Source organism: Micromonospora sp. NPDC047467 (assembly GCF_040643095.1).
In the GTDB taxonomy this organism is placed as follows: Bacteria; Actinomycetota; Actinomycetes; order Mycobacteriales; family Micromonosporaceae; genus Micromonospora.
Map to the genome: position 1 here is coordinate 40,074 of NZ_JBEYTO010000001.1, position 49,818 is coordinate 89,891.

Annotated in this window: 39 protein-coding genes; 24 read left to right on the forward strand and 15 right to left on the reverse strand. The window is 71.4% G+C overall.

What is annotated here, in order from left to right; all coding sequences use genetic code 11:
- The first annotated feature begins 167 nt into the window (after window positions 1-167).
- Window positions 168-980: a DUF3097 domain-containing protein gene (locus ABZ780_RS00170; RefSeq protein WP_357482574.1), complete on the forward strand. Its 813-nt coding sequence runs from the start codon at window positions 168-170 to the stop codon at window positions 978-980.
- A 166-nt stretch (window positions 981-1,146) separates the two neighbouring features.
- On the opposite strand, the gene ABZ780_RS00175 is transcribed toward ABZ780_RS00170, so the two are convergent.
- Window positions 1,147-2,460: a serine hydrolase domain-containing protein gene (locus ABZ780_RS00175; RefSeq protein ID WP_357482577.1), complete on the reverse strand. Its 1,314-nt coding sequence runs from the start codon at window positions 2,458-2,460 to the stop codon at window positions 1,147-1,149.
- A gap of 109 nt (window positions 2,461-2,569) precedes the next feature.
- On the opposite strand from ABZ780_RS00175, the gene ABZ780_RS00180 reads away from it, so the two are divergent.
- The 4 genes from ABZ780_RS00180 to ABZ780_RS00195 all read left to right on the forward strand — a co-directional run bounded on the left by ABZ780_RS00180 (window position 2,570) and on the right by ABZ780_RS00195 (window position 7,500).
- The gene (locus tag ABZ780_RS00180; protein ID WP_357012474.1) at window positions 2,570-3,043 is read left to right on the forward strand and encodes an NfeD family protein; all 474 of its coding nucleotides are present in this window, start codon (window positions 2,570-2,572) and stop codon (window positions 3,041-3,043) included.
- Window positions 3,044-3,047: 4 nt separating this feature from the next.
- Window positions 3,048-4,154: an SPFH domain-containing protein gene (locus tag ABZ780_RS00185; RefSeq protein WP_357482580.1), complete on the forward strand. Its 1,107-nt coding sequence runs from the start codon at window positions 3,048-3,050 to the stop codon at window positions 4,152-4,154.
- 151 nt (window positions 4,155-4,305) lie between these two features.
- Window positions 4,306-5,073, forward strand: a complete 768-nt coding sequence (locus tag ABZ780_RS00190) for a hypothetical protein (RefSeq protein ID WP_357012477.1) — start codon at window positions 4,306-4,308, stop codon at window positions 5,071-5,073.
- A gap of 231 nt (window positions 5,074-5,304) precedes the next feature.
- Window positions 5,305-7,500, forward strand: coding sequence for a transglycosylase domain-containing protein (locus ABZ780_RS00195; RefSeq protein ID WP_357482583.1), 2,196 nt, complete (start codon window positions 5,305-5,307; stop codon window positions 7,498-7,500).
- Window positions 7,501-7,701: 201 nt separating this feature from the next.
- On the opposite strand, the gene ABZ780_RS00200 is transcribed toward ABZ780_RS00195, so the two are convergent.
- Window positions 7,702-8,058 (reverse strand): DUF1330 domain-containing protein, encoded by a 357-nt coding sequence (locus ABZ780_RS00200; protein WP_357482585.1) that lies wholly within the window; start codon window positions 8,056-8,058, stop codon window positions 7,702-7,704.
- A gap of 186 nt (window positions 8,059-8,244) precedes the next feature.
- Between ABZ780_RS00200 and ABZ780_RS00205 the strand changes: the two genes are divergently transcribed.
- The gene (locus ABZ780_RS00205) at window positions 8,245-8,826 is read left to right on the forward strand and encodes a TetR/AcrR family transcriptional regulator (RefSeq protein WP_357012480.1); all 582 of its coding nucleotides are present in this window, start codon (window positions 8,245-8,247) and stop codon (window positions 8,824-8,826) included.
- Here ABZ780_RS00205 and ABZ780_RS00210 read toward each other — a convergent pair.
- Window positions 8,792-10,639 (reverse strand): thiamine pyrophosphate-requiring protein, encoded by a 1,848-nt coding sequence (locus ABZ780_RS00210; RefSeq protein ID WP_357482588.1) that lies wholly within the window; start codon window positions 10,637-10,639, stop codon window positions 8,792-8,794. The two genes, ABZ780_RS00205 and ABZ780_RS00210, sit on opposite strands and share 35 nt — an antisense overlap.
- A gap of 68 nt (window positions 10,640-10,707) precedes the next feature.
- Here ABZ780_RS00210 and ABZ780_RS00215 point away from each other — a divergent pair, with 68 nt between their 5' ends.
- Entirely contained in the window at window positions 10,708-11,568 is an 861-nt protein-coding gene (locus ABZ780_RS00215; RefSeq protein WP_357012588.1) for an RNA methyltransferase, read from the forward strand.
- Between the two features lie 43 nt (window positions 11,569-11,611).
- Entirely contained in the window at window positions 11,612-13,450 is a 1,839-nt protein-coding gene (locus ABZ780_RS00220; RefSeq protein ID WP_357482590.1) for a PucR family transcriptional regulator, read from the forward strand.
- A 98-nt stretch (window positions 13,451-13,548) separates the two neighbouring features.
- Here ABZ780_RS00220 and ABZ780_RS00225 read toward each other — a convergent pair whose 3' ends face one another.
- Complete coding sequence (locus ABZ780_RS00225) at window positions 13,549-14,901, reverse strand: hypothetical protein (RefSeq protein ID WP_357482592.1); 1,353 nt, start codon at window positions 14,899-14,901, stop codon at window positions 13,549-13,551.
- 82 nt (window positions 14,902-14,983) lie between these two features.
- Here ABZ780_RS00225 and murD point away from each other — a divergent pair, with 82 nt between their 5' ends.
- The 4 genes from murD to ABZ780_RS00245 all read left to right on the forward strand — a co-directional run bounded on the left by murD (window position 14,984) and on the right by ABZ780_RS00245 (window position 19,379).
- On the forward strand, window positions 14,984-16,333 hold the full coding sequence (gene murD, locus ABZ780_RS00230; protein WP_357482595.1) for a UDP-N-acetylmuramoyl-L-alanine--D-glutamate ligase: 1,350 nt from the start codon (window positions 14,984-14,986) through the stop codon (window positions 16,331-16,333).
- Between the two features lie 72 nt (window positions 16,334-16,405).
- Window positions 16,406-17,389, forward strand: coding sequence for a hypothetical protein (locus ABZ780_RS00235; protein WP_357482598.1), 984 nt, complete (start codon window positions 16,406-16,408; stop codon window positions 17,387-17,389).
- 79 nt (window positions 17,390-17,468) lie between these two features.
- A complete protein-coding gene (locus ABZ780_RS00240; RefSeq protein ID WP_357482601.1) occupies window positions 17,469-18,341 on the forward strand; it encodes a hypothetical protein in 873 nt (290 codons plus the stop codon).
- 30 nt (window positions 18,342-18,371) lie between these two features.
- Entirely contained in the window at window positions 18,372-19,379 is a 1,008-nt protein-coding gene (locus ABZ780_RS00245; protein WP_357482603.1) for a hypothetical protein, read from the forward strand.
- A 46-nt stretch (window positions 19,380-19,425) separates the two neighbouring features.
- Here ABZ780_RS00245 and ABZ780_RS00250 read toward each other — a convergent pair whose 3' ends face one another.
- Entirely contained in the window at window positions 19,426-20,319 is an 894-nt protein-coding gene (locus ABZ780_RS00250; protein WP_357482606.1) for a glutamate cyclase domain-containing protein, read from the reverse strand.
- A 241-nt stretch (window positions 20,320-20,560) separates the two neighbouring features.
- Here ABZ780_RS00250 and ABZ780_RS00255 point away from each other — a divergent pair, with 241 nt between their 5' ends.
- Window positions 20,561-21,859 carry an aspartate aminotransferase family protein gene (locus ABZ780_RS00255; RefSeq protein WP_357482609.1) on the forward strand — a complete coding sequence of 433 codons (1,299 nt, stop codon included), beginning with the start codon at window positions 20,561-20,563 and terminating at the stop codon, window positions 21,857-21,859.
- A complete protein-coding gene (locus ABZ780_RS00260) occupies window positions 21,856-23,343 on the forward strand; it encodes a CoA-acylating methylmalonate-semialdehyde dehydrogenase (protein WP_357482612.1) in 1,488 nt (495 codons plus the stop codon). Before ABZ780_RS00255 ends, ABZ780_RS00260 begins: the two co-directional genes overlap by 4 nt.
- Here ABZ780_RS00260 and ABZ780_RS00265 read toward each other — a convergent pair.
- Complete coding sequence (locus ABZ780_RS00265) at window positions 23,315-24,745, reverse strand: acyltransferase (protein ID WP_357482615.1); 1,431 nt, start codon at window positions 24,743-24,745, stop codon at window positions 23,315-23,317. The two genes, ABZ780_RS00260 and ABZ780_RS00265, sit on opposite strands and share 29 nt — an antisense overlap.
- Window positions 24,746-24,945: 200 nt before the next feature.
- Here ABZ780_RS00265 and ngcE (ABZ780_RS00270) point away from each other — a divergent pair, with 200 nt between their 5' ends.
- The 3 genes from ngcE (ABZ780_RS00270) to ABZ780_RS00280 all read left to right on the forward strand — a co-directional run bounded on the left by ngcE (ABZ780_RS00270) (window position 24,946) and on the right by ABZ780_RS00280 (window position 28,224).
- Complete coding sequence (gene ngcE / locus ABZ780_RS00270; protein ID WP_357482618.1) at window positions 24,946-26,358, forward strand: N-acetylglucosamine/diacetylchitobiose ABC transporter substrate-binding protein; 1,413 nt, start codon at window positions 24,946-24,948, stop codon at window positions 26,356-26,358.
- Window positions 26,359-26,419: 61 nt separating this feature from the next.
- Complete coding sequence (locus ABZ780_RS00275; protein ID WP_357012504.1) at window positions 26,420-27,328, forward strand: sugar ABC transporter permease; 909 nt, start codon at window positions 26,420-26,422, stop codon at window positions 27,326-27,328.
- Between the two features lie 59 nt (window positions 27,329-27,387).
- Window positions 27,388-28,224 carry a carbohydrate ABC transporter permease gene (locus ABZ780_RS00280; RefSeq protein ID WP_357484027.1) on the forward strand — a complete coding sequence of 279 codons (837 nt, stop codon included), beginning with the start codon at window positions 27,388-27,390 and terminating at the stop codon, window positions 28,222-28,224.
- Window positions 28,225-28,396: 172 nt separating this feature from the next.
- Here ABZ780_RS00280 and ABZ780_RS00285 read toward each other — a convergent pair whose 3' ends face one another.
- Window positions 28,397-29,383 (reverse strand): BadF/BadG/BcrA/BcrD ATPase family protein, encoded by a 987-nt coding sequence (locus ABZ780_RS00285; RefSeq protein ID WP_357482622.1) that lies wholly within the window; start codon window positions 29,381-29,383, stop codon window positions 28,397-28,399.
- Between the two features lie 192 nt (window positions 29,384-29,575).
- Between ABZ780_RS00285 and ABZ780_RS00290 the strand changes: the two genes are divergently transcribed.
- The 5 genes from ABZ780_RS00290 to ABZ780_RS00310 are packed head-to-tail and all read left to right on the forward strand — an operon-like array spanning window position 29,576 to window position 34,600.
- Window positions 29,576-30,538, forward strand: coding sequence for a MurR/RpiR family transcriptional regulator (locus ABZ780_RS00290; RefSeq protein ID WP_357012509.1), 963 nt, complete (start codon window positions 29,576-29,578; stop codon window positions 30,536-30,538).
- Window positions 30,535-31,284, forward strand: coding sequence for an SIS domain-containing protein (locus ABZ780_RS00295; RefSeq protein ID WP_357012510.1), 750 nt, complete (start codon window positions 30,535-30,537; stop codon window positions 31,282-31,284). The genes ABZ780_RS00290 and ABZ780_RS00295 overlap by 4 nt, the downstream gene beginning before the upstream one ends.
- Before the next feature lie 26 nt (window positions 31,285-31,310).
- A complete protein-coding gene (ngcE, locus tag ABZ780_RS00300) occupies window positions 31,311-32,747 on the forward strand; it encodes an N-acetylglucosamine/diacetylchitobiose ABC transporter substrate-binding protein (RefSeq protein ID WP_357012511.1) in 1,437 nt (478 codons plus the stop codon).
- Window positions 32,748-32,765: 18 nt separating this feature from the next.
- Entirely contained in the window at window positions 32,766-33,674 is a 909-nt protein-coding gene (locus tag ABZ780_RS00305; RefSeq protein WP_357012513.1) for a sugar ABC transporter permease, read from the forward strand.
- Complete coding sequence (locus ABZ780_RS00310; RefSeq protein WP_357012514.1) at window positions 33,674-34,600, forward strand: carbohydrate ABC transporter permease; 927 nt, start codon at window positions 33,674-33,676, stop codon at window positions 34,598-34,600. Before ABZ780_RS00305 ends, ABZ780_RS00310 begins: the two co-directional genes overlap by 1 nt.
- 4 nt (window positions 34,601-34,604) lie before the next feature.
- Here the strand turns inward: ABZ780_RS00310 and ABZ780_RS00315 are convergent, their stop codons facing one another.
- Window positions 34,605-36,302, reverse strand: coding sequence for an ABC transporter ATP-binding protein (locus ABZ780_RS00315; protein WP_357484030.1), 1,698 nt, complete (start codon window positions 36,300-36,302; stop codon window positions 34,605-34,607).
- A 50-nt stretch (window positions 36,303-36,352) separates the two neighbouring features.
- Window positions 36,353-38,089, reverse strand: coding sequence for an ABC transporter ATP-binding protein (locus tag ABZ780_RS00320; RefSeq protein ID WP_357484033.1), 1,737 nt, complete (start codon window positions 38,087-38,089; stop codon window positions 36,353-36,355).
- Between the two features lie 136 nt (window positions 38,090-38,225).
- Here ABZ780_RS00320 and ABZ780_RS00325 point away from each other — a divergent pair, with 136 nt between their 5' ends.
- Window positions 38,226-39,935, forward strand: a complete 1,710-nt coding sequence (locus ABZ780_RS00325; protein ID WP_357482625.1) for a bifunctional 3'-5' exonuclease/DNA polymerase — start codon at window positions 38,226-38,228, stop codon at window positions 39,933-39,935.
- A gap of 170 nt (window positions 39,936-40,105) precedes the next feature.
- Window positions 40,106-40,699, forward strand: coding sequence for a nucleotidyltransferase family protein (locus ABZ780_RS00330; RefSeq protein ID WP_357012594.1), 594 nt, complete (start codon window positions 40,106-40,108; stop codon window positions 40,697-40,699).
- A 184-nt stretch (window positions 40,700-40,883) separates the two neighbouring features.
- Here the strand turns inward: ABZ780_RS00330 and ABZ780_RS00335 are convergent, their stop codons facing one another.
- The 6 genes from ABZ780_RS00335 to ABZ780_RS00360 all read right to left on the reverse strand — a co-directional run bounded on the left by ABZ780_RS00335 (window position 40,884) and on the right by ABZ780_RS00360 (window position 48,925).
- The gene (locus ABZ780_RS00335) at window positions 40,884-42,293 is read right to left on the reverse strand and encodes a GH1 family beta-glucosidase (RefSeq protein WP_357482628.1); all 1,410 of its coding nucleotides are present in this window, start codon (window positions 42,291-42,293) and stop codon (window positions 40,884-40,886) included.
- Window positions 42,290-44,530, reverse strand: coding sequence for an alpha-xylosidase (gene yicI / locus ABZ780_RS00340; protein ID WP_357482631.1), 2,241 nt, complete (start codon window positions 44,528-44,530; stop codon window positions 42,290-42,292). The genes ABZ780_RS00335 and yicI overlap by 4 nt, the downstream gene beginning before the upstream one ends.
- Window positions 44,527-45,414, reverse strand: coding sequence for a carbohydrate ABC transporter permease (locus ABZ780_RS00345; RefSeq protein ID WP_357482634.1), 888 nt, complete (start codon window positions 45,412-45,414; stop codon window positions 44,527-44,529). Before ABZ780_RS00345 ends, yicI begins: the two co-directional genes overlap by 4 nt.
- 1 nt (window position 45,415) lies before the next feature.
- Complete coding sequence (locus ABZ780_RS00350) at window positions 45,416-46,378, reverse strand: sugar ABC transporter permease (RefSeq protein WP_357482637.1); 963 nt, start codon at window positions 46,376-46,378, stop codon at window positions 45,416-45,418.
- A 67-nt stretch (window positions 46,379-46,445) separates the two neighbouring features.
- Window positions 46,446-47,750 carry an extracellular solute-binding protein gene (locus ABZ780_RS00355; protein WP_357482640.1) on the reverse strand — a complete coding sequence of 435 codons (1,305 nt, stop codon included), beginning with the start codon at window positions 47,748-47,750 and terminating at the stop codon, window positions 46,446-46,448.
- Between the two features lie 86 nt (window positions 47,751-47,836).
- Complete coding sequence (locus ABZ780_RS00360) at window positions 47,837-48,925, reverse strand: LacI family DNA-binding transcriptional regulator (RefSeq protein ID WP_357482643.1); 1,089 nt, start codon at window positions 48,923-48,925, stop codon at window positions 47,837-47,839.
- Window positions 48,926-49,818: the final 893 nt, after the last annotated feature.

Consider the following 49,818-nt stretch of genomic DNA (forward strand, 5'->3'; position numbering starts at 1 on the left):
CGCGGTGGTGCGGTGGTGCGGTGGTGCGGTGGTGCGGTGGTGCGGTGGTGCGGTGGTGCGGTGGTGCGGTGGTGCGGTGGTGCGGTGGTGCGGTGGTGCGGTGGGGTTTGCCGGATGGGCGGTGTGTCGGGGTGATGGGTGGAGGCGGCGGGGTTAGCGTGATCGACATGGCGGGGCGATACGGCGAGGACGTGCTGGCGGGGGACTGGCGACGGCGGAAGGTCACCCCGGAGGTGGACGCCGAGCCTGATCTCGTGGTGGAGGACGCCGACTCGGGGTTCTGCGGCGCGGTGGTGGGTTTCGAGGCCGGCGCGGTGGTGTTGGAGGACCGGCATGGCCGGCGGCGCAACTTTCCGCTGCTACCGGCTGCGTTCCTGCTCGACGGGCGGCCGGTGACGTTGCGCCGCCCGGGCCGTGCACCGGTGCCAGCGGCCCGGCGACGCACCGCGTCCGGCTCGGTGGCGGTGGACAACGTCCGCGCCCAGGTGGCCAAGGCCAGCCGGATCTGGGTGGAGGGCATTCACGACGCCGCGCTGGTCGAGCGAATCTGGGGTGACGACCTGCGGATCGAGGGCGTGGTCGTGGAGCCGCTGGACGGCATCGACGACCTCGACGCCGTGGTACGCGACTTCGGCCCCGGCCCGACCCGACGGCTCGGTGTCCTGGTCGACCATCTCGTGCCGGGCAGCAAGGAGAGCCGGATCGTGGCTCGGGTGAACTCGCCGTACGTGCTGGTGACCGGGCACCCCTACGTCGATGTCTGGCAGGCGGTCAAGCCGGCGGCGCTGGGCATCGCGGCCTGGCCGGTGGTGCCCCCGGGTCGCCCGTGGAAGGAGGGCGTCTGCGCCGCTCTCGGTGTGGCCGAGCCGGCGGACATGTGGCGGCACATCCTGTCTCGGGTGAACAGCTTCGCTGACGTGGAGACCCCCTTGATCAACGCGATGGAACGCCTCATCGACTTCGTCACCGAGCCCGCCTGACCCGGCAAGAACCGACCGCGCCGCGCTCCGTGCCGGGCAAGATCCGCACTATTTCCGGGATGTAGTGGCCTCGTCGACCCTTGGAGGCCACTACATCCATGATTGTGTGCCAGCCAGCCAGCCAGCCAGCCAGCCAGCCAGCCCCGCCCGGAACTGGGCGCGCGACTCAGGGTTCCTGGTCGGGCGTACGGGTGTAGACGAAGGTCGCGATGTCCAGCGCGACGGCTCGGCCCTGCTCGTCACGCACGACGGTGAGGATCTCGCCGTCCTGGTCGCCGGCGCGGCCCCGCCACCGGTCCGGACCAATGGCCACGAAGCGCAGGTCGGGTGCGCCGACCGGGCCGGCGTGCAGGTCACCCGCGCTGTCCGCGTACACCTCGATGGAGGTGCCCATCCACCACCAGCGGCCGGTCAGCTCCCGTAGCTCGGCGGGCGGCGCGGCCTCGGCCGGCCGCCACGGGGTGGCCGGCGTGGGCTCGGCGTCGAGCACCAGGGTGAGCAGTTGCCGGCCGAGCGCGCCGATGTGTCCGGTACGGAAGCCGTACGAGTTGGCGAAGCCGACGACGGCGGTGCGGCTGGGCCGGTGTACGGCCAGCGAGGCGACGTAGCCGGGCATGGAGCCGCCGTGTCCGACGTACACCCGGTTGTCTTCGCGGTGGAGTTCGAGGCCGAGACCGTGCCCGTGGGTCCAGGACTCCAGGTCGCTGATCACCACGGGGGAGCACATCTCGGTCAGGGTTTCTGCGGCCAGCACCGACGGGTCGGGGTCGGCGAGGAACGCGGCCCAGCGACCCAGGTCCTCGATCGTCGACCAGAGCTGCCCGGCGGGGGCCATCGACCCCGTGTCGGTGCGGGGCTCCTCGCGCAGCGTGTCGTGCCAGGGGTGGACGACGTAGCCGCGGGCGAACGGTTCGGTGGCGGAGTAGGTGGTGCGGCTCATGCCCAGCGGGGTGAGGACCCGCTCGTCGAGGAGGTCGGCCCAGGGCGTCCCGGTGAGCCGTTCGAGCATTCCGCCGAGCAGCCCGTACGCCAGATTGGAGTAGTGGTACGTGGCGTGCGGTGGGTGAGCGATCTTGTCGGCGGTGAGCCCGGCGAGCAGGGTTGTCAGGTCGACGCCGGAGGTCCGCTCCCACCAGTCGCCGTCGGGTTCGCGCTGCATGCCGCTGGCGTGCCCGAGCAGTTGGCGCAGGGTGAGCGCGCCGCCGCCGGTGCCCGGCAGGTGTCGCTCCAGCGGATCGTCCAGGGCGAGTCGGCCGGCGTCACGCAACTGCATGATCAGGGTGGCGGTCATCGTCTTGCTGATCGAACCCAGCCGGTACTGCAGATCGACGCCGGGGCGGGGGTGTTCGCCCGCGGTGGCGAGGTGCGCCAGCGTGCCGTCGCGGACCACGCCGAGCACCAGCGACGGGACGTGGCCGTCGGCCTGGGCGCGGGCGACCTGGATGTCGATCTGCCGGGCGGTTTCGGGCAGCAGCGTCAACGGGAACTCCTCGTTCAGGCTGTCGGAATCGGACGGTGCGATTGCCGCCGCTGAGCCTAACGATCATCACGGGTGGGCTGCATGTGCATTTCCGTGTCACGATCGTGTTGTGGACGCCGTGGTGTGGATCGTATTGGGTGTGGTTCTGGCGGTCGCCGAGATCTTCACGGCGACACTGTTTCTCATCATGTTCGGGGTCGGCGCGTTCGCCGCTGCCGGCGCCGCGGCCCTGGGCGCACCGGTGGCCGTGCAGGCGCTCGTCTTCGCGGTGGTGTCGGCGTTGAGCCTGGTGCTGGCGCGGCCGGTCGTCCGGCGGCACCGCCGTTCCGCGTTGGAGAGCGGCGAGCAGCCGTTCGGCGTGGAGGCGATCGAGGGCTCCACAGCACTGGTGCTGGAGCGGGTCGACGCCGAGCATGGCCTCGTCAAGATCGATGGCGAGTTGTGGACCGCGCGGGCATATGACACGACGCAGACTTTCGAAGCCGGTCAACGGGTTCGGGTGATAAAGGTCCGGGGCGCGACAGCCCTGGTGTGGCAGGACGATGTTTCTTCCGCCAGCGAGCTGCCGGAAGCGAGAGGGTGAACTGATGGAGTTCATAGGTGTGCTGATCATCGCGGTGGCGTTGATCGCCGTGATTACGCTGGCTAAGGCGGTGCGGATCGTTCCGCAGCAGCGCCAGGATGTGGTGGAACGGCTCGGTAAGTACAAGCGCACCCTCAGCCCTGGCCTCAACCTGCTGGTGCCGTTCGTCGACGCTGTGCGGACGAAGGTCGACATGCGGGAGCAGGTGGTCAGCTTCCCGCCGCAGCCGGTGATCACCTCGGACAACCTGGTGGTCTCGATCGACACGGTTCTCTACTTCAAGGTGGTCGACTCGGTCCGGGCGACCTACGAGATCTCCAGCTTCCTGCAGGCCATCGAGCAGTTGACCGTCACCACGTTGCGTAACGTGATTGGCTCGCTGGACCTGGAGCGGGCGCTGACCAGCCGCGACGAGATCAACCGGCACCTCTCCGGGGTGCTGGACGAGACCACCGGCCGCTGGGGCATCAAGGTGACCCGGGTGGAGATCAAGGCGATCGAGCCGCCGGCCAGCATCCGTGACTCGATGGAGAAGCAGATGCGCGCCGAGCGGGACCGTCGCGCGGCGATCCTCACCGCGGAGGGCCACAAGCAGTCGGTGATCCTCACCGCCGAGGGTGACAAGCAGTCGGCGGTGCTGCGCGCCGACGGTGACCGGCAGGCCCGGATCCTGCAGGCCGAGGGTCAGGCGAAGGCGATCCGGACGGTCTTCGACGCGATTCACCAGGCGAACCCGAGCCAGAAGGTGCTCGCCTACCAGTACCTGCAAGCCCTGCCGCAGATCGCCCAGGGCAGCGCCAACAAGGTCTGGATCATCCCGGCCGAGCTGACCAAGGCCCTGGAGGGCATGGGTGGCGCGCTCGGCGGGCTGAGCCAGATGGTGGGGGACCTGCCCGCACCGGAGGCGGCCGAGCACGCGAGCCAGGTGGAGCGGGAGGCCGCGGAGGCGGCGCAGGCCGCGGCGGATGCCGCCCAGCAGATCCACGATGAGGTACGCGTCGCCGAGGCGCAGGCCACCGGCGGCAACAAGCCGCAGGGGCTGCCGGCCCCGGAGCCGGTGTCCCCGGCCAGCCTGGTCGAGGACCCGGCCGACCAGCGCGAGCGCGGCTGATCCAGCACTCCGGCCGCCCGGCCGGGTAAATGCGAGAAAGACTCATGGGGCGCTCCGACGCCTGCCACGATCGGTCCTAGGACGGGTGGTGAGCAGGTAATCGGGGCGCCCCGGTGCGTCCCGCACCGCTCGTGGACGAGCGAGGTGACGTATGAAGGATCCCGCGAATCGGATGTGGTCCTCGACCCCGGTGCCCGGCGCGCACGATCCGATCGGCCCACTGGGTTCCCGACGCAGTGGCGGCGGGTTCGGCGTACTGCCGTTCGTCGACGAACCGACCCCGGCCGGGCCGGCGACGAACGCCAGTTGGGCCTGGTCGCTGCGCCGGTTCGCGCGGGCCGCGGTGTGGCTGCTGCCCGCGTACGCCGTCCTCTACGGCGTGGTGGCGATGGCCAGCGACGGCGGGGTGGGCAACGACCCCTATCCCGCCGACGGTCAGGCCGCGTACCTGATCGGCTGGGTGGCCGCGGTCTGGCTCGGCCTGCTCGCGCTGCTGGCTCTCACCGGGTTGCTGGCCGCCACCCGCAGCCGCCGGGTGGCCGTGGCGGGATTGCTGGTCAGCATCGCCGGGACCGTGCTGATGCTGCCCTTCGCGGGGCTGACCGAGCAGACGCCGGTCTTCGGCACCACCGCGCGTTCGCTGGTCCTGGTGGGTGCCACCTTCTACAGCGTGGGCTGGTTCCTCATCGGGTGGGCGGTGGCCCGATCCGGCACGTTCAGCCTCGGCGACGGCGTCATGCTGATCATCGCCGCGCCGCTGCTGGGCCTGGGCGGTGCCCTGATCGGCTCGCTTCAGACGTTCGGCGCGATCTTCGTGCTGATCGCCGGCATCGGCATCGGCTACCGCTCCGGCCGCCTGATGCCCCGCGAAACCGTCCGCGACGCCGCCAGCGCCAGCCTAACCACCCCAAACCCCTAACCCTGGCCCTCCCTCCCTGGCCTCCCGCCCCTCTCTGGCCCTCGTTGATCATGGAGTTATTGCCCTTCGCGTCGGCGCGTCGGGGCAATAACTTCATGATCACCGGGGCGAGGGTGGGGGCGGCCGGCGGGGAGGGTTGGGTGGGGGTTGGCTGGTGGGGGGCCGTGAAGTTGCTGACAGTTGGCCTGCGGGGGTGGTCGGTTGGCGGCTTTCGTGGCAATCCTGGGGAACATGGCCGCCTCTCGCTCGCCGCTGTCGCGGCTGTTCACCGTGCTGCTCGCCGGCTTGCTGGCCGGGCTCGTCCTGGCACTGGCCGCGCTGCCGGGCAACCTGCTGCTCGGGTTCGCCGCCCGGTCCGCGATCGGCACGTACGCCGCACTGCCCGAGGCGTTGCGCACCCCCGCCACCCCGCAGCGGTCGTACCTCTACGCGAACGACGGCAAGACGCTGATCACGACGTTCTACGACGTGAACCGCACAGACGTCGCGCTGGCGGACATCGCTCCGGTGATGCGGCAGGCGATCGTGGCCGCCGAGGACCGGCGGTTCTACGACCACGGCGGCGCGGACGTGCGGGGCCTGCTCCGGGCGCTGGTGGCCAACGTCAAGGGCGGCGGCACCGAGCAGGGTGGCTCGACGCTCACCATGCAGTACGTCCGTAACGTCCTCAAGACCGACCCGACGCGCAGCGCCGAGGAGCGGGCCGCCGCCACGGACCCGACGGTGGGCCGCAAAGTCCAGGAGATCCGGTACGCGAGCGCGCTGGAGCAGAGCCTCGGCAAGGACGAGATCCTCAACCGGTACCTGAACATCGCCTACTTCGGCTCCGGCGCGTACGGGATCGCGGCGGCCAGCCAGCGCTACTTCGGCAAGCCTCCGGCGCGGCTGACCCTCGCCGAGTCGGCGCTGCTCGCCGGCCTGGTGCAGTCCCCCGACGCGTACAGCCCGATCGACGGGAACAAGGACGACGCGCTGGCCCGCCGGTCGTACGTGTTGGACTCGATGGCCGAAACCGGGGCGATCACCGTCGCGCAGGCAGCGCAGGCGAAGGCGGAGCCGCTGACCCTGCACCCCACCGCCCAGCCCAACGGCTGCACCGCCGTCTCCCAGGGTCACGACGGTTGGGGTTACTTCTGCGACTACCTGCGCCAGTGGTGGCTGACCCAGCCGGCGTTCGGGGCCACTGTCGCGGAGCGCGAGCAGGCGCTGCGCTCGGGTGGCTACACCGTCGTCACCACCCTGGACCCGAAGGTCCAGGCCACCGCGCAGCAGCAGGCCACCAAGGTCTACGGGTACGACAACAAGCGCGCCCTGCCGATCGCGGCCGTGCAGCCGGGCACCGGGCAGGTGCTGGCGATGGCGGTCAACCGGCACTACAGCCTGGCCGACAACCCGGCCGGGCAGGTCAACTACCCGAACACGGTCAACCCGCTGATCTCCGGTGGGCCAAGCGTCGACGGGTACCAGGCGGGTTCGACGTTCAAGCTGTTCACCATGCTCGCCGCGCTGGAGTCGGGCCGTACCCTCTCCACCGGCTTCGACGCGCCCGCCAAGCTGCCCACCCGGTACGCCGCCGAGGGCCCGGGAAGCTGTGACGGCCGCTGGTGCCCGGTCAACGCCAACCCGGACTGGATGGACGGGTACCGGATGATGTGGGACGGCTTCGGCCGCTCGGTGAACACCTACTTCGTCTGGCTGGCCGAGCAGGTCGGCGAGGACAAGGTGGTGGAGATGGCGCAGCGGCTCGGCATCACCTTCCGCGCCGACTCGGACGCCGCCTTCGCCAAGAACAACGCCGCGAACTGGGGTTCGTTCACCCTCGGCGTGGCCGCCACCACCCCGCTGGACCTGGCCAACGCGTACGCCACGGTGGCCGCCGAGGGCACCTACTGCACACCGGTGCCGGTGGTTTCGGTGACCGCCGCGAACGGCGAGAAGATGCCGGTCGGGCAGCCGTCCTGCAAGCGGGTCCTCGACGCCGACGTGGCCCGCGCCGCGACCGACGCCGCTCGGTGCCCGGTGGGCCAGCAGTCGCCGTACGGGCAGTGCAACGGCGGCACCGCCACCGCTGTGAACAGCATCCTCGACGGCCGGCCGGCCGCCGGTAAGACGGGCAGCTCGGAGGAGAACGCCACCGAGACGTTCGTCGGCTTCACCCCGCAGGTGGCGGTCGCCGGCATCGCCGCCAACCCGGACGACCCGACCGACTCGGTGGGTTCCGCCGTGCAGGCCAAGGTGATCGACGCGGTTGCCCGGGTCATCGCCACGGCCGTCAAGGGTCAGCCGGAGAAGGCGTTCACCGCACCCAGCCGCGAGTTGGCCGGCGAGCCCCGCCGTCCGGTCACGCGCGCCCCGGCCACTCCCGACCGCGAGCCCTCCCAGGATCCCCGCTCGGCCCTGCAACGCTGGCTCGACCGCCGGGGCTGATCGGCGCTCACGCCGCGCCCGGACGGCCACGCCTCTGCCACTGCCGGCGTCACGCGCGCCGTAGGGCTGCTGGCGTCACACGCGGCGAGGGCTGCTGGGCGCCACGCGCCGTGATGCTGCTGGCGCCGCGCGCGGCGAGGCCACTGCCATGGGGTTTCCCGGCAGTGGCCTCGGCGGCGAACTCGACCTGGTCGCCTCGAGTCAGCGCGAGGCTGCCGCGATCGCGGCGCGGACCTGCTGGGCGAAACCGGCGACGGTGAAGTCCGGGGCCAGGCTGTCGATCAGGATGAGGTCCGAGATCGCGTTGTTCGTCCGCAGCGGCAGGATGGCCTGGTACTCGGGCGAGTTGTACCAGCTCTCGGCGTCGGCGCGGGTGGGGAACTCGATCAGGACGACCGACCCCGGCCACGCGCCCTCGACCACGTCCACGTCGCCCTGGGCGAGCCACTTGCCGCCGTACGGGTGCACGGTGGCCTCGACCTGCTCCAGGTAGGTCAGCCCTGCCTCGTTCGGGACGCCACCCGGAATGCGCAGGTGGTTGATCAGGTAGGTGCTCATCGTGATCTCCAGTCGTCGAGCTTTTTAGATGACGCCCGTAATCTAACTGGCGAGCGCAGGTCGCGACAAGTTTTGGATTAGGTTCATCCTCTATAGTCGGGGGAGGTTGGTCGGTGAGCAGGTGAGAGGGGCGCGGCAGTGGGTCGGACATCACGTGCCGAGGCGGCGAGGCACCGCGAGGAAGTGGTGGCCGCCACCTCGAGACTGCTCCGTGAGCGTGGCGCGGCGGGAATGAGCGTCCAGGACATCATGGGTGCCGCAGGGCTGACCCACGGTGGGTTCTACAAGCAGTTCAGCTCGAAGGACGAACTGCTGGGCATCGCCGCCACGACGGCCTTCGGTGAGCTCCTGGCCCTGTTGGCTCAGCTCGGCGACGAGCTACCCGATGGGTCGGAAGCGTGGTCCGCGCTGCTGCGGCACTACCTGTCGCCGGAGCATCGCGACGCGCCCGGCACGGGATGTGCCAACACCGCGCTGGCCGCCGACGCCGCCCGGGCGTCCGCCGACAGCCCGCTCCGCACGTCGTACGTGGCCGGCGTGGAGGAGACCCTCAAGCGGCTGACGAACCTTGAGGACGCCCTCGGCCGAGGCGAGAACGAAGCCCGCCAACGGGCGATAGTCGACCTCGCGACGATGGTCGGTGCGCTCACGCTCGCCCGCGCGACGGGACAGACGCCCCTGTCGGAGGAGATCCTCCAGACCACACAGGAAGCCCTGTCGACGGCCGACCCGGTCAACGCTCCCGGCGGCGAGGGCGGTAGCTGCTGATCGTCGCGGGCAGGCCGCGCCGAATGATTCCGGCCCAGTCGGTGTCACCTCGCAGCACCGCCGCTGCGGTCTTGCGCGCCTGCTCGGCGGTGAAGTGCGGCGGCAGCATCAACTCGGCCGGGTCGACCAGCGCGTTGATCACCACTGGGCGGTCGGCGGCGAGCGCCCGGTCCCAGACGCCCGGCACCTGGTCGGGGTCGTCGACCAGCTCACCGTGCAGCCCGAGCACCTGCGCCCACTGGTGGTAGCCGATGTCCGGCAGTTGCTGGCTGTCCGGGAACATCGGCGTTCCCTCGCTGGAGCGTTGCTCCCAGCTGACGAACGCCAGATCCCGGTTGTTGAGCACCAGCACCACGAAACGCGGGTCGGCCCAGCCGCGCCAGTACTTGGCCACGGTGATGAGCTCGTTGACCCCGTTCATCTGCATCGCGCCGTCGCCGATCAGCGCCACGAGTGGCCGGTCCGGGTGGGAGAACTTCGCGCTCAACGCGTACGGCATGGCGCCGCCCATGGACAGCAGGGTGCCGGAGAGGCTGGCCAACATGCCGGGCCGGACCTGCACGTGCCGGGCGTACCAGGCGGTCGCGGTGCCGCAGTCCACGGCGAGCATCACGTCGTCGGGGAGCCGGTCGCTGAGGGTGCTGAACAGCAGTTGCGGGTTGACCGGGTCGGCGCTCTGCTCGGCCAGTTCCCGTTGCACCCGCCGCCAGGCCGAGGTGGCCTCGGCGATCTCCGCCCGCCAGGCGGTCGGCCCGGGGCCGGGGCCCAGCTCACGCAGCAGCGCCCGCAGGGTGGGCCGGGCGTCGCCGGTCAGGTTCACCTCGGTCGGGTACCGCAGCCCGAGTTGGGTGCCGTCCAGGTCGATCTGCACGGCACGGGCTTTCCCGGGCGGCGGATAGAACTCCGAGTACGGCATGTTGCTGCCCACGATCAGCAGCCTGTCGCAGTCGCTCATCAGCTTCCAGCTTGGTCGGCTACCGAGCAGGCCGATCGCTCCGGTCACCCACGGTTCCCGATGGTCCACGGCCGTGAAGCCGAGCAGCGCGGTGGCCACCCCGGCGCCGAGCCGATGGGCGATCTCCCGGACCTCGTCCTGCGCGCCGAGCGCGCCCTGACCGACCAGCATCGCGACCTTCTGCCCGCCGCGCAGCACCTCGGCGGCCCGGCGCAGGTCCCCCTCCGGCGGCACCGTCGGCGTGCTGCTCGGCACGTTGCTGGTGTGGTAGTAGCCGTGCGCGTACGGCGGCTCCGGAACGGCCGGCTCGTCCTGGAGGTCCGACGGGAGAACGAGAGCCGTGACGGTACGCCGGGCCAGCGCCGTGCGGCACGCCCGGTCGACCAGGTGGCGGACCTGCGCCGGATGGTCGAGCTGCGCCAGGAACGCCGCCGCCACGTCCTTGTAGAGGGCGAGCAGGTCGACCTCCTGGTAGTAGCCGCCGCCCTCAGCGGTGACCGCGGTGTGCCCGACCAGGGCGATCACGGGCTGGTGGTCGAGCTTGGCGTCGTACAGGCCGTTGAGCAGGTGGATCGCGCCCGGTCCGCTGGTCACCAGCGCGCAGCCCAGCGGCCCTCCGCCGTACTTGACGTGCGCGGAGGCCGCGAAGCCGGCGGTCTCCTCGTGCCGCACCTGGATGAACTGGGCGCGCCCGCCGGTGCGTTGCAGCGCGGAGGTGAGGCCGTTGATGCCGTCGCCGGGGTAGCCGAAGTAGCGGTGCACTCCCCAACTGCTCAGGCGGGAGACGATGTGGTCCGCGACGGTCGGGCGGCGGGGCAGGGTGCCCGCTTCGCCCGGCGAGGTGTGGTCCGCGCTCACCTGACTGGTCCTTCCCGTCGAGTCCGACACTCGGCCGGCCATTCCCGTTCTTCACCGGACAAAACACCCTGCCGGGCGGGCGTCGGAGCGCGAGGTTCGCCGTCCGGCAGAATCGTCGGGTGCCCGTCCACCAGATCACCGACCCCGACGACGACCGGATCGCCGACTACCGCGCGCTCACCGACGTCGAGCTGCGCACCCGCTGGGAGCCGCCGCACGGCCTCTTCATCGCCGAGGGGGAGTTGGTGCTGCGTCGGGCGCTGCGCGCCGGATACCCGGCCCGGTCGTACCTGGTCGACGCCAAGCGCATCGACCAGCTCGCCGACCTGGACACCGGGGACGCGCCCGTGTACGCGGCCACCCAGGACGTGCTGCAACGGGCCACCGGCTTCCACGTACACCGGGGGGTGCTGGCGTCGTTCCACCGCCGGCCGCTGCCGACGGCGGCCGAGGTGCTCGCCGCCGCGCGCCGGGTGGTGATCCTGGAGGACGTCAACAACCACACCAATCTTGGCGCGATCTTCCGGGCGGTCGCTGCGCTCGGCGTGGACGCCGTGCTGCTCTCGCCGAGCTGCGCCGACCCGCTCTACCGGCGCAGCGTCCGGGTCAGCATGGGTGAGGTGTTCGCCGTGCCGTACGCGAAGCTGGACCCCTGGCCGGACGCGCTCGCCGAGGTCCAGGCGGCCGGGTTCGCCGTGCTGGCGATGACCCCGGCACCGGACGCGGTGCCGATCCAGCGTCTCGACGCCGCCCAGCGGGCCCGTTCGGCGCTGCTGCTCGGTGCCGAGGGTGCCGGGCTGACCCGGGCCGCGATGGACGCCGCCGACGCCCGCGTGGTCATCCCGATGCGCCGCGGCGTCGACTCACTCAACGTCGCCGCCGCCACCGCTGTCGCATGCTGGGAGTTGAGCCGCGACGACCCTTGGTGACGCTCGTCGGCAATTGTCGAGATCTGGCGTAACGGAGGGTAGCGTGTCGGCCGTGTTCCCTACCGTCCGTGAGGTCCTCGCCCTGGACCCGGTCCGCCACGGTACGCCGCGCGTGGTCGCCGGGAACGCCGGGCTGGACGGTCCGGTCCGCTGGGTGCACGTCGCCGAGGTGCCCGACATCGCCACCCTGCTCGGCGGCGGCGAACTGGTGCTCACCACCGGGATCGGGCTGCCCGGCGACGACGCGGGACTGCGCGCGTTCATCGGCGACCTCGCCGATGTCGGCGTCTCCGGGCTCGTCGTCGAGCTGGGCCGCCGCTACGGCAGCGGCGTGCCCCGGGTGATGATCGCCGCCGCCGAACGGCGCGGACTGCCGCTGGTCGAGCTGCGCCGGGCAACCCCGTTCGTGCGGATCACCGAGGCGGTGCACGCGCTCATCGTCGACGCGCAGCTCACCGAACTGCGCGCCACCGAGGAGATCCACCAGCGGTTCACCGACCTCTCCGTCGAGGGCGCCGACGCCGCCGAGGTGATCCGGCAGGCCGCCGACCTGTCCGGCTGCCCGGTGGTGCTGGAGAACCTGTCCCGGCAGGTCCTCGGGTACGACCCGGCGGGGGAGAGCGCCGAGCTGCTGCTGGACGGCTGGGAGCAGCACTCCCGACGGATCCGTCCGGCCGGGCGGACGGCGTACGACCCGGACAGCGGCTGGCTGGTGACGGTCGTCGGCGCCCGGGGGCAGGACTGGGGGCGGCTGCTGCTGCGCTGGCCGGCCACCGGGGACCTGCCCACCCAACGGGCCGGCGAGTCGACGCCGCCGGACGCCCGACCACCCACCCGGCTCACCATCCTGATCGAGCGGGCCGCGTCCACCCTCGCGCTGGGCCGGCTGATCCGCCGCGACGCCGAAGGGCTGGAACGGCAGATCCACCGCACCCTGCTCACCGCTCTGCTCGACCACTCCCGGCCGGTGGACGAGGTCGCGCTGCGCGCCAAGGCGCTCGGTGTGGTGCTCGACCGCCGGCACCTCGTCGGGGTGATGGTCCGGCACCGCGCCGACGACCCCGTCGGCGAGGGCGGCCCCGAGGCCGGCCAGGCCCGGCTGCGGGACCTGTCCGAGGCCGTCGGCCAGGCACTGCGGGAGGCGAAGCTGACCGCGCTGACCAGCGCCGTCGACGACAACGCGGTGGGCGCGCTGCTGGCCCTGCCGGACCCGGCCGCCGAGGACCGCGCGCTGTCCGCGTTCGCCGGAGCACTTCGTCGGGTACGCCTCGACGGCGCGGTCCGCGCGACGTCCGGCACCGAGCCGACGCGGGCGGCATCGGTCGTCGAGGTGTCCCGGGCGGTCCCCAGCTCCGAGGTGTCCCGGGCGGCTTTCGGCGGCGAGGGCGCCCGGGTGGCGAACGATCCGGCCCGCACCGCCGGTGGTGCGCCGGGCGGATTGATCGTGGCGGCCGGGTCCGGGGTGGGCAGCCTGCGGGAGGCACGGCGGTCGCTGGTCGAGGCGCGACAGATCGCCGAGGCGGCCCGACGGGACCGGCGTGACCTGCCGGTCTTCCGGCTGCCGCACGTCGGGCTGGCCGGGCTGCTGCACCTGCTGCGTGACGAGCCCCGGTTGCAGACGTTCGTGGAGCGGGAACTCGGCGCGTTGCTGGAGTACGACGCCCGGCACCCCCGAGAGCGGCTGCTGGACACCCTGCGCGCGTACCTGGAGCAGGGGCGCAACAAGACCGCCGGCGCTGCCGCCGCCCACCTGTCCCGGCCGGCCTTCTACGAGCGCCTGGCCCGCATCGCCCGCATCCTCGACGCAGACCTGGATTCGGTGGAAACCAGCCTCTCCCTACACGTGGCACTCCTGGCACTGGAGGCGGTCCGCACCCCCTGACCCCGGTCCAGCCCTCCGCCTGCGTTGATCATGAAGTTGTTGCCGTGACTCGCCGGCGCGAGTGGCAATAACTTCATGATCAACGGGGGGAGTGGGGGTCAGGCGGTTAGGTCCGTCAGGGCCTTCGCGTAGGTGGGGGGGATGTGGTTGGGGCCGCCGGGGGTGAAGACGTCGGAGGTGGCCACCGCGGACCAGGCGGTTGCCGGGACGGCGTCCACCAGGGCTCGGATCACCGGGGCATCGCGCCACTGGTCCTGCTCGGCGAGCAGACCAAGGGCCACCACCGATTCCTCGACCTCGCCCACGCACTCGAACGGCTTGTGCCCGTCCACGCCCAGCAGCTCGCGGTAGCCGGGAATCTGCTCCGGGTCGGCGAGCAGGTCGCCGCCGAAGATGTGGGTGACCCGCTCGCGCGGCATGAACGGCGCCATCGCCAGGAAGACGAAGCGGCACTTCGGGCAGTCACGGCACCAGCGCTCGCTCGCGTCGCGCAGCTTGAACGCGGCGTTGCAACTGGTCACCACGTCGTCGTACCGGGTGAACTCGGCGAACAGCCGGGCGATGTGCAGCTCGGACAGCGAGCGCAGCAGCGAAAAGTACGGCTCGGTCAGGCCGGCGTGCTCGGCCAGCGCGGCCCGCAGCAGCCCTTCGGCCTCGACGCCCTTGGACCACTGGTGGTTGATCTCGTGGCCGTCCCAGATGAGGTTCGGGTCGGACGCGGAGCGCTCGTTGGACATCACCACCGGGCCGAGCCCGTGCAGCACGGCGGTGGCCACCGCGATCAGCGAGTTGATGGCGGTGACCGGGATGTGCCCGTTCAGCGCGCCGGCCGCGTTCAGGTCGAACAGCACCGGGTCGATCCGCCGCCGAGCGGCCAGCGGGGTCAACCCGGACGCCTCGTTGACCGAGACGATCACGTGGTTCGGGTTGACCGAGAACGGCACCGGGTCCAGCTCGGCGCGGCGCAGAGCCTCCAGGCTGACGATCGAGTCCTTCCCGCCGCCGACGGCGGAGAGGGGACGACGGTCGGAGTTGTCGTACACCCGTGGCGTCTCCGGGGAGCCGGCCGGCACCTCCGGGCGCAGCTGGAGCACGTGCGGCAGCTGGTTGCGGTACGCGTACTCGGCGAGGCCCTTGGTGTAGACGGCCGTGACGTAGTCGACGGTGGCCGCGCCCAGCGGCGCCGGCAGCACCAGGCGGGGCGGTGCGGCGGCCTTGTAGTAGCTGACCCCGGCCACTACGTGCAGCAGTTCGAGGACCCGGCCGAGGGTGGCGACCGTCTCGTCCGACGGCGGCTCCGCCGGCAGCGGAAGGGTGATCACCTCGGTGAAGCGTTGCTCACCGGCCGGGCCGGTCAACGCGTAGTCGAACAACACCTCGCCGGTGGCGAAGTCGATCGAGTAGGACGGGAAGGTAAAGGCATCCATCCGCCGGAGCTGCTCGTTGGGCACACGCCATACTAGGCCCTGGTTCGTCCGGCCGTGTCCGGACCGGGCCCGCCCTGCCGCCGCCGCGACCCCGAGGAGAGCCCCAGTGCGCCTGTCTGACCTGCGCGGACGTACCGTCGCCGTCTGGGGCACCGGCCGGGAGGGTCGGGCCGCTGTGACCGCGATCGCCGCGCACGGCCCGGCCGAGCTGGTCGCCGTCGACGACAGCGCGAACTTCCTCTCGCTGCCCTGGGACGGACTGCTGGCCGAGGCGGCGCCGCTGGTCACCGGCGAGGCGGGCTTCGACCGGCTGGCCGCCGCCGACGTGGTGGTCCGCTCGCCGGGTGTGCCGCAGACCCACCCGTGGATGGTCGAGCTGCGCCGACGCGGTGTGCCGGTCACCCAGGGCACCGCCCTGTGGATGGCCGACCACGCCGTGCGCACCGTCGGGGTCACCGGCAGCAAGGGCAAGAGCACCACGTCCAGCCTGATCAGTCACCTGCTCACCGCGACGGGCCGGCCGAACGTCTTCGGCGGCAACATCGGCGTGCCCACTCTGGACCTGCCGGAGGCCGAGCTGTACGTGCTGGAGCTGTCCAGCTACCAGTGCAGCGACCTCACCGATTCGCCCCGGGTGGCGGTGGTCACCGCGCTCTTCCCCGAGCACCTGGACGCGCACGGCGGGGAGCGGGAGTACTACCGCGACAAGCTCAACCTGCTCGCCCACGACCCGCGAACGATCGTGGTCAACGGCGGTGACTCCCGGCTCGCCGCGGAGCTGGGGGAGCTGCCGGCGGTGCGGGCCGGTCGCCCCGACACCACCCACGTCGCCACCGGCTCGGACGGCACCCCGTGGTTCCACCTCGGCGACCAGCCGCTCTTCCCGCGCGCCGTGCTGCCGCTGGTCGGCCGCCACAACGAGGGCAACCTGTGTGTCGCCCTCGCGGTGCTCGACGCGCTCGGCATCGACGTGGTGGCCGTGAAGGACAGCCTCGCCATCGCGGTCGCCGAGTTCCAGGGGCTGGCCCACCGGCTCACCGAGATCACCGACCCGTCCGGGTTGACCTTCGTCGACGACACCCTGGCCACCAGCCCGTACGCGGCCATGCACGCGATCGACGCGTACGACGGTCGGCCGTTGACGGTGATCGTGGGCGGTGCCGACCGTGGCCTGGACTACGGCCCGCTCCGCGATCATCTGGCCGAACGGGAACTCAACATCATCGGAATCCCGGACAGCGGGTCGCGGATCGTGGCGGCGCTCGCCGGGCTGCCCGGCGTGCACTGTGAGGTCGTCGATGACCTGACGGCCGCCGTCCGGCAGGCTCGCAAGCTCACCCCCGCCGACGGCGTCGTCCTGCTGTCACCGGCCGCGCCCAGCTACGGCCGGTATCGCAACTTCGAGCATCGCTCGGAGGCGTTCCTGGAGGCCATCGAGGAGACCTCGGCTCACTGACGGCCGCGATCACCACCGACCCGCCATCGGGCGATCGTCCCGACCCCGCCACGAGCCCGGTGGAGGAAACGCATGGTCAGCTTCGCTGCGGTCGCCCTTCCGACGTGCGAACCGGGCTTCCGCCCCGAGGCCGTCGCCGACGAGATCCATGGCTGGGTTTCCTCGTCCCCGATGCGTGCGCTCGTCGCCGAGTACGGCAGCGCGTTGCCGTCGGTCGGCGTCGGTGAGCTTCTGGCCTGGCTGGATGCCTTCTCCGAGACGCACTGGGACTTCCGCAAGCACGGCAAGGTCGAGCGCGACCAGGTGACGGCGCCGAACTTCGACCACGCCCAGGTCGATCTCATCCGCGCCGCGGCGACCGCCCTGCGTCTCGTCAACGCGGACCGCCCCCCGCTTTCGGCGTACGACCGCCTGCTCGTCCTGGGCGGTCTTGGCCGTTCCTGCCTGCAACGCACCGAGTACGCCGCCCGGTTGATCCGCGATCGCATCGTCGTCGTCCCCGAGTTGGCCGCGCTCGGCAGCTTCCGCCCGCTCACCGAGGCGGAGACTGCCGTTCCCGGGCTCGCCGGCTGCCAGTACGAGGTCGACGCGTTGGACGCCGGCGTACGGATCGGGTTCGGTCTCGACGCCCCCACGGTGTCGGAATCGTCCGACGAAGCCGTGACGCACCGGTCCTGGCAGGTGGGCACGTACCGCGCCGTCGGAGGGCCCGAGGTGTACGTCCTCGCGGCGCCGTCCAGCGAGCCGGAATCACGCCGCGCCAACACACCGGACACGTACCGGTTCTGGGCTGACCGGTTCAACGTCCGGGCGACCGACCGGATCCTCGTCGTCACCTCCCCGATCTACGTGCCCTTTCAACACAGCGACGCGATCCGCATGATCGCGACGCGGTATGGATGTGGGATCGACACCATCGGCTTCGACCCCGACCGGGCCACAACTCCGTCAGCTGCCGGGGCCACCGATCCGGACCGGTACCTACAGGAGATCCGGTCCGGAATCGTGTCGATGCGACGCCTGCACGACACACTCGCCGGGAGCATCGCGGCGTGACCGCACCTGCCGCCCTGCCGCGGCGGGGCGGTTGTGATCGGTGTCTACCCTGACCGCACCGGCGGATTGGGGGAGTTCGATGGCCCGTGACATGGTCCGTCGAGGGTTCAGGGGACGCGGCAGCGCCTCCGACGGCTTCGCCCGTCTGGTGGCGCACACCGATCCGGTGGCGTTGGTCGGCATCACGCTGTCGGTCACGCTCAGCGTCATGCTCGACCTCAGTAACGCCGCCTCCGGCGTGGAGTCGCTGCTGGCCGGTCTGATGGGCATCACCATCTCGCTGCTGGTGGACTCGCTGGCCCGTGCGGAGCGACGGTTTCACCTGCGGACGTTGCTGGACGGCCCACCATGGCTCGTCCGCACCACCACCGAACTCGCCGGGGCCATGCGTGAGGCGGCGGAGCAGCATGCGGGCACCCGCGTCGCGACGGAGGCGCAGCGGCGCTACGAGCAGTTCCGGTTGGAGGCCGAGCAACTCGCGGAGGGGCGGATCATCCGGCGCGGCGACGAGGACGAGGACCTGGTCGGCGCGACCCAGGGCTGCGTACGTCGACTGGACGCGCTGACCAATGTGATGCCCCGGGCGAGCGGCGAGTTGAGCTGGTGGCGCAGTGAGATCGGCCGGCGCTACTGGGAGGTGAACCGTGCCGCTCTTGAGCGGGGCGTCCAGATCACCCGGGTCTTCGTCTACGTCACGCTGACCGACGAGCTGTCGGCCCTGGTCGAGAAGCAGCGCCAGGCAGGAGTGCGGGTGGGCCTCCTGCCGCACGGTGTGGTCAGCCCACACCTGTACGTCAATCTGGCAGTCTGGGACGGGTCGAGCTGCTGGGAGGCCCGAATGACCGCGCACGGCGAGATCGGCGAGAATCAGTTCTCGGTCAACCGGGCGGACGTCGCCCGGCTCACCCGCGTGTTCGACCTCTGCGCGAACGCCGCGACCTTCCAGTCCTGACGGCCCCACCAGGGCGGAGATGGGTGAGCTATGACGTGGAGTGCGGTCCTGCTGGTGACAGCCGTGGTCTGGGCGGTCAGCGTGATCCGCTCGGTCCGACTCCGGGCCCTGGTCTACAGCCTTCCGCTGCCGATGACGCTCGCTCTCGTCACCACCGGCTACCGGGTGGACGGCGCGCAGTTGCTCGGCGTGCTCGGGCTCAACCTCTTCTTCGTCACCGTGGCCCTCACCCACCTGCGGCTGCGCTGGCCGATTCTGCTCGCCGACGGCGCGGGGGTCGGCGTGTACGTGGCGCTGAGTGCCGGGCTGCTGGCCGTCCCCGTCCCGTTCGAGGCGGCCCTGGCCGGCCTGCTGGTGCTCTGGATGGCGGCCATGCTGCTGCTGCGCCCACGTGCCCGGCGGTCGGCAAAAGCCGGTGTTCCGGCGCAAGCCCCTACGCCGACGGAAGCCGGCACCGCAGCCGAAGCCGGCACCGCAGCCGAAGCTGGCACCACGACCGAAGCTCGTCCGGACGGGCTGCCGGCGTTGCTCAAGCTGGTGGTCATCTTCGTCGGGGCGATCCTCACCGCGCTGCTCGGCGCGGTGCTGCGGGGCATGGTGGTGACGTTCCCCTACTCGGGGGTGCTGGTCGCCGTCGAGGCCCGCCGCCAGCTGCACGAGTTCAGTCGGCACTTCGCCCGCAACAGCCTCGCGTTGATCGGTTTCCTCACCGCCTACCACTACCTTCAGGACGTGTCGTCGGCCGTGGCGCTGGGCGGCGGCTGGGCGGCCTTCGCGTTGGTCGCGGTCGCCCTGCACCTACCGCTGCGTCCCCGACCGGCCGCCCCGAACGCCACCGCGCCGACCCCCACCGCGGCGCCGCCTGCTCCGCCCGCTGCTGGCCCGAAGCCCGCCCAACCACCGTCGGGCAGTCCGGCTCGACCCGACCCGGAGCGGGGCCCGGATCCTGCCGCGTCGACCGGCGGCGGCCCCACCAGGGGACGTGCCCGTCCGGGTAGCCGGCCCCTCCGCCCGGCGGAGCCACCCCCTGTCCGTTGAGGACTATCGCGTCCTGCTCAGGAGGACGGCAGGTCGGGAAGTCCTCCTACCGCGCGGCCGCGACCAGGTCCGCGATTCGGGCGAGGGGCTCGGCGTAGGCGGGCCAGTCGAGGCCGTCGACGCTGAGCGTGGGGCGTCGACGGACGCCGTCCACGGCACCCGCGCGCACGATCGAGGCCAGCAGGTCGTACGACCATGCCGGCTGGAGCAGCGCACGAAGCTCGGGCACGTCGGGTCGGAGCAGTGCCAGCGCGCCGACGAGTGCGGCGGCGGCCCAGTTGGAGGTGCCGCCGACGAGCAGCGCGTCCGCGCCCACCACGCACCGGATCCGCTCGCCCGAGGCGACCACCTGAGCGACCAGCTCCGCCGGCAGCCGGCCCATGCCCAGCTCGTTGCCGCCGTCGCCGATCCCGATCCGGAAGGCCGACCCAGCACTGTAGAGCCGTTCCAGGGGTGCCGTGTGCGCGCCGATGTCCTCGCCGCGCATGTTGCGGGGCCGCCCGTCGACGCTCGGCCCGACCCGTTCGCAGGCGATGAGGTGGGTCAGTTGGCCGTACCGGGGCAGGGCGGCGGCGGCCCACTCGTCGTACCCCCGCAGTGGTGCGACGTCCACCGCTAGGCCCGTTGCGGCGGCGGCGACGGCCGCCTCGACCACCGGCGCGCAGGGTTCGTCGGTGATCAGCCGGCACCGGCCGCCGAGGAGGCGCAGAGCGGCGGCGATCTGGGCCGCGCCGAGCGGGCCGTCGGTCTCCGCGGCGGGCGGTTCGGCGCCCGGGATGAAGAACCCGGTGAACACCGCGGCATCCGGGGTGCCGGTGGCGAGCGACCGGGCGGCGGCGAACAGTCCACCCGCCGCCGGTACGGCCAGCGCCTCGCTGCCCCGGCCCACCTCGCGGGCGGCGACCCGCTCCAGCTCGGCGATCGTCAGCTCGATCCGCACCGCGCGCCTCCCCACCGACTGTCGACGTCCCAGGGTATCGATGCCGGGCACGGTACGGATCGAGTGGCGATCAGCCGTGTGCACTGCGGTTAAGAGCTGCGATATGTCGGATAGACGCCGCAATCCGTTGCGTGCTGTCAGGCCGGCACCCCTGTTGCGCTACAGACTGCCAGTTGTCCCCGCCGGCCTCCGGGTGGGAGCGTGCGGTTAATTCACGTACGCCGTCGAAGGGTTTTGCCCGATGAGCGATGACCTGTTGGCCCGGCACCGGGCCGTGCTTCCCTCCTGGATGCCGCTGTACTACGCCGAGCCGATCGAGCTGGTCTCCGGTTCGGGCCGCCGGGTCACCGACGCCCAGGGGCGCAGCTACCTGGACTTCTTCGGCGGTGTGCTGACCAACATGATCGGTTACGACATCCCAGAGATCCGGGAGGCGGTCGAGCGGCAGCTCGCCACCGGCATCGCGCACACCTCGACGCTCTATCTGATCCGGCAGCAGGTCGAGTTGGCCGAGAAGATCGCGCAGCGCTCCGGCATCCCCGACGCGCGGGTGTTCTTCACCAACTCGGGCACCGAGGCGAACGAGGCGGCGCTGTTGGTGGCCACCAACTACCGCCGCTCGCACCAGGTCCTGGCCGTGCGCAACAGTTACCACGGCCGGTCGTACGCGGCGATGGGCGTCACCGGCAACCGCACCTGGTCGGCCAGCGCCCTCAACCCGCTCCAGGTGGCCTGGCTGCACTCCGGTGACCGGGTGCGTGGTCTGCTGTCCCGGCTGAGCGCCGGGGAGCAGGTCGACGCGGCGGTGGACGACCTGCGTGAGGTGCTGGCCACCCAGACCTCCGGTGACGTGGCCGCGTTGATCGCCGAGCCGATCCAGGGGGTGGGTGGTTTCGTGCATCCGCCGGACGGGCTCTTCGCGGGCTGGAAGAAGGTCCTCGACGAGCACGGCATCCTGTTCATCGCCGACGAGGTGCAGACCGGTTGGGGGCGTACCGGGGAGCACTTCTGGGGCTACCAGGCGCACGGCGTCACCCCCGATCTGCTGACCTTCGCCAAGGGTGTCGGCAACGGGTTCGCCCTGGCTGGGGTGGTCGGTCGGGCCGAGGTGCTCCAGGCGGTACCGGGGATCAGCTTCTCCACGTTCGGCGGCAACCCGATCTCGACGGCGGCCGGTAACGCGGTGCTCGACTACCTGATCGCGCACGACCTCCAGGCGAACGCGGCCCGCGTCGGCGCGATCCTCGCCGACGGCCTGCGGTCCGCCGTGGGCGGTCTCGACTGCGTCGCGGAGGTACGCGGAAAAGGGCTGATGCTCGGCGTCGAGTTCGTCCGGCCGGGCACCAGCGAGCCGGACCCGGCGCTGACCAACCAGGTGTTCGAGGCATGCCGTGCCGGTGGTCTGCTCGCCGGCAAGGGCGGCCTCTACGGCAACGTCCTGCGGATGGGTCCACCGTTGACACTGACCGAGGAGGAGGCCCGCGAGGGCCTGGCGATCCTCGTCGACGCGATCCGCTCGTCGGCGGGGGTGGCGGCATGAGCATCGGGCACTTCGTCGACGGCAAGCGGGTGGGTGGCACGTCCGAGCGGCGCGGTGACGTGTTCGATCCCGCGACGGGTCGACGTACCGCCGAGGTGGAGCTGGCCTCGGCGGCGGACGTCGACGTCGCGGTGCAGGCTGCCTCCCGCGCGGCCCGCGCCTGGCGGGACGCGTCGCTGGCGAAGCGGTCGGCGGTGCTGTTCGCGTTCCGCGAGCTGGTGCACGCCCGCCGGGACCGTCTCGCCGAGGTGATCACCGCCGAGCACGGCAAGGTGCTCGCCGACGCCGCCGGCGAGGTGCAGCGCGGCCTGGAGGTCATCGAGTACGCCTGCGGCCTGCCCTCGGCGCTGCGCGGCGCCTTCAGTGAGAACGTCTCCACCGAGGTCGACTCGTACACGATCCGGCAGCCGCTCGGTGTGGTCGCGGTGATCTCCCCGTTCAACTTCCCGGTGATGGTGCCGTTGTGGTTCGTGCCGGTGGCGGTGGCCTGCGGCAACGCGGTGGTGCTCAAGCCGAGCGAGAAGGACCCGAGCGCGGCGCTGCTGCTGGCGGAGTGGTTCGCCGAGGCCGGCCTGCCCGACGGGGTGCTCAACGTCGTCAACGGCGACAAGGAGGCGGTCGACGCGCTGCTGGACCACCCGGAGGTGCGGTCGGTGTCGTTCGTCGGCTCCACCCCGATCGCCCGGTACGTCTACCAACGTGGCACGACTGTCGGTAAGCGGGTGCAGGCGCTCGGCGGGGCGAAGAACCACATGGTGGTGCTCCCCGACGCCGACCTGGACCTGGCCGCCGACGCTGCCGTCAACGCCGGGTTCGGCTCGGCGGGGGAGCGGTGCATGGCCATCTCGGTGCTGGTGGCGGTGGAGCCGGTCGCGGACGCGCTGGTCGAGCGGATCGCCGCGCGGATGGCCGGGCTGCGTACCGGTGACGGCCGGCGGGGCTGCGACATGGGCCCGCTGGTCACCGCCGCGCACGCGGCGAAGGTGCGCTCCTACGTGGACGCCGGGGTGACCGCCGGAGCGGTGCCGGTCGTCGACGGTCGGGACGTGACACCCGACGGCGACCCGGAGGGTTTCTGGCTCGGCCCGACGCTGTTCGACCGGGTGACCCCGCAGATGTCGATCTACACCGACGAGATCTTCGGGCCGGTGCTCAGCGTGGTCCGGGTCGGCTCGTACGACGAGGCGGTCGAGCTGGTCAACGCCAGCCCGTACGGCAACGGCACGGCGATCTTCACCAACGACGGCGGCGCCGCCCGGCGCTACCAGCACGAGGTGGAGGTCGGCATGGTCGGCATCAACGTGCCGATCCCGGTGCCGATGGCGTACCACTCGTTCGGCGGCTGGAAGTCGTCGCTCTTCGGTGACCTGCACGCGCACGGCGAGGACGGCGTGCGCTTCTTCACCCGGGGCAAGGTCGTCACCAGCCGCTGGCTGGACCCGCGCCACGGCGGGGTCAACCTCGGGTTCCCCACCCAGACCTGAGCAGTCGCAGCAGGCTCGCCCCGGCCAGGTACGCCAGCAGCGCCGGGGCGGGCATGCCGAGCGGCTCCGCGGCGAGTTTCGGGGTCGCGCTGTTGAGCATCAGGGCGACCACCACGGCGGCGTAGCCGGCCACGGTCAACACCGTGCGGGTCGCGGTGCCCCGGCCGGCCCGGCGCCCGGTGCGGTGCCGGCTGCTGCGAGCCTCCACCGGCCCAAAGATGGCCACCAGCACCGCCAGGACGACCGCGAGCAGCAGCAGCCAGGGCACCCGCCACGCCCACCAGGCCGTCGAGCCGACCACCGGTGTGGGCAGGGTCCCCGTCGCGTCGAGCAGCCCGATCAGCAGGATTGCGGCGGTCAGGTGCCAGAGGAAGACGGTCAGCACCACCAGGTTGACCCCGATCACCAGCTGCCACGGGCGGGTGTGGCGCAGCAGGCGCTCCGCGGGGCCACGCAGCAGCAGGATCAGGCCGAGCTGGGCGGCGGCGACGGCCAGTAGCGCGAGACTGGGCGGCCCGGCGTTGTCCAGCCTCTCGCCGGGCACGTTCAGCATGGCCACCGGCCAGGGGCCGGGCACGGTGAGCAGCAGCAGCGCGGCCAGCCCTCCGGCCAGGAACACCACGCCGGCCCGGCGAGAGGTCGGCAGCCGGCGCCGACGTACCCCCGGATGCTCGCCCGCCGACGGACCGGCGGCGTCGGTCGGCGGATGGGCGGCGGCTCCACCGGCAGCCGGCGGGTCGGCCGCTGCCGGCCGGGTGTCGTACCAGGCGAAGCCGAGCTGGTGCACCGCCAGCCAGCCGAACAGGTAGTTGCCGAAGCTCAGCTCCACCGGCCCGGTCAGCCGGCCCAGGTCACCGAGGCCCACCAGGGCGACCAGCACCAGCGGGACGGCCAGGCCGAAGCGGCGGTGCAGCGCGTACATCGGCGGGGTGAGCGCGACCACCGCGAGGTAGGCGACCAGGAACCAGAGCGGGATGGTGGCGAACCAGACCACCTCGCGGATCCGGGTGGGGTCGGTGTCGAGCAGCCGGGCCAGCGCGGCGGCGCCGCCGAGCACCAGGACCAGCACGCTGGTGGGGCGGACCAGTCGGGCGCTGCGGTCGAGCAGCCAGCCGGCGGCGTCGCCGCCCCGGGAGCGCAGGCGGGTCAGCGAGGCCGCGTTGGCGTAGCCGCCGACCAGGAAGAAGACCGGCATCACCTGGGCCACCCAGGTCAGCGGGTACGCCCACGGCAGGTTGCTGAGCGCGGAGCGCCCGGTGGGCATACCGCCGTCGTCCCGCACGATCACCGCGACGCCCCAGTGTCCGAGAACGACCATGGTGATGGCGAGCGCGCGGAGTAGATCGACGTACCGCTCCCGACCGGCCGGGGTGCGCTCGGCGAACTGGCGCAGGCGGCCCATCGCCTCAGGCTATGCGACCTGGCGGTGGCCGGTGGTGATAACGGTTCGGCCCTCGGGGGTTGAAGTCCACGCGCCGCTGCCGTAGAAATTCTTCAGTAACTTTGAGCTGAGTGAAGACAAGCAACAAACCCCCGTGCCTCGCGAGACGGACGCCTTCCCCCACCACCCGGCGACCGCCCGACCCGAACCGAGGAGACCTTATGAACAGGCGTGACATCCTGCGGCGCAGCGCCGCCGCCGGCCTGCTGGCGACCCCCGCCGCCGGCCTGCTCGCCGGCTGCGCCACCGGCGGCGGCGACAACGACGACAGCGCCACCTACAAGGGCACCAAGAGCGAGCAGAACCCGCTCGGCGTCAAGGAGGATGCTCCGCTCGAGGTGGTGATCTTCGGCGGCGGGTTCGGCGAGGAGTACGCCAAGGCCCACGAGGCCATGTACACCGAGAGGTATCCGAAGGCGAAGATCAAGCACTCCGCCACGCAGGAGATCAGCAAGACCCTCCAGCCTCGCTTCGTCGACGGCACCCCGCCGGACGTGGTCAACAACTCCGGCGCCAGCCAGATCGACTTCAACGGCCTGGTCAGCCAGAACGCCATCGCCGACCTGGGCGAGCTGCTCGCCGCGCCGAGCCTCGACGTGCCCGGCAAGACGGTCAAGGACACCCTGCTGCCCGGCGCGGTCGAGGTCGGGTCGTACGACGGTAAGTTCCTGGTGCTCAACTACACCTACACCGCCTACGGCATCTGGTACTCCGACAAGCTCCTCAGCGAGCGCAGGTGGGAGTACGCCAAGACCTGGGACGACCACATCGCGCTCTGCAAGCAGATCAAGGCCGCCGGCATCGCCCCCTGGACGTACGCCGGGCTGCACCCGCGCTACATGAGCTGGCCGGTCATCGCCACCGCCATCAAGCTCGGTGGCCCGTCCGTGGCGACCGCCATCGACAACCTGGAGCCGAACGCCTGGAAGTCCGACTCGATGAAGACCGCCGCCGACGCGTGGCACCAGATCGTGAAGGACAAGTTCATCCTGGAGGGGTCCTCGGGGCTCGACCACAAGCAGTCACAGACCGCGTGGTGCCAGGGCAAGGCCGCCTTCATCTCCTGCGGCTCGTGGCTGGAGAGTGAGCAGTCCGACGTCACCCCGGCCGGGTTCAACATGACCATCGCGCCGACGCCGAGCCTGGGCAGCGGCGACAAGCTGCCGTTCGAGGCGATCCGGGGCACCGCCGGCGAGCCGTTCATGGTGCCGGCCAAGGCCCGCAACGTCGCCGGTGGCCTGGAGTACTTCCGGACCATGCTCTCCCGCAAGGGCGCACAGGACTTCACCCGGAAGGTCGCCAGCCTCACCGTGGTCGCCGGCGCCACCGAGGGCGTCGAGCTGCCGTACGGGCTGAACAGCGTGGTCAAGGCGCTCGACGCGTCCGGCGCCAACGGCTTCAACTGGGTCTACAACAACTACTACCGCAAGCTGGAGCGCAACCTCGTCGACGCCGCGTGTGGCGAGTTCTTCAGCGGCCGGATCGGCCCGGCGGAGTTCCTCGACCAGTGCCAGAAGGGCGCCGACTCGATCGCCCAGGACAGCTCGATCAAGAAGTACAAGCGAGCGGCCTGACCGCCCGGCCGGTGGGGGACCTCCGCCCTCACCGGCCGCACTCCGGGGAAAGGTCCTCACCGTGAGACATGGCAAGTGGCCGCTGATCGTCACCTTCCTGGTGCCGCCGGTGCTGCTCTACGTCATCTTCGTCGTCTCGCCGTACCTGCAGGCGTTCCAGATCTCCACCACCGACTGGCTCGGCTACTCGGCGGACGCCAACCAGGTCGGCCTGGCGAACTTCAAGACCCTGTGGCACGACGACTACGTCTGGAACGCGCTGAAGAACAACGCGATCCTGCTGGGCCTGGTGCCGGTGCTGACCATCGTGCTCGGGCTCTTCTTCGCCACCATGCTCGCCATGGGCGGGCGCAAGGGCCGCGCCGGTGTGACAGGGGTACGCGGCGGCGCGCTCTACCGCACCGTGTACTTCTTCCCGCAGGTGCTCTCCGTGGTGATCATCGCGCTGCTCTGGAAGGAGGTGTACCACCCGAACAAGGGGCTGCTCACCGCTGCCCTGCACGGGATCGGCCTGCCCGCGCCGACTTGGCTCGGCGACCCGGCCACCGCCTTCTGGTGTGTGCTGGCGGTGATGGTGTGGAGCAACGTCGGCTTCTACGTGGTGCTGTTCGGCGCCGCGATGTCGGCCGTGCCGAAGGAGATCTACGAGGCGGTGCTGCTCGACGGCGCGTCCCGGGTCACCACGCTGCGTCGGGTCACCCTGCCGCTGCTCTGGGACACCGTGCAGGTCGCCTGGGTCTACCTGGCCATCTTCGCCCTGGACGGGTTCATCCTCGTGCAGTTGATGACCAACGGTGGGCCGAACTTCTCCACCGACGTCATCGGTGTCCGGATGTACGACACCGCCTTCGGCAGCGAGACCAAGTTCGGCTACGCCTCGGCGATCGGCGTGGTGATGTTCTTCCTGACCCTCTCGGTGGCGGTGCTGTCGCTTCGGGTCGGCCGGCGTGAACGGATCGAATACTCGTGACCACTGTGGATCAACGCACCACGACCGCGCCGACGCCGGTCACCGGCCGGGACCGCCCGATGCGTCGGGAGACCGGCGTGGCCAACGCCCTCTCGCACGGCTTCCTGCTGCTGTGGGGCCTGCTCACCGTCCTGCCGCTGCTGTGGATGTTCCTCAGCTCGTTCAAGACCAACGGCGAGATCCTGGCCGACCCGTGGGGGCTGCCCGGGGCGCTGCACTGGGACAACTGGGCGCGGGCCTGGACCGGAGCGCACATCGGCCGGTACTTCCTCAACAGCCTCGTGGTGGTCGCCGGCTCGGTCAGCCTCACCATGCTGATGGGCGCCACCGCCGCGTACGTCTTCGCCCGGTACGAGTTCCGGGGCCGTCAGATCGTCTACTACCTGTTCGTCGGCGGGCTGATGTTCCCGGTGTTCCTTGCCCTCGTGCCGCTGTTCTTCGTGGTCCGCAACGCCGGTCTCTTCGGCACCTGGACCGGCCTGATCCTGGTGTACGCGGCGTACTCGCTGCCATTCACAGTGTTCTTCCTGACCGCGTTCTTCCGGACCCTGCCCACCTCGGTGGCGGAGGCCGCCATGGTCGACGGCTGCGGTCACTTCCGGCTCTTCTTCCGCGTGATGCTGCCGATGGCGCGTCCGGGATTGATCAGTGTTGCGATCTTCAACTTCCTCAGCCACTGGAACCAGTTCCTGCTGCCGCAGGTGCTGATGCAGGGCGACGAGTCCAAGTGGGTGCTCGCCCAGGGGCTGTTCGCCCTGTCGGTGAGCCAGGGCTACGCGGGGGACTACGCCCGGCTGTTCGCCGGGTTGAGCATCGCGGTGCTGCCGGTGCTCGCCGTCTACGTGGCCTTCCAACGGCAGGTCCAGGCCGGCCTCACCGCAGGCCAGCTCAAGTAGGCCTGCTCGCGCTGCTCGCGCTGCTCGCGCTGCGGCCGCCCCCATGATCGTGCTCGATCCGGGATGTAGTGCCCTCCGGGCGCGAGGTTGGGGCCTAAATCCAGGATCGAGCACGATCATGCCGGCGGGGCGGCGGGGCGGCGGTGCGGCGGTGCGGCGGTGCGGCGGTGGGTCAGGGGGTGGGGAAGAGGCGGGCGTGTAGGGCGGTTGGGTCGGTCACCTCGGCCAGGTCGCGGGCGGCGAGCCAGGCGGCTGCGGCGGCACCGTCGCCCGCGGTGCGCAGCGGCGCGTCCGGCCAGTGCCGGGCGATCTCGGCGCGGACGGCGATGGCCAGCGGGGTGTCTCCGGTGAGCAGTCCGCCGCCGAGCACGACAGGTGTGACCGCCCCGGCTGGGCGGATCCGGCCGACGCTGGCGGCCAGGTGTGCGGCGGCTTCGGCGATGAGGGCGGTGGCCACCGGCTCGCCGTCGGCGGCGGCGGTGACGACCAGCGGTGCCAGCCGGGCCAGTTCGATCGGTGGTCGGCGGGTCACCGCCTGGATGGTGGCGTCCACGGTGTCCCGTGGGCGGGTGGCGATGTTGGCGCTGCCCATCAGTTCGGTGAGCACGGCGGTGGCGAGTGTGCCGGGGGTGCGGCCGGTGTCCAGGTCGGCGAGGAGCCGGCGGACCGACTCGCGGCCGAGCCAGAAGCCCGATCCGGCGTCGCCGAGCAGCCAGCCGTGGCCGTCGGCGACGCGGTCCAGCCGCAGGTCGCGGACCTGCGCGGTGATGGCCCCGGTGCCGGCGATGAGCACTGTCCCGTCGGGGTCGGCGGTGCCGGAGGCGTACGCGACGAGGGCGTCGCCGTGCACGGCGTACGGGCAGCGTAGGCCGGCGTCGTGCCAGGCCCGGTCGAAGGCGGCTCGTCCGGCGGGGTCGGCGCGTAGGCGGCCGGCTCCGGCGAGCCCGATGGTGCCGGCGGCGACCCGGGTCGGGTCGACGTCGGCGAGGGCGTGCCGCAGGGCGGTGAGCAGTTCGGTGGCGGCTCGTTCGGCGCCGTGGCTGGTGGGGTTTCCACCGCCGGCGCGGCCGGTGCCGAGGCGTACGCCGGTGAGGGTCAGGGCGGTCGCCCGGGTGGACGTACCCCCGACGTCGAGACCGACCACGACGGTGTCGGACATCGGCACGGCCCTCCTTGCGTTGCGCGGCGATGGGTCCGTTCATGCTGGTCGGCGCCGTCGCGCGGGGCAAGGGCCGGTCAGTGCGCCAGGTAACAGTTTGAAAACTTCGCCCACGGTCTTGACACAGGGGGGCGTTCAGTAAGAACTTTTACCACTAACAGTTAACAGTCTTTTCGAAAAGGTGAGGCGTCGATGGTTGAACACGAGGTGGACACCGCCGCGGGGACCGCGGTGGTCGATGCCGACGCGTTCGACCGACGGGGCACGCTCGGATCCGCCTCGGACGGCGTGCTGGCCCGGGTCCGCGCCGGCCTCGGCGAGTTGACCGGTGCGCTGCGCCGCGTCGCCGAGCACGTGCTGAGCGACCCGGAGGCCGCCGCCCGAGCCACCATCGTGGAGCTGGCCGAGCGCAGCGGCACCTCGCCGGCCACCATCACCCGCTTCTGCCGGGCCATGGGCTTCGAGGGCTACGCGGACCTGCGACTCGGCATCGCCGCCGAGACCGGTCGGGCCCGATCCGCCGGCTGGACCGTCGACATCGGCCGGGAGATCCAGCCGGGCGACCCCCTCGCCCGGGTCCTCGACCAGATCATGGCCGCCGACACCCGGGCCATGCACGACACCGCCGCGCTGCTCGACCTCGTCGAAGTGGAACGGGCCGCGGTGGCGATCGCCGGCGCCAACCGGGTGAACATCTTCGGCGCCAGCGGCAGCGCTCTCGTGGGCGAGGAGATGCAGTTCAGCCTGCACCGCATCGGGGTTGCCGCCTGGGCCTGGAACGACGTGCACGAAGGGCTGGCCAGCGCGGCGCTGCTGCGCGCCGGGGACGTGGCGCTGGGCATCTCCCACACCGGACAGACCCGGGAGACCATCGAGATGCTCGCCGAGGCGGGCAGCCGCGGCGCGACCACCCTCGCCCTCACCGGCTTCCCCCGCTCGCCGCTGGCCGAGCTGGCCGACATCGTGCTGCTCACCGCCAGCCAGGCCACCACCTTCCGGCCGGACGCGCTCTCCGCCCGCCACCCCCAGTTGGTGGTGCTCGACCTGCTCTACATCGCCGTGGCCCAACGCACCCACGACCGCGCTCACGCGGCCTTCCGGCGTACCGCACAGGCCGTCGACGGCCACAAGGCCGCGAAGGGAGCCCTTTCATGATCAGTGCCCAGGGGTACGCGGACGCGGTCCGCCCGGTGCTCGACCGGCTGCTCGACTCCGAGGCCGACGGGATCACCCGGGCCGCCGACCTGATCGCCGACAGCCTGCGTGCCGGCGGTGTGCTCCAGGCGTTCGGCGCCGGGCACTCCGAGGGGTTCGCCGCCGAGCTGGTCGCCCGGGCCGGCGGGCTGGTCCCCACCAACCGGCTCTCGGTGCGGGACCTGGTGGTGCACGGCGACGCCCCGCGCGACGTACTCGCCGATCCCAAGCTGGAACGCGACCCCTGGATCGCCCACCAGATCTACGCGCTCGCGGCGCCACAGCCGCGCGACGTGTTCGTGGTGGCGTCCCAGTCCGGCATCAACGGCTCGGTGGTCGAGCTGGCGACGCTGGTCACCAAGCGCGGTCACCCGTTGATCGCGGTCACCTCGGTCGAGCACACCGCACGGGTCGCCCCACGGCACCCGTCCGGTCAGCGGCTCGCCGACCTCGCCGACGTCGTGCTGGACAACGGCGCGCCGTACGGCGATGCACTGCTGCCGCTCGAGGGCGGCGGCGCGGTCTGTGCGGTCTCCTCGGTCACCACGGCGCTGCTGGCGCAGCTGCTGACCGCCGAGGTCGTACGACGGTTCCACCAGGCCGGGGAGGTACCCCCTATCTACCTCTCCGCCAACGTCCCCGGTGGGGACGAGCACAACATCGCCCTCGAGTCGCGGTACGCCGGGCGTCTCCGGCGCACCGCCTGACCCGAATTCCACAAGGAGAGACGACGATGTCGATTACCCCCGAATACCCGGCCGCACTCGACCGTCGCACGGTGCTGCGTCGCGCCGCCGCCGTGGGCCTGCTCGCCACTCCGGCCATCGGTCTGCTCAGCGCCTGCGCCACCAGCGGCGGCGACGAGAAGAACGAGCAGGTCGCCGAGGGCACCAAGAGCGCCACCAACCCGCTGGGCGTCAAGGAGGACGCCCCGCTCGAGGTGATCATCTTCAATGGTGGCTACGGCGAGAAGTACGCCACCGACGTGCACGAGCCGCTGTACAAGAAGGCGTTCCCCAAGGCGGAGGTCAAGCACCAGGCCACGCAGGCGGTCTCCACGGTGCTCCAGCCGCGCTTCGCGTCCGGCAACCCGCCGGAGTTCGTGAACAACTCGGGCGAGAAGCTGATGGACTTCGGCGCGCTGGTCGCCGACGGTCAGCTCCAGGACCTCACCGAGCTGTGGGACGCCCCGTCGGTCGACGACCCGGCCAAGAAGGTCCGCGACACCGTGGTGCCCGGCACCGTCGAGGCGGGCTCGTTCAACGGCAAGCCGTACGTCCTGTACTACGTCTCCACCGTCTTCGGCATCTGGTACTCCGCCAAGCTGTTCAAGGACAACGGCTGGGCGCCCGCGAAGACCTGGGACGACTTCATCGCCCTCCTCACCGCCATCAAGGGCAAGGGCATCACGCCGTACGGGTACGCCGGCGCGAACGCGGCCTACTACCAGTGGAACGTGATCCTCACCCACGCCGCCAAGATCGGCGGAACGGACGTGCTCAAGAACATCGACAACCTGGAGGACGGCGCCTGGAAGCAGGACGCGGTCAAGCAGGCTGCCACCGCGTGGGCCGAGGTCGGCGCGAAGTTCAGCGACAAGAGCTTCGAGGGGCTCAAGCACACCGACGTGCAGCTGCGGCAGAACCAGTACAAGCTGGCCCTTTACCCCAGCGGTGACTGGCTGGAGGGCGAGCAGAAGCAGGACACCCCGGCGGGCTTCGACTACCAGCTCATGCCGGTGCCGAGCCTGACCGCCTCGGACAAGCTGCCGGCCACGGCGCTGCGCGCCACCGCGGGTGAGGGCTACTTCGTTTCGGCGAAGAGCAAGAACCCCAAGGGCGGCTTGGAGTACATGCGCCAGATGCTGTCCACGGCGGGCGCCAAGGGCTTCACCGAGGTGGTCAAGGCCCCGACGGTGGTCACCGCCGGCTCGGAGGGCTTCGCCTTCCCGCCCGGTGTGGCCAGCTCGCAGACCGCGCTCAAGGCGGCCGGTCAGGACGTGTTCAACCTGTACTTCGACGGCTGGTACAAGGAGCTCGACACGGAGGCGCGGACCGCCACCAACGAGCTGATGTTCGGCCGGATCAACGCGGACGCCTTCGTGGAGCGGATCCAGAAGCGCGCCGACGCGATCAAGAAGGACAGCTCGGTCGCCAAGTTCAAGCGCTGATCGATCGGAGCTAGGGTCATGCGGCACGGCAAGTATCCATTCGTGATCGGGTTCCTGTTCGCCCCGGTCACGCTGTACGTGGTCTTCGTCATCGCGCCGTACGCGCAGGCGTTCCAGATCTCGATGACCAACTGGCGGGGGCTGTCGGCCCCGCAGTGGGTGGGCTTCGACAACTATCGGAGGCTGCTCGACGACGGCAGCTTCCTGAAGGCGGTCCAACACCACGGCGTACTGCTGCTTGCCCTGCCGCTGATCACCATCGCCATCGCGCTGTTCTTCGCCTTCCTGCTCAACGTGGGCGGCAAGAGCAGCGGCGGGCAACGCCAGGGGGTCTGGGGGTCGAAGTTCTACCGGGTGGTGTTCTTCTTCCCCCAGGTCCTGGCGGTGGCCATCATCGCGGTGCTGTTCCAGATGGTGTACCGGCCCAACGAGTCCGGCCTGATCAACGGCGTGCTGATGGAGTTCGGCCTGGAACCGATCCTCTTCCTCGTCCAGCCGAACCTGGCCCTCTGGTCGATCATCGCGGTGCTGGTGTGGCAGGCCGTCGGCTTCTACGTGGTGCTGTTCTCGGCCGGGATGGCCTCCATCCCGGGCGAGATCTACGAGGCCGCCGAGATGGACGGCGCGAGCAAGGTGACCCTGTTCTTCCGGGTCACCCTGCCGCTGCTCTGGGACACCCTCCAGGTGGCCTGGGTCTACCTGGGCATCGCGGCGTTCGACGCGTTCGCCATCGTCGCGGTGCTCTCGGTGGACAGTGGCGGCCCGGACGGCGCCACCACTGTCCTGGCCATGGAGATCTACCGCAACGCGTTCGTCTACTCGAAGTACGGCTACGCCTCCGCGATGGGCGTGGCGCTGTTCTTCCTCACCATCACGTTCGCGGCGCTGACGCTGCGGCTCACCAAGCGGGAAAGCGTGGAGTACTGATGAACCCGCAGTCGACGCTGCCGCCGACACCGGCGGCGCTACCGCCGAAGACCGGCGACCCGGACGCGACCGGCCGGCGGGGCAAGGGCCCCCGCTCGGAGGTACGGTTCCTGGCCGGTATGGGGCACATCGCGCTCGCCGTCTGGGCGGTGATCGTGATCGTGCCGATCCTCTGGACGTTCCTCGCCGCGTTCAAGAACACCAGCGAGATCTTCAGCAGCCCGTGGACGCTCCCCGCGGAGCTGCGCTGGGAGAACTTCGGTCGAGCCTGGACCAAGGCGAACGTCGGCCGGTACTTCCTCAACAGTGTCATCGTCGTCGGCTTCAGCACGTTCGGCACCATGCTGCTCGGCTCGATGGCGGCCTACGTGCTGGCCCGGTACAAGTTCTGGGGCAACCGGGCGATCTACTACCTGTTCGTGTCCGGGCTGGCGTTCCCGGTCTTCCTGGCCCTGGTGCCGCTCTTCTTCGTGGTGCGCAACCTGGGCCTGCTGGACACCCACACCGGCGTGGTGCTTGTCTACATCGCCTACTCGTTGCCGTTCACGGTGTTCTTCCTGGCCGCGTTCTTCAAGACGCTGCCGTCGTCGGTCGCCGAGGCCGGCATGATCGACGGCTGCGGGCACACCCGGCTGTTCTTCCAGGTGATGATGCCGATGGCGAAGCCCGGCCTGATCAGCGTGGCGATCTTCAACATCATCGGCCAGTGGGCGCAGTACCAGCTTCCCCTGGTGCTGCTGTCGAACGCCAAGGACAAGTGGGTGCTCACCCAGGGCATCGCCGACATCTCGGTCAACGCCGGCTACGAGGCGGACTGGTCCGGGCTGTTCGCCGCGCTGACCATCGCCATCCTCCCGATGATCATCGTGTACGCGGTGTTCCAGCGGCAGATCCAGGCCGGCCTCACCTCCGGCGCCGTCAAGTAGTCGGTCACCTCGGGCGCTCGTCGGCCTGGCTGTGCCAGGAGTGCCAGAGCGCCGCGTACGCCCCGTCGGCAGCCACGAGGTCGTCGTGGCTGCCGATCTCGGTGATCCGCCCGTCCGCCAGGACGGCGACCCGGTCGGCGTCGTGCGCGGTGTTGAGCCGGTGGGCGATCGCGATGACGGTCCGCCCGACGAGCACGGCAGCCAGCGCCCGCTCGGTACGACGGGCGGTGGTCGGATCGAGGGCGGCGGTCGCCTCGTCGAGGATCAGCGTGTGCGGGTCGGCGAGCACCAGCCGGGCCAGCGCCAACTGCTGGGCCTCGGCGGCACCGAGTTGCAGGGCACCGTCGCCGAGCTGAGTGTCCAGGTCGTCGGGCAGCCCCGCGTACCAGTCGGCGCCCACGGTGCCCAGCGCGGCGCGCATCTGCTCGTCGGAGGCGTCGGGCGCGGCGAAGGCGAGGTTGTCGCGCACCGAGCCGATGAAGACGTGGTGCTCCTGGGTGACCAGGGCGATCCGGCGACGCCGCTCGGCGGGGTCGAGGTCGGTGACGGGGCAACCGCCGATGCTGACGACACCCTGACGCGGAGCGTCGATCCCGGCCAGCAGCCGGGCCAGCGTCGACTTGCCGGCACCCGACGGACCGACCACGGCCAGCCGCTCACCGGGCTGCACCTCCAGGTCGATGCCGTGCAGCACGTCCTGCCCGCCGGTGTAGGAGAACCGCGCCCCACGCACCACGAGCCGCTCACCCCGCGACGTGGCCGTCGTGCCGGGGGGCTCCGGCGGGACCAGGCCGACGCCGAGCACCCGGGCGTACGACGCGAAGCCGCGCTGCGCCTGCTCCGTCCACTGCAACAGCCGGTCCAGCGGGTCGATCGCCTGTTGCAGGTAGAGCGCGGCGGCGACCACCGCGCCGAGCGAGACCATGTCCCGGGTGAGCAGGTAGCCGCCGACGAGCAGGACCATGGCGATCGGCAGCGGATAGCTGGCCTCCACGACCGAGAAGAACACCGTGCGCAGCGCGAGGGTCGCCCGCCGGGCGCGCCACACCAGGGCGATGCGGCCAGTGCCGTGCCCGATCCGGTCGTCGGTCAGCCGCAGCGCCTCCACCGTGCGGGCCCCCTCGGCGGTGGTGGTCAGCGTCTCGGTCAACTCGGCCGACACCGCGCCCTCGGTGAGGTACGCGGCGCTGGCCCGACGCAGGTACCAGCGGGTCACCGCGATGATCGTCGGGAGCCCGGCCAGCGCTGCCAGGCCGAGCAGCGGATGCAGCAGGAAGACCGCCCCGAACAGCAACGTCAACTGCACCGAGGCGATGACGATGACGGGCACCACGTCCCGGACGGTGGTCCCGACGGTCGCGACGTCGACCGAGCTGCGGGTGGCCAGGTCCCCGGAGCCGGCGCGCTCGACGACCGACACCGGCAGCCGGAGAGTCCGGGAGACGAACTCCTCGCGCAGTTCGGCGACGGCCCGCTCACCGAAGCGGTGGCCGGCGTACTGGGCGTATCGGGCGAGCAACGCGCTGACCAGGACGCAGCCGGCGATGGCCAGCGCCAGCCTGTCCACCGTGGCCACACCCGCGCCGGCGGTGACCTGGTCGATGATGGTGCCCAGCAGCCACGGCGGGGCGAGCCCGGCGACCGCGGCGGCGCTGTGCAGCGCCAGCACGAGGCCGACCGCCCGCCGGTGTCGGCTGATCATGTCCCGCAACGCCCGGCGTACGGTGCCGCGGTCGGCCACCGGCAGCCGGCTCACCGGTACGCCTCCTCGGTGTCGGCGGGCTGATCGAGGTCGTGATCCTCGCTGCCCCGCGCCACCAGGTGCCGGTAGCCGGCGTCCTGGTCGAGCAGCTCGGTGTGGCTGCCGGTGGCGGTGATCCGGCCGGCGCTCAGATGCGCGACCAGGTCGGCCCGGCCGAGCAGCAGCGGCGACGTGGCGATCACCACCGTGGTCCGCCCGGCCCGTGCGGCACGCAGCCGCTCGGCGATCCGCGCCTCGGTGTGCGCGTCCACCGCCGACGTCGGGTCGACGAGGATCAGCACCTCCGGCTCGGTGTGGAGCGCCCGGGCCAGGCGTACCCGTTGGCGCTGACCCCCGGAGAGCGTCCGGCCTCGCGCGTCGATCGGGGTGTCCAGTCGGGCGGGCAGGGCGTCGACGACATCCTCGGCCGAGGCGGCCCGCAGCGCCGATCCGATCCGGTCGTCGTCCGCGTCGGCGCCGCGCAGGATGTCCCGCAGAGTTCCGGCGAAGAGGTACGAGTCGTGGTCGGCCACCAGGATCCGGGCCCGGACCTCGTCGAGGGCGATCCCGGTCAGCGGCACACCGCCCCAGGTGGTGTCGCTCACGACGTACCGGCCGAGCCGGTCGGCCAGGGCCACGGCCGCTGCCGGGTCGTCCGCCGCCACCCCGGTCAGCCGGCCGGCGCGCACGGTCAGGCCGGTCACCGGGTCGTGCAGGTCGGCGGGGCCGGTCGGTGCGGCCAGGGCGCCCGGCCGACGTGCGTCGGGCACGGAGCCCGGCCACCGACGGCCCGGGCCGCCGACATCGTCCGGGCTCAGGGTGAGCAGGTCGGCGATCCGGCGGGCGGCAACCCGACCCCGGATCAGTTGGTAACTGCCCTCCATCAGAAACCAGACCGGCACGATCAGGGTCGCCACGTAGCCGTAGACGGCGACCAGCTCACCGACCGTGACGTCACCGCTCACCGCCATCCGAGCCGTCAGCCACACCACCGTCGCCAGGAACAACCCGGGGATGGCGACGGTGGCCGCGTCGATCCAGCTGTTGACCGCCCCGACCCGGTAGCCCTCGACGCGTAGGTCCTGCGACTTGGCCGCGTACCGCCGGGCGAACAGGTCCCGGCCGCCCACGCCGGCGAGCACCCGCAGCCCGGCCACGATGTCACCGGATCGGGCGGTGAGCGCGCCCTGCTGCCCGCGGTAGATCGACTCCACACGTTCGAGGCGGCGCAGCAGTGGCCCGACGACCAGCCCGACCACCGGCACCCCCACCAACACACAGAGCGCGAGCATCGGGGAGATCGACCAGAGCACCACGGCGATGACCCCGTACGCGACGACCGCGCCGACGCCGGGCCCGGTCAGCGTCAGCACCTCCGCCGTCCAGTTGATGTCGGAGCCGCCGACGGTGGCCACCTCGCCCGAGGCGACCCGGCGTGGCAGCGCGGCGCCGATCCGGGACAGGTGGCGCAGCAGGACCTCTGCCGAGCGGGCCTTGGCGTCCTCCCGGATGAACGTCATCGTGCGGTGCCGCATGGTGCCCACGAACGACAAGGCCATCCCTGCGACGACGATCGCCGCGACCCAGAGCGCCAGGGCCCGGGTGTCGCGGGCGCCCAGGCCGTCGTCGACGGCGCGGGCGATCAGGTAGGGCCGTGCCGACAGCCCGACCATCCAGACCGTCCCGAGCAGGCTGCCGCGCAGCACCCGCCCGGGTTGGCACCGGATCAGCCACCACAGGTAGCGCATCGGCCCCCTGGTGTCCGGAATGCCGGGATCGGGATGCGGGATCTGTGGGGGCACCAGGCCACGCTACCGAGCCCTCCCACGATCCACTGACCCGTTTTCGCCCGTACCGCTCCGTTCCGTCGGATGGGCGCGGCCGATGTCAGAGGGGCGAGGCAGAATCGCATCCGTGCTGGTGGCGGTGGTGTCCGATGAGCGGGGCGGCGGCGAGCTGCGCCCGTTGGATGCCGCCGGCAGGCCGACCGGCCCGATCGAGATCGTCGCCGACCTCACCGTGGCCATGGCCGCGCGAGAGGCCGCCGAGCGTCCGCGCTGGGTCTGGTCGGCCGCCGGTGCGGTCTACCCCGCGTTGCTGCGCGCGGGGGTGCGCGTCGAGCGCTGCCACGATGTGGAGCTGACCGAGGCGCTGCTGCTCGGGCACGCCGGCCGCTGGGGCGAGCCTCGGTCGCTGGCCGCCGCCTGGGCCCGGTTGACCGGCGCGGTGGTGCCGCCCGACCCGCCGCCGCGCGCCGCCGCGCCGCCCGGGCACGGCCAGGGCGCGCTCTTCGACACGCTGCCCGGCCCGCCGGGCCCGGGCATCGAGGCACTGATCCAGGTGTACGCCGACCAGCTCGCCCGCATCGCCACCGCCGAGCATCCGGGCCGGTTCCGGTTGCTGGTGGCCGCCGAGTCGGCCGGTGCGCTGATCGCGGCGGAGATGGGCGTCGCCGGGCTGCCCTGGCGGGGCGAGGTGCACGACGAGATCCTCGCCGAGCTGCTGGGCGAGCCGTCCCCGGTCGGCGGCCCGCCGCGCCGGCTGGCCGAGTTGGCCAGTCGGATCGCCGCCGCGTTCGGCGTCCGGCAGTTGCACGCCGACTCGCCGGCCGAGTTGTTGAAGGCGTTCGCCCGCGTCGGGGTGGAGCTGCCCAACACCCGGGCGTGGGTGCTGCGCGGGGTGGACCATCCGGCGGTGCCACTGGTGCTGGAATACAAGGAGCTGTACAGGATCTGGACGGCGCACGGCTGGTCGTGGCGTGAGCAGTGGGTCCGCGACGGCCGGTTCCAGCCGGAGTACGTGCCGGGCGGCGTCGTCTCCGGCCGCTGGGCCACCCGGGGTGGGGGCGCGTTGCAGATCCCCAAGGTGATCCGCCGGGCGGTGGTAGCCGATCCGGGCTGGCGGTTGGTGGTCGCCGACGCAGGCCAGTTGGAGCCTCGCGTGCTCGCGGCGGTCTCCGGCGACGCGCGGCTGGCGGCGGCGGGCGGTGCCGGCGACCTCTACGCCGCGCTGGCCCGCGACTCGTTCGGCGGCGACCGCGCCCGGGCCAAGGTGGCCCTGCTCGGCGCGATGTACGGGCAGACCGGCGGTGCGGCGCTGCCCGCGCTGGCGGTGTTGAAGCACAGCTACCCGACGGCGTTCGGTTACGTCGAGGCGGCGGCGCGCACCGGTGAGTCCGGTGGGTTGGTGCGCTCGTGGCTGGGGCGTACGTGCCCGCCCGGCTCTCTCGGGTTCGGTGACCCGGACGAGGGGCCGGTCGATCCGGACGGCGCGGCCGACCGGCAGAGCCCGCGGGCGCGTGCCGCGCGGTCGCGGGGGCGGTTCACCCGCAACTTCGTCATCCAGGCCACCGCCGCGGAGTGGGCGTCCACCCTGCTGGCCACGCTGCGCACCGCGCTGGCCAGCACCGACGCCGAGCTGGTCTTCTTCCAGCACGACGAGGTGGTCGTGCACTGCCCGGCGGGGCAGGCCGAGGCGGTCGCGGCGGCGGTGCAGCGCAGCGGTGAGCGGGCCACGGCGCTGCTGTTCGGCGACACCCCGGTGCGATTTCCGCTGGATCTGTCCATCGTCGACTGCTACGCCGACGCGGCCTGACCGGTGGCCCGTCCGTTCCCGGAGATGCCGGACGTGTAACGGTTGCGCTATTTCTCCTTTTCGCCCCGCCACCCTCGGCCAGCGGTCCTCGTTGCAGTGTCCGTAGGAGGGGCCGACCGGTCACGGTCGGTCCCGTGCTTGAGGGGGCGCAGCTGAACCGGATCGCAGGAATGATCATCGCCGCCGGTGGTGGCCGCCGCATCGGCGGTCCCGAGGCGCTGCTGCACCAGGGGGAGAAGCCCCTGGTCAACCAGATGATCGACACGATGACCGAGGCGGGCTGCGAGCAGATCGTGGTCGTGTTGGGTGCCGCCGCCGAGCAGGTTCGACAGACCGCCGACCTGGCCAAGGCCACCGTCGTGATCAACAAGGCGTGGGGCACCGGGGTCGGCTCGTCCATCCGGGCCGGGCTGGCCGCCATGGACGACGAGGGAATCGAGGCGGTGGTGGTGGTTCCGGTCGACATGCCGGGCCTGACCTCCGCCGCGGTGCGGCGGGTGTCCGCGCTGCCGTACCCGGACGTGCTGGTCTGCGCCACCTACGACGGGCTGCGCGGTTACCCCATGCTGTTCGGCCGCCGGCACTGGCCCGGCATCGCCACTCTGGCCAGCGCCGACGTGGGTGCCCGGCCGTACCTGCTGGCGCACAAGGACCAGATCGTCGACATCGCCTGCGACTCGGTGGCCGACGGCAGTCGGGTCGACACCCCGGAGCTGATGGCGCTCTACGGCCTGACCGTCCCGCCGCAGCGCGTCGGCGTCTAGTCAGCGGGCTCGGCAGCCCGGCAAGCCGCAGCGGTGACGCGTGACGTCGGGGGAGGGGTGGGCACCTACCCTTCGCCTCCGCCCATCCCTGCCGACGGCCGAGAAGGCCGGTAGGGGTGGCAGCAGGCGCGCCGCCGGCTGCCCGGCACTACGGCAGGGCAGCCGGCGGCGCGTCGTGGTGCGGTTACTCCGAAGCCTGGTCCAGCTCACCGGTCGCGGCGAGCCGCCGGTACCAGTGGGCGCTGTCCTTCCAGGTGCGCTCCTGCGTGTCGTAGTCGACGCGGATGATCCCGAAGCGGCGGTCGTAGCCGTAGCCCCACTCGAAGTTGTCCAGCAGCGACCAGACGAAGTAGCCGCGCAGGTCGGCACCCTGTTCGCGGGCATCGGCCATCGCCGCCACGTGCCGACGGATGTAGTCGATCCGCCGGTCGTCGTGGATCCGGCCGTCGGCTGACACCACGTCGTCGAAGGCCGCGCCGTTCTCGGTGATCATCATCGGCTGGTTCGGGTACTCGCGGTGCAGGCGCAGCAGCAGTTCGGTCAGCGCGGGCGGGTCGATGTTCCAACCCATCGCCGTGTACGGGCCGGGCTGCGGCAGGAAGTCGACGTCGTCGGCACCGACCCACGGCGAGTGCGCCGAGGCGCCGTGCCCGTCCGCGTCGGACCGGGGCGAGACCCCGTCCCAGGCACGGACCAGGGTGCTGGAGTAGTAGTTGACCCCGAGCACGTCCAGCGGCACCGCGATCAGCTTCTCGTCGCCGTCGTGGACGAACGACCAGTCGGTGACCGGCGCGGTGTCGGCGAGCAGGTCGGCCGGGTATGCCCCGTCCAGCATCGGGCCGAGGAACGCCCGGTTGGCCAGCCCGTCGATCCGCCGCACCGCGTCCCGGTCCGCGTCCGAGTCGGACGCCCCGCGCACGACGTGCAGGTTCAGCGTCACCGACAGCTCAGCCGCCGGGGCCAGCTCCCGGACCACCCGCCCGGCCAGGCCGTGCGCCAGGTTGAGGTGGTGCACCGCGGCCAGCGCCGCCGCCGGCTCGGTACGTCCCGGCGCGTGCACCCCGGAGGCGTAACCCAGGTACGCCGAGCACCACGGCTCGTTCAGCGTGGTCCAGGTGTGCACCCGGTCGCCGAGCGCGGCGACGATCCCGGACGCGTACTCCTCGAAGCGCAGCGCGGTTTCCCGCACCGGCCAGCCGCCGGCGTCCTCCAACTCCTGTGGCAGGTCCCAGTGGTACATGGTGGCCACCGGGCGGATGCCGCGCTCCAGCAGCCCGTCGACCAGCCGGGAGTAGAAGTCCAGGCCGGCCTGGTTGAACCGCCCGGAGCCGCCCGGCTGCACCCGTGGCCAGGAGATCGAGAACCGGTACGCGTCGAGCCCGAGGTCGGCGATGTGTCCGAGGTCGTCGGCCCACCGGTGGTAGTGGTCGGCGGCCACGTCGCCGGTGTCGCCGTTCAGCGTCCGCCCCGGGGTGTGACTGTAGGTGTCCCAGATGGATGGCCCGCGCCCGTCCTCGGTGGCCGCGCCCTCGATCTGGTACGCCGCCGTCGCCGAACCCCAGACGAAACTCTCCGGGAATGTACGTTCCGTCATCGCCCCACCACCTCCGTACCGGCCACCACGCAGTCGTATCCCGACGAGGCGCCCGCCACCAACTCGGCGGTGGCCACCCCGTCGCGGAAGCTCACCTCGAACTCCGCGCCGGGGCCGTCCCCGGGTGCCGGTATCCGTACCCGTTGGCGTTGCCCCTGCGCCGGTGTGTAGAGCCGCAACTGCACGCCGTCCGCCCATTCGTAGTCGGGCCGGTCGGAGCGTGCCCCGAACGGGATGACCGCGCCCGGACGGGCGAGCACCGGCACGCTGTCGAACTCGTGCTTCTCGGTGACCCAGGCCGGGCCTGTGACCTGCGCGCCGGTGACCAGGTGCGTCCACGTGCCGGCGGGCACATAGTAGGTGACCTGACCGTCGGCGCTGAGCACCGGCGCGACCAGCACGTCGGAGCCGAGCATGTACTGCCGGTCCAACTGCGCCGCGGCGGGGTCGTCCGGGAACTCCAGGATCATCGGGCGCATCATGGGAATTCCGTCGCGGTGCGCCTCCTGCGCGGCGGCCGCCAGGTACGGCATCAGGCTGAGCTTGAGCCGGGTGAAGTGCCGCAGCACGTCCACGGCCTCCTCGTCGTACGCCCACGGCACCCGGTACGAGCCGGAGCCGTGCAGCCGGGAGTGCGACGAGAGCAGCCCGAAGGCGATCCACCGCTTGAACACGGCCGGGTCGGGGGTGCCCTCGAAACCGCCGATGTCATGGCTCCAGTAGCCGAAACCGGACGCCGCCAGGGACAGCCCGCCGCGCAGCGACTCGGCCATCGCCACGAACGTCGACTCGCAGTCGCCGCCCCAGTGCACCGGGAACTGCTGCCCGCCGGTGGTCGCCGAGCGGGCGAACACCACCGCCTCGCCCTTGCCGCGCTCGGCCTCAAGCAGTTCGAAGACCGCCTTGTTGTAGAGGTAGGAGTAGTAGTTGTGCATCCGCTGCGGGTCCGAGCCGTCGTGCCACACCACGTCGGTCGGGATGCGCTCACCGAAGTCGGTCTTGAAGCAGTCGACGCCCATGTCCAGCAGGACCTTGAGTTTGCCGGTGAACCACCGAACCGCGTCCGGGTTGGTGAAGTCGACAAGCGCCATGCCGGCCTGCCACTTGTCCCACTGCCACACCGAGCCGTCGGGGTTGCGGACCAGGTAGCCGGCCTGGCGCCCCTCCTCGAAGAGGTACGAACGCTGCGCGATGTACGGGTTGATCCAGACGCAGACCTTCAGGTCACGCTCGTGCAGCCGGCGCAGCATCCCCTCCGGGTCGGGGAACGTCGCCGGGTCCCAGACGAAGTCGACCCAGTGGAACTGGCGCATCCAGAAGCAGTCGAAGTGGAACACCGACAGCGGCAGGCCCCGCTCGGCCATCCCGTCGACGAACTCGGTGACCGTCTTCTCGTCGTACGAGGTGGTGAACGACGTCGACAGCCACAGCCCGTACGACCAGGCGGGAACCCGGGCCGGTCGGCCGGTCAGCGCGGTGTAGCGGCGCAGCACGTCCTTCGGGGTGGGCCCGTCGATGACGTAGTAGGTGAGGGACTGGCCCTCCACGCTGAACTGCGTCTGCGTGACGACCTCCGAGCCGACCTCGAACGACACGTGCTCCGGGTGGTCCACGAAGACCCCGTAGCCGGCGCTGCTGAGATAGAACGGCACGTTCTTGTACGCCTGCTCGCTGGCCGTGCCACCGTCGGCGTTCCAGATGTCGACGGTCTGACCGTTCTTGACGAACGGGCCGAACCGCTCGCCCAGCCCGTACACCGTCTCGCCGACGCCGAGCGCGAGACGGTCGTGCACGTGCCGGCGGCCCTCGCCGTCGGTGACGATGCCGACGCTGCGCGCGGTGGACGCGGTGACCAGTCGGTCGCCGTGCAGGAACTCGACCCGCCAGCCGTCGACGAGCGCGACCCGGGCGGTCAACTCGCCGGTGGTGAGCGAGGCGGTGATCCCGGTGATGTCGACGGCGACCGGGAAGTCGTCGTCGGTGGTCAGACCGAAGTGCGGCTCGCGGGGCAGCCCACCGCTGTGGTGACCGATGGTCACCCCCACGATGCCGGGAGCGGGGGAGAAGAACCGGACCGTGACCACCGGCCGGTTGAGGGTGTCGCCCCGACCGGTGATCTGACCGGCCGGCGCGAAGACGGTGAAGCCACGGTCGTCCGGCTGCACGGATTCCACTGTGCCCGGGCGCAGGACGCTGACCCCCGGGCGCAGTTGCCAGTACCCGTCGGTGAACTTCACTTCTCGGCTCCTGCCGTGATGCCGCGCGCCAGAGTGCGCTGGAAGATGAGGAAGAAGAGGATGGCCGGCACCAGGCTGATCAACGCACCGGCGTTGGTCGTCGGGGCGTCCATCAGCCGGTCACCCTGCAACGACGCGATCGCGACCGGGATGGTCTGCGTCTGGTTGTCGATCAGCATGACCAGCGGGATGAGGAACTCGTTCCAGGTCCAGATGAAGAAGAAGATGAGCAGCACCGCGAGGGTGGGCCGCAGGTTGGGGAAGACCACCCGCCACAGCACCGTCCACTTGCCGGCGCCGTCCAGCGACGCGGCCTCCAGCAGCGAGCGCGGGAACGTGCCCAGCACCGAGGCGAGCAGGTACGTGCCGAACGCGCTCTGGATCACGGTGAAGATGATGATCACCGAGAGCTGGGTGTTGTAGAGGCCGACCTGCTTCGCCACGTAGTAGAGCGGGTAGATCAGCGCCTCCTGCGGAAGCATGTTCGCCAGCAGGAAGAGCCCCACGATCCAGAGCCGACCCCGAACCCGACCGATGCCCAGCGCGTACGCGTTGAGCAGGGAGACGGCGACGCCGAGCACCGCCACGGACCCGGCGATGAGCGTCGAGTTCCACAACTTCAGGGGGAAGTTAACCTCGGTCCAGTACGTCCGCAGGCCCTTGGTGTAGAACTCCGTCGGCCAGCTCAGCGGCCCGTTCGACGAGTAGTCCCCGGGCGACTTGAACGCGTTGAGCAGCATGAACACGAACGGCACCAGCATGGCGAGCGCGGCGAGCGTGACCAGGACGAGCACGACCCAGCGGCCGACGCCGCGGTGGTGCCGATCCCGTACCGGCCGACGAGGCGCCGCCGATGCGGGGGTCGGAGTGAGCGTGACGGCCATGTCAGATCCCCCGGTCCCGGCGCTCGCTGCGGGCCTGCATCCAGATGAAGACCACAGCCACCACCACGATGATCAGTGTGAGCACGGTCGAGATCGCGGAGCCGTAGCCGACCTGGAGCTTCTTGAAGAAGGTGTAGTAGGCGAAGTAGGACGGCACATTCGTGGCGTTCTCCGGGCCGCCCCGGGTCAGGGCGAAGATCGGCCCGAACACCTTCAACGCGGCGATGGTGCAGGTCAGGGCCACCACGAACGTCTCCGGCCGGATCTGCGGCAGCGTGATGGCCCGGAACCGGTGCAGCCAGTTCGCGCCGTCGACCTCCGCTGCCTCGTACAGCTCGGGGTCGACCCGCTGCAACGCCGCCATGAAGACGACCACCGGGTAGCCGATCTGCACCCAGATCATCACCGCCATCACGGCTGGCAGCGCCGTGTCCGGGTCGCCGAGCCAGTCGTGGCGCAGCGCCCCCAGACCGACCGCGCCGAGCAGGCTGTTGAACGCGCCGTCGGGGCGCAGGATCCAGCCCCAGACGATGCCGGCCACCACGACCGGCAGCACCTGCGGGAGGTAGAACGCGGCCCGCAGGGCGGCGGCGGTGCGGGGCTTGAACCGGCGGCCGATGACGTCGAAGAGCACCGAGGCGAGCAGCAGCCCGAGCAGGGTGGGCACCACCACCATGGCGACGAGCATCCAGACGGTGTTGCGGAACGACGCCCAGAACACCTCGTCGTGCAGCAGTTGCCGGTAGTTGTCCAGCCCGATGAAGGTGGGGTCGCCAACCCCGGACCACTTGGTCAGCGACAGGTAACCGGTGCCGACCAGCGGCGCGCCGATGACCAGGACGAACAGCACCGCTCCGGGGAGCAGGTAGAGCCAGTACGCCGCATTGCGGCCGCGAGGAGCGCGGCGGGGTGCGGGAGGGGTTGGTGTCGCGGCCGGGGCGGCGACGGTCTCGGAGACTGCCATGGAAGATCCTTCCCGGTGGGGCGGGCGGACGCGCCGGTCGTACCGGTCGCGTCCGCCGCCCGCCGCGTCACTTGCCGGTGATCTCCTTGACGCCATCGGCGTACGGCTTGGCGATCGTGTCGAGCACCTGGTCGGGAGACTTCGACCCGTTGATCAGGGCCTGGAAGCCACCGACGAGCACGTCGTAGTAGCCGGGGACCGGCCAGTCCGGGTAGAACGCGAGGCCGTCCTGCTTGCTCACCGTGTTGAAGTCCTCGATGAGCTTGCGGTCCTTCGCGTCGCTGATCTTCGCGGGGTCAGCGGCCACCGGGACGCCGCCGTTGTTGCCGATCAGGTCCTGGATCTCCGGACGCAGCGTGATGTCGATGAAGTCGTACGCCAGACTCTTGGCCTTGCTGCTCTCCGGGACCACCCACAGGTTGCCGGAGGAGCCGGCCTGCAGGGTGTTGCCGGGGAAGAGGAAGGTGTCCCAGTTGGCCTTCATCTCGGTCTTGAACCGGCCGTACCACCAGCTGCCCGAGACGATCATCGGGGTCTTGCCGCCGATGAACGCGGTGCCCATGTCCTCGGCCTTGAGGCTCGCCGAGTCCTTGGCGACGTAGCCCTTCTTCACCCAGTCGGCGAAGGTGTCCGCGCCGTACTTCAGCGGGTCGGCCTTGAAGTCGACGGGGTTCTTGTAGAGCTGGTAGTTGTCGACGAACGACCGGTCGGCCTTGGCCAGCGCCAACTGGTAGAAGAGCTGCCCGGCCGGGTACTCAGCGCCGGCCATGCCCAGCGGGGTGATGCCCTTGCCGACGAAGGTGTCCATCGCGGCGGTCATCTCGGCGAGGGTGGTCGGCACCTGCACGCCGTTCTGCTGGAACAGGTCCTTGTTGTAGTAGACCGTGACGTACTCGCCGTAGTTCGGCACACCGAACCAGTTGCCCGAGCCCATCACGCCCTTGTCGCTGTACCGGGCGGTGGTCTGGAGGCTGGGGCTGAGCTTGTCGGCCCAGCCGCGCTTGTCGGCCTCGGCGCTCAGGTCGGAGAGCAGGCCCTGGGAGGAGAGCAGGCCGGCCGTGGCGTTGCCCTTGTTGTACTCCATGATGTCCGGGCCCTCGGACGAGTTGATGATCATCCCGGCGTTCTGCTGGATCTGCTCGAACGCCTTGCGCTCGAAGCGCACCTCGACGCCCGGGTGCTCGGCCTTGAAGATCTCGATCGCCCGGTCCCAGGCGATGCCCATGGCGCTGTTGGCGCTCTCGTAGTGCCACAGCTTCAGGGTCTTGGCCCCGCTGTCGTCCCCACTGTCACCACCGCCGCAGGCGGCCACTGTGGTCGTCGCGGTCGCCGCCAGGGCGATCGCGGCGACGATCCGGCGGAATCGCTGCATTGCTATCCTCCTCGTTGAGTATCGAGCCCGGTACTTCACTGGGTCCGTCGTCGCGTTGCAGCGCGGCGGCGGGCCGTTTTTGCTGGTCAGCCCCCGACCGTCGGTAACGGTTCGGAGGTGGTCGCTGTCGGTCGTCGTGGTCCAGAGGTGGTCACTGTCGATCGTCGTGGCGCGGCGGTCGATCCGCGGACCTCCAGCGCGCACGGCAGCAGTTGCTGGTGGCGCTCGTTGCCGGACCCGTCCAGGTGCCGCAACAACGCCTCGATCGCGATTCGGCCCAGGGCCGACCCGGGCGACGTCATCGCGGTCAACGCCGGTGTGGCCAGCTCGGCGACCTGCGGCGAGGTGACCATCGAGACGACCGAGACGTCGTCGGGCACCGACAGCCCTCGACCGGTCAACTCACCGAGGATGCCGAAGATCGCCGTCTCGTTCATGGCCAGCACAGCGGTCAGCTCCGGCGCCTGCGCGAACGCGGCGGCCAGAGCGGCCCGGCCACCGGCGGCGCTGTCCTCGGCGGGGATCATCACCGGTTCCAGGCCGTGCCCGGTCATGGCCGCCACGAACGTGTCCCGGGTACGGAGCGCGGGGCCGTAACCGCTGGCGAGGGTGGCGGCCGAGTGGTTGACGTACACGATGTGCCGGTGCCCGAGGCCGACCAGATGCTCGACGGCCTCCCGCACGGTCTGCTCGAAGTCGATATCGACGTACGAGAGCGCGTCGGCGTCCCCGGTGCGGCCGATCAGCACCAGCGGCACGCCGGCCTCCTGGAGCACGGTGACCCGCTCGTCGGCGAGCTGCACCTCCATCAGCACGACGCCGTCGAGCATCCGCTGGCTGGCCAGCCGCCGCAGGTCGTCGAGGTTGCCGCCGCCGATCGGGGAGAGCACCAGGTGGTAGCCGGCGACGCTGGCAGCGGCGGCGGCACCGGTGACGAACGCCGTCTCGGTCGCACCCAGGCCGCGCTCGTCCATGGGCATCAACAGGCCCAGGATTCGACTGCGCCGACTGGCCAGGCCGCGGGCCATCGCGTTGGGCTGGTAGTCGAGCTGAGCCATCGCGGCGAGGACCTTGGCCCGGGTGGCCTGCGAGATCGGCCGGGTGCCGGTGAGCACGTACGACACGGTGCTGACCGAGACCTGCGCGAGGCGGGCGACGTCGTGCATGGTGGCCATCGCGCACCTCCTCCAGCCCTCGTGTTGCAGCCCTCGTGGGACCGCGTCAGCCGTTGTGGGACAGCTCCCGAATGATCGTCGAAGCGCTTCGACGAAGCGGTTCGACAGACGCTAGGCCACCTGTTACGGCGTCGTCAATAGCTGATGTCGAAATGACGTCGGGAGCCTCCGACCCCGCCCTCGGCCCCAATCACGCCCGCCGTTCCCACCGCGCCCAGCCGTCCGCCGCCCGACCCAGCCGCCCGCCCAGGAACGGCTCGCCCCGCCCGCCCGGCTTGCTCGCCCCGCCCGGCTTGCCCGCCCGGCTCGCTCGCTCGCCCGGCCCGCTCGCCCGCCCGGCCTGCGCGTTCCGCCCGCCCGGCTTGCTCGCCCGCCCGCCCGCCCGCCCGGCTTGCTCGCTCGCCCGCCCGGCGTGCTCGTTCGGCCGCCCCGCCCCGCCCCGCCCACCCGCCCGGCTCGCCCGCCCGGCTCGCCCGCCCGCCCAGGAACGGCTCGCCCCGCCCGCCCGGCTTGCTCGCCCCGCCCGGCTCGCCCGCCCGGCTTGCTCGCTCGCCCGGCCCGCTCGCCCGCCCGGCCTGCGCGTTCCGCCCGCCCGCCCGGCTTGCTCGCTCGCCCGCCCGGCGTGCTCGTTCGGCCGCCCCGCCCCGCCCCGCCCACCCGCCCGGCTCGCCCGCCCGCCCGCCGGCCCACCCGCCCGCCAGCCCGCCCACCCGCCCGGCTCGCTCGCCCGGCCGCCCGCAAGATCGTGCTCGATCCAGGATCGAGTGGTGTCGGCGAGTCGGTGAGGCCACTCGATCCAGGATCGAGCACGATCTTGACGCGGGACGCGGGACGCGGGACGCGGGACGCGGGACGCGGGACGCGGGACGCGGGACGCGGGACGCGGGACGCGG

What these genes read in the sequence shown, in the direction of transcription:
- ABZ780_RS00360 (WP_357482643.1), bottom strand. Translation starts at nt 48,925, where the DNA reads ATGGCCACCATGCACGACGTCGCCCGCCTCGCGCAGGTCTCGGTCAGC.
- ABZ780_RS00185 (WP_357482580.1), top strand. Translation starts at nt 3,048, where the DNA reads ATGGAGTTCATAGGTGTGCTGATCATCGCGGTGGCGTTGATCGCCGTG.
- ABZ780_RS00240 (WP_357482601.1), top strand. Translation starts at nt 17,469, where the DNA reads ATGGCCCGTGACATGGTCCGTCGAGGGTTCAGGGGACGCGGCAGCGCC.
- ABZ780_RS00260 (WP_357482612.1), top strand. Translation starts at nt 21,856, where the DNA reads ATGAGCATCGGGCACTTCGTCGACGGCAAGCGGGTGGGTGGCACGTCC.
- ABZ780_RS00265 (WP_357482615.1), bottom strand. Translation starts at nt 24,745, where the DNA reads ATGGGCCGCCTGCGCCAGTTCGCCGAGCGCACCCCGGCCGGTCGGGAG.
- ABZ780_RS00255 (WP_357482609.1), top strand. Translation starts at nt 20,561, where the DNA reads ATGAGCGATGACCTGTTGGCCCGGCACCGGGCCGTGCTTCCCTCCTGG.
- ABZ780_RS00285 (WP_357482622.1), bottom strand. Translation starts at nt 29,383, where the DNA reads ATGTCCGACACCGTCGTGGTCGGTCTCGACGTCGGGGGTACGTCCACC.
- ABZ780_RS00355 (WP_357482640.1), bottom strand. Translation starts at nt 47,750, where the DNA reads ATGCAGCGATTCCGCCGGATCGTCGCCGCGATCGCCCTGGCGGCGACC.
- ABZ780_RS00295 (WP_357012510.1), top strand. Translation starts at nt 30,535, where the DNA reads ATGATCAGTGCCCAGGGGTACGCGGACGCGGTCCGCCCGGTGCTCGAC.
- ABZ780_RS00190 (WP_357012477.1), top strand. Translation starts at nt 4,306, where the DNA reads ATGAAGGATCCCGCGAATCGGATGTGGTCCTCGACCCCGGTGCCCGGC.
- ngcE (WP_357012511.1), top strand. Translation starts at nt 31,311, where the DNA reads ATGTCGATTACCCCCGAATACCCGGCCGCACTCGACCGTCGCACGGTG.
- ABZ780_RS00350 (WP_357482637.1), bottom strand. Translation starts at nt 46,378, where the DNA reads ATGGCAGTCTCCGAGACCGTCGCCGCCCCGGCCGCGACACCAACCCCT.
- ABZ780_RS00280 (WP_357484027.1), top strand. Translation starts at nt 27,388, where the DNA reads ATGCGTCGGGAGACCGGCGTGGCCAACGCCCTCTCGCACGGCTTCCTG.
- ABZ780_RS00330 (WP_357012594.1), top strand. Translation starts at nt 40,106, where the DNA reads ATGATCATCGCCGCCGGTGGTGGCCGCCGCATCGGCGGTCCCGAGGCG.
- ABZ780_RS00195 (WP_357482583.1), top strand. Translation starts at nt 5,305, where the DNA reads ATGGCCGCCTCTCGCTCGCCGCTGTCGCGGCTGTTCACCGTGCTGCTC.
- ABZ780_RS00305 (WP_357012513.1), top strand. Translation starts at nt 32,766, where the DNA reads ATGCGGCACGGCAAGTATCCATTCGTGATCGGGTTCCTGTTCGCCCCG.
- ABZ780_RS00335 (WP_357482628.1), bottom strand. Translation starts at nt 42,293, where the DNA reads ATGACGGAACGTACATTCCCGGAGAGTTTCGTCTGGGGTTCGGCGACG.
- ABZ780_RS00200 (WP_357482585.1), bottom strand. Translation starts at nt 8,058, where the DNA reads ATGAGCACCTACCTGATCAACCACCTGCGCATTCCGGGTGGCGTCCCG.
- ABZ780_RS00345 (WP_357482634.1), bottom strand. Translation starts at nt 45,414, where the DNA reads ATGGCCGTCACGCTCACTCCGACCCCCGCATCGGCGGCGCCTCGTCGG.
- ABZ780_RS00325 (WP_357482625.1), top strand. Translation starts at nt 38,226, where the DNA reads ATGTCAGAGGGGCGAGGCAGAATCGCATCCGTGCTGGTGGCGGTGGTG.
- ngcE (WP_357482618.1), top strand. Translation starts at nt 24,946, where the DNA reads ATGAACAGGCGTGACATCCTGCGGCGCAGCGCCGCCGCCGGCCTGCTG.
- ABZ780_RS00245 (WP_357482603.1), top strand. Translation starts at nt 18,372, where the DNA reads ATGACGTGGAGTGCGGTCCTGCTGGTGACAGCCGTGGTCTGGGCGGTC.
- ABZ780_RS00320 (WP_357484033.1), bottom strand. Translation starts at nt 38,089, where the DNA reads ATGCGCTACCTGTGGTGGCTGATCCGGTGCCAACCCGGGCGGGTGCTG.
- ABZ780_RS00170 (WP_357482574.1), top strand. Translation starts at nt 168, where the DNA reads ATGGCGGGGCGATACGGCGAGGACGTGCTGGCGGGGGACTGGCGACGG.
- ABZ780_RS00310 (WP_357012514.1), top strand. Translation starts at nt 33,674, where the DNA reads ATGAACCCGCAGTCGACGCTGCCGCCGACACCGGCGGCGCTACCGCCG.
- ABZ780_RS00235 (WP_357482598.1), top strand. Translation starts at nt 16,406, where the DNA reads ATGGTCAGCTTCGCTGCGGTCGCCCTTCCGACGTGCGAACCGGGCTTC.
- ABZ780_RS00315 (WP_357484030.1), bottom strand. Translation starts at nt 36,302, where the DNA reads ATGATCAGCCGACACCGGCGGGCGGTCGGCCTCGTGCTGGCGCTGCAC.
- ABZ780_RS00290 (WP_357012509.1), top strand. Translation starts at nt 29,576, where the DNA reads ATGGTTGAACACGAGGTGGACACCGCCGCGGGGACCGCGGTGGTCGAT.